Source organism: Leifsonia sp. PARNA 1/14, from assembly GCF_055720965.1.
This window is the reverse complement of the sequence record NZ_JBVQSP010000004.1, coordinates 226636-281313: the sequence shown is the minus strand read 5'-3', so window position 1 is coordinate 281313 and position 54678 is coordinate 226636. Positions and strand designations below refer to the sequence as shown.

Annotated in this window: 58 protein-coding genes (2 of these 58 cut by a window edge); 18 read left to right on the top strand and 40 right to left on the bottom strand. The window is 70.0% G+C overall.

What is annotated here, in order from left to right; translation table 11 throughout:
* The 3 genes in view from scpB to AC0HS0_RS12940 are tightly spaced (at most 37 nt apart) and all read right to left on the bottom strand, a layout consistent with a single transcriptional unit that may run on beyond the window.
* Positions 1-281 carry the beginning of an SMC-Scp complex subunit ScpB gene (scpB, locus tag AC0HS0_RS12950; RefSeq protein ID WP_472964427.1) on the bottom strand. It extends 334 nt beyond the left edge of the window, so only the first 281 of its 615 coding nucleotides appear in the window; it begins with the start codon at positions 279-281; its stop codon lies beyond the left edge, outside the window.
* Entirely contained in the window at positions 271-1104 is an 834-nt protein-coding gene (locus AC0HS0_RS12945) for a segregation and condensation protein A (RefSeq protein WP_472964425.1), read from the bottom strand. Before AC0HS0_RS12945 ends, scpB begins: the two co-directional genes overlap by 11 nt.
* A 37-nt stretch (positions 1105-1141) precedes the next feature.
* A complete protein-coding gene (locus AC0HS0_RS12940; protein ID WP_472964424.1) occupies positions 1142-2041 on the bottom strand; it encodes a ParA family protein in 900 nt (299 codons plus the stop codon).
* A gap of 136 nt (positions 2042-2177) precedes the next feature.
* Here AC0HS0_RS12940 and AC0HS0_RS12935 point away from each other — a divergent pair, with 136 nt between their 5' ends.
* Positions 2178-2690 (top strand): GNAT family N-acetyltransferase, encoded by a 513-nt coding sequence (locus tag AC0HS0_RS12935; RefSeq protein ID WP_472964596.1) that lies wholly within the window; start codon positions 2178-2180, stop codon positions 2688-2690.
* Here the strand turns inward: AC0HS0_RS12935 and xerD are convergent.
* The 8 genes from xerD to AC0HS0_RS12895 form a co-directional block, all read right to left on the bottom strand.
* On the bottom strand, positions 2672-3577 hold the full coding sequence (gene xerD / locus AC0HS0_RS12930; RefSeq protein WP_472964595.1) for a site-specific tyrosine recombinase XerD: 906 nt from the start codon (positions 3575-3577) through the stop codon (positions 2672-2674). The genes AC0HS0_RS12935 and xerD overlap by 19 nt on opposite strands.
* Complete coding sequence (locus AC0HS0_RS12925) at positions 3574-4233, bottom strand: NUDIX domain-containing protein (RefSeq protein ID WP_472964423.1); 660 nt, start codon at positions 4231-4233, stop codon at positions 3574-3576. Before AC0HS0_RS12925 ends, xerD begins: the two co-directional genes overlap by 4 nt.
* Entirely contained in the window at positions 4233-5975 is a 1743-nt protein-coding gene (locus AC0HS0_RS12920; RefSeq protein WP_472964422.1) for a CTP synthase, read from the bottom strand. The genes AC0HS0_RS12925 and AC0HS0_RS12920 overlap by 1 nt, the downstream gene beginning before the upstream one ends.
* Positions 5976-6053: 78 nt before the next feature.
* Complete coding sequence (gene recN, locus AC0HS0_RS12915; protein ID WP_472964421.1) at positions 6054-7778, bottom strand: DNA repair protein RecN; 1725 nt, start codon at positions 7776-7778, stop codon at positions 6054-6056.
* Positions 7771-8697 (bottom strand): NAD kinase, encoded by a 927-nt coding sequence (locus AC0HS0_RS12910; RefSeq protein WP_472964420.1) that lies wholly within the window; start codon positions 8695-8697, stop codon positions 7771-7773. The genes recN and AC0HS0_RS12910 overlap by 8 nt, the downstream gene beginning before the upstream one ends.
* A gap of 106 nt (positions 8698-8803) precedes the next feature.
* Positions 8804-9601 (bottom strand): TlyA family RNA methyltransferase, encoded by a 798-nt coding sequence (locus AC0HS0_RS12905; protein WP_472964419.1) that lies wholly within the window; start codon positions 9599-9601, stop codon positions 8804-8806.
* A complete protein-coding gene (locus AC0HS0_RS12900; protein WP_472964418.1) occupies positions 9588-9755 on the bottom strand; it encodes a hypothetical protein in 168 nt (55 codons plus the stop codon). Before AC0HS0_RS12900 ends, AC0HS0_RS12905 begins: the two co-directional genes overlap by 14 nt.
* Before the next feature lie 9 nt (positions 9756-9764).
* A complete protein-coding gene (locus AC0HS0_RS12895; protein WP_472964417.1) occupies positions 9765-11084 on the bottom strand; it encodes a lipopolysaccharide biosynthesis protein in 1320 nt (439 codons plus the stop codon).
* Positions 11085-11248: 164 nt separating this feature from the next.
* Here AC0HS0_RS12895 and AC0HS0_RS12890 point away from each other — a divergent pair, with 164 nt between their 5' ends.
* Together AC0HS0_RS12890 and AC0HS0_RS12885 are read left to right on the top strand one after the other, a co-directional pair.
* A complete protein-coding gene (locus AC0HS0_RS12890) occupies positions 11249-12295 on the top strand; it encodes a glycosyltransferase family 2 protein (RefSeq protein ID WP_472964416.1) in 1047 nt (348 codons plus the stop codon).
* Positions 12296-12374: 79 nt separating this feature from the next.
* Complete coding sequence (locus AC0HS0_RS12885) at positions 12375-13496, top strand: glycosyltransferase (RefSeq protein WP_472964415.1); 1122 nt, start codon at positions 12375-12377, stop codon at positions 13494-13496.
* Here AC0HS0_RS12885 and tyrS read toward each other — a convergent pair.
* Positions 13474-14805 carry a tyrosine--tRNA ligase gene (gene tyrS / locus AC0HS0_RS12880; protein WP_472964414.1) on the bottom strand — a complete coding sequence of 444 codons (1332 nt, stop codon included), beginning with the start codon at positions 14803-14805 and terminating at the stop codon, positions 13474-13476. The two genes, AC0HS0_RS12885 and tyrS, sit on opposite strands and share 23 nt — an antisense overlap.
* A gap of 133 nt (positions 14806-14938) precedes the next feature.
* On the opposite strand from tyrS, the gene AC0HS0_RS12875 reads away from it, so the two are divergent.
* Both AC0HS0_RS12875 and AC0HS0_RS12870 read left to right on the top strand, forming a co-directional pair.
* Complete coding sequence (locus tag AC0HS0_RS12875; protein ID WP_472964413.1) at positions 14939-15553, top strand: DNA-binding protein; 615 nt, start codon at positions 14939-14941, stop codon at positions 15551-15553.
* A gap of 85 nt (positions 15554-15638) precedes the next feature.
* Positions 15639-16238, top strand: a complete 600-nt coding sequence (locus AC0HS0_RS12870) for a hypothetical protein (RefSeq protein WP_472964412.1) — start codon at positions 15639-15641, stop codon at positions 16236-16238.
* Between the two features lie 87 nt (positions 16239-16325).
* On the opposite strand, the gene AC0HS0_RS12865 is transcribed toward AC0HS0_RS12870, so the two are convergent.
* From AC0HS0_RS12865 to argC, 8 genes are read right to left on the bottom strand one after another with little or no spacing between them, the layout of a single operon-like run.
* Entirely contained in the window at positions 16326-16955 is a 630-nt protein-coding gene (locus tag AC0HS0_RS12865) for a DNA-3-methyladenine glycosylase (RefSeq protein WP_472964411.1), read from the bottom strand.
* A 1-nt stretch (position 16956) separates the two neighbouring features.
* Complete coding sequence (locus tag AC0HS0_RS12860; RefSeq protein WP_472964410.1) at positions 16957-17085, bottom strand: hypothetical protein; 129 nt, start codon at positions 17083-17085, stop codon at positions 16957-16959.
* Positions 17085-18533, bottom strand: coding sequence for an argininosuccinate lyase (argH, locus tag AC0HS0_RS12855; RefSeq protein WP_472964409.1), 1449 nt, complete (start codon positions 18531-18533; stop codon positions 17085-17087). Before argH ends, AC0HS0_RS12860 begins: the two co-directional genes overlap by 1 nt.
* Entirely contained in the window at positions 18530-19465 is a 936-nt protein-coding gene (gene argF / locus AC0HS0_RS12850) for an ornithine carbamoyltransferase (protein ID WP_472964408.1), read from the bottom strand. The genes argH and argF overlap by 4 nt, the downstream gene beginning before the upstream one ends.
* 45 nt (positions 19466-19510) lie before the next feature.
* Positions 19511-20731 (bottom strand): acetylornithine transaminase, encoded by a 1221-nt coding sequence (locus AC0HS0_RS12845; protein WP_472964407.1) that lies wholly within the window; start codon positions 20729-20731, stop codon positions 19511-19513.
* Positions 20728-21651, bottom strand: a complete 924-nt coding sequence (gene argB, locus AC0HS0_RS12840; RefSeq protein ID WP_472964406.1) for an acetylglutamate kinase — start codon at positions 21649-21651, stop codon at positions 20728-20730. The genes AC0HS0_RS12845 and argB overlap by 4 nt, the downstream gene beginning before the upstream one ends.
* A 1-nt stretch (position 21652) precedes the next feature.
* Positions 21653-22807 (bottom strand): bifunctional glutamate N-acetyltransferase/amino-acid acetyltransferase ArgJ, encoded by a 1155-nt coding sequence (gene argJ, locus AC0HS0_RS12835; RefSeq protein ID WP_472964405.1) that lies wholly within the window; start codon positions 22805-22807, stop codon positions 21653-21655.
* Complete coding sequence (argC, locus tag AC0HS0_RS12830; protein ID WP_472964404.1) at positions 22804-23853, bottom strand: N-acetyl-gamma-glutamyl-phosphate reductase; 1050 nt, start codon at positions 23851-23853, stop codon at positions 22804-22806. The genes argJ and argC overlap by 4 nt, the downstream gene beginning before the upstream one ends.
* Before the next feature lie 287 nt (positions 23854-24140).
* On the opposite strand from argC, the gene AC0HS0_RS12825 reads away from it, so the two are divergent.
* Positions 24141-25631: a hypothetical protein gene (locus tag AC0HS0_RS12825; RefSeq protein ID WP_472964403.1), complete on the top strand. Its 1491-nt coding sequence runs from the start codon at positions 24141-24143 to the stop codon at positions 25629-25631.
* Between the two features lie 34 nt (positions 25632-25665).
* On the opposite strand, the gene pheT is transcribed toward AC0HS0_RS12825, so the two are convergent.
* Genes pheT through AC0HS0_RS12800 form a run of 5 tightly spaced genes read right to left on the bottom strand, consistent with a single transcriptional unit; the run spans position 25666 to position 31674 of the window.
* Positions 25666-28209: a phenylalanine--tRNA ligase subunit beta gene (gene pheT, locus AC0HS0_RS12820; protein ID WP_472964402.1), complete on the bottom strand. Its 2544-nt coding sequence runs from the start codon at positions 28207-28209 to the stop codon at positions 25666-25668.
* Entirely contained in the window at positions 28209-29249 is a 1041-nt protein-coding gene (gene pheS / locus AC0HS0_RS12815) for a phenylalanine--tRNA ligase subunit alpha (protein WP_472964401.1), read from the bottom strand. Before pheS ends, pheT begins: the two co-directional genes overlap by 1 nt.
* A gap of 51 nt (positions 29250-29300) precedes the next feature.
* The gene (locus tag AC0HS0_RS12810; RefSeq protein WP_472964400.1) at positions 29301-30341 is read right to left on the bottom strand and encodes an SRPBCC domain-containing protein; all 1041 of its coding nucleotides are present in this window, start codon (positions 30339-30341) and stop codon (positions 29301-29303) included.
* Positions 30338-30823 carry an ArsR/SmtB family transcription factor gene (locus AC0HS0_RS12805; RefSeq protein ID WP_472964399.1) on the bottom strand — a complete coding sequence of 162 codons (486 nt, stop codon included), beginning with the start codon at positions 30821-30823 and terminating at the stop codon, positions 30338-30340. The genes AC0HS0_RS12810 and AC0HS0_RS12805 overlap by 4 nt, the downstream gene beginning before the upstream one ends.
* Before the next feature lie 47 nt (positions 30824-30870).
* Complete coding sequence (locus AC0HS0_RS12800) at positions 30871-31674, bottom strand: TrmH family RNA methyltransferase (protein WP_472964398.1); 804 nt, start codon at positions 31672-31674, stop codon at positions 30871-30873.
* 126 nt (positions 31675-31800) lie between these two features.
* Between AC0HS0_RS12800 and AC0HS0_RS12795 the strand changes: the two genes are divergently transcribed.
* On the top strand, positions 31801-32160 hold the full coding sequence (locus AC0HS0_RS12795; RefSeq protein WP_472964397.1) for a hypothetical protein: 360 nt from the start codon (positions 31801-31803) through the stop codon (positions 32158-32160).
* A 135-nt stretch (positions 32161-32295) separates the two neighbouring features.
* On the opposite strand, the gene rplT is transcribed toward AC0HS0_RS12795, so the two are convergent.
* Genes rplT through infC form a run of 3 tightly spaced genes read right to left on the bottom strand, consistent with a single transcriptional unit; the run spans position 32296 to position 33570 of the window.
* Positions 32296-32682 carry a 50S ribosomal protein L20 gene (gene rplT, locus AC0HS0_RS12790; protein ID WP_472964396.1) on the bottom strand — a complete coding sequence of 129 codons (387 nt, stop codon included), beginning with the start codon at positions 32680-32682 and terminating at the stop codon, positions 32296-32298.
* Between the two features lie 37 nt (positions 32683-32719).
* Positions 32720-32914, bottom strand: coding sequence for a 50S ribosomal protein L35 (gene rpmI, locus AC0HS0_RS12785; RefSeq protein ID WP_241704900.1), 195 nt, complete (start codon positions 32912-32914; stop codon positions 32720-32722).
* Positions 32914-33570 carry a translation initiation factor IF-3 gene (infC, locus tag AC0HS0_RS12780; protein WP_472964594.1) on the bottom strand — a complete coding sequence of 219 codons (657 nt, stop codon included), beginning with the start codon at positions 33568-33570 and terminating at the stop codon, positions 32914-32916. Before infC ends, rpmI begins: the two co-directional genes overlap by 1 nt.
* A 284-nt stretch (positions 33571-33854) precedes the next feature.
* Between infC and AC0HS0_RS12775 the strand changes: the two genes are divergently transcribed.
* Complete coding sequence (locus AC0HS0_RS12775) at positions 33855-34229, top strand: DUF1844 domain-containing protein (RefSeq protein ID WP_055918493.1); 375 nt, start codon at positions 33855-33857, stop codon at positions 34227-34229.
* A 4-nt stretch (positions 34230-34233) separates the two neighbouring features.
* Positions 34234-34566 (top strand): MmcQ/YjbR family DNA-binding protein, encoded by a 333-nt coding sequence (locus tag AC0HS0_RS12770; protein ID WP_472964395.1) that lies wholly within the window; start codon positions 34234-34236, stop codon positions 34564-34566.
* 15 nt (positions 34567-34581) lie between these two features.
* On the opposite strand, the gene AC0HS0_RS12765 is transcribed toward AC0HS0_RS12770, so the two are convergent.
* A complete protein-coding gene (locus AC0HS0_RS12765; protein ID WP_472964394.1) occupies positions 34582-35292 on the bottom strand; it encodes a YoaK family protein in 711 nt (236 codons plus the stop codon).
* Positions 35293-35325: 33 nt separating this feature from the next.
* Between AC0HS0_RS12765 and AC0HS0_RS12760 the strand changes: the two genes are divergently transcribed.
* Positions 35326-37122, top strand: a complete 1797-nt coding sequence (locus tag AC0HS0_RS12760) for a gamma-glutamyltransferase family protein (RefSeq protein ID WP_472964393.1) — start codon at positions 35326-35328, stop codon at positions 37120-37122.
* Positions 37123-37127: 5 nt separating this feature from the next.
* Here the strand turns inward: AC0HS0_RS12760 and AC0HS0_RS12755 are convergent, their stop codons facing one another.
* Together AC0HS0_RS12755 and AC0HS0_RS12750 are read right to left on the bottom strand one after the other, a co-directional pair.
* Complete coding sequence (locus AC0HS0_RS12755) at positions 37128-38513, bottom strand: pyridoxal phosphate-dependent decarboxylase family protein (protein ID WP_472964392.1); 1386 nt, start codon at positions 38511-38513, stop codon at positions 37128-37130.
* 52 nt (positions 38514-38565) lie between these two features.
* Positions 38566-39993, bottom strand: a complete 1428-nt coding sequence (locus AC0HS0_RS12750) for an amidase (RefSeq protein WP_472964391.1) — start codon at positions 39991-39993, stop codon at positions 38566-38568.
* Between the two features lie 89 nt (positions 39994-40082).
* Between AC0HS0_RS12750 and AC0HS0_RS12745 the strand changes: the two genes are divergently transcribed.
* From AC0HS0_RS12745 to AC0HS0_RS12735, 3 genes are read left to right on the top strand one after another with little or no spacing between them, the layout of a single operon-like run.
* Positions 40083-40445, top strand: a complete 363-nt coding sequence (locus tag AC0HS0_RS12745) for a GntR family transcriptional regulator (RefSeq protein ID WP_472964390.1) — start codon at positions 40083-40085, stop codon at positions 40443-40445.
* The gene (locus AC0HS0_RS12740; protein ID WP_472964389.1) at positions 40442-41359 is read left to right on the top strand and encodes an ABC transporter ATP-binding protein; all 918 of its coding nucleotides are present in this window, start codon (positions 40442-40444) and stop codon (positions 41357-41359) included. Before AC0HS0_RS12745 ends, AC0HS0_RS12740 begins: the two co-directional genes overlap by 4 nt.
* Entirely contained in the window at positions 41356-42138 is a 783-nt protein-coding gene (locus AC0HS0_RS12735; protein WP_472964388.1) for a hypothetical protein, read from the top strand. The genes AC0HS0_RS12740 and AC0HS0_RS12735 overlap by 4 nt, the downstream gene beginning before the upstream one ends.
* Before the next feature lie 181 nt (positions 42139-42319).
* Here AC0HS0_RS12735 and AC0HS0_RS12730 read toward each other — a convergent pair whose 3' ends face one another.
* Positions 42320-42724, bottom strand: a complete 405-nt coding sequence (locus AC0HS0_RS12730) for a VOC family protein (protein WP_472964387.1) — start codon at positions 42722-42724, stop codon at positions 42320-42322.
* A gap of 49 nt (positions 42725-42773) precedes the next feature.
* On the opposite strand from AC0HS0_RS12730, the gene AC0HS0_RS12725 reads away from it, so the two are divergent.
* Positions 42774-43112, top strand: a complete 339-nt coding sequence (locus AC0HS0_RS12725; RefSeq protein ID WP_472964386.1) for a DMT family transporter — start codon at positions 42774-42776, stop codon at positions 43110-43112.
* Positions 43113-43134: 22 nt separating this feature from the next.
* On the opposite strand, the gene AC0HS0_RS12720 is transcribed toward AC0HS0_RS12725, so the two are convergent.
* From AC0HS0_RS12720 to AC0HS0_RS12690, 7 genes are all read right to left on the bottom strand, one after another.
* Positions 43135-43359, bottom strand: a complete 225-nt coding sequence (locus tag AC0HS0_RS12720) for a hypothetical protein (RefSeq protein WP_472964385.1) — start codon at positions 43357-43359, stop codon at positions 43135-43137.
* Position 43360: 1 nt separating this feature from the next.
* Positions 43361-43909 (bottom strand): DUF2781 domain-containing protein, encoded by a 549-nt coding sequence (locus AC0HS0_RS12715; RefSeq protein WP_472964384.1) that lies wholly within the window; start codon positions 43907-43909, stop codon positions 43361-43363.
* A 54-nt stretch (positions 43910-43963) separates the two neighbouring features.
* On the bottom strand, positions 43964-45553 hold the full coding sequence (locus tag AC0HS0_RS12710) for a BNR-4 repeat-containing protein (RefSeq protein ID WP_472964383.1): 1590 nt from the start codon (positions 45551-45553) through the stop codon (positions 43964-43966).
* A gap of 115 nt (positions 45554-45668) precedes the next feature.
* Positions 45669-46247 (bottom strand): GNAT family N-acetyltransferase, encoded by a 579-nt coding sequence (locus AC0HS0_RS12705; protein ID WP_472964382.1) that lies wholly within the window; start codon positions 46245-46247, stop codon positions 45669-45671.
* Between the two features lie 48 nt (positions 46248-46295).
* On the bottom strand, positions 46296-48395 hold the full coding sequence (locus tag AC0HS0_RS12700) for an acyltransferase family protein (protein WP_472964381.1): 2100 nt from the start codon (positions 48393-48395) through the stop codon (positions 46296-46298).
* Between the two features lie 47 nt (positions 48396-48442).
* Positions 48443-49132, bottom strand: a complete 690-nt coding sequence (locus AC0HS0_RS12695; protein WP_472964380.1) for a uracil-DNA glycosylase — start codon at positions 49130-49132, stop codon at positions 48443-48445.
* Positions 49133-49171: 39 nt separating this feature from the next.
* Positions 49172-49693, bottom strand: coding sequence for a phosphoribosyltransferase (locus AC0HS0_RS12690; RefSeq protein WP_472964379.1), 522 nt, complete (start codon positions 49691-49693; stop codon positions 49172-49174).
* Between the two features lie 42 nt (positions 49694-49735).
* Here AC0HS0_RS12690 and AC0HS0_RS12685 point away from each other — a divergent pair, with 42 nt between their 5' ends.
* Both AC0HS0_RS12685 and AC0HS0_RS12680 read left to right on the top strand, forming a co-directional pair.
* On the top strand, positions 49736-51196 hold the full coding sequence (locus AC0HS0_RS12685; protein ID WP_472964378.1) for an MFS transporter: 1461 nt from the start codon (positions 49736-49738) through the stop codon (positions 51194-51196).
* Positions 51197-51217: 21 nt separating this feature from the next.
* A complete protein-coding gene (locus tag AC0HS0_RS12680) occupies positions 51218-52009 on the top strand; it encodes a nucleotidyltransferase domain-containing protein (protein ID WP_472964377.1) in 792 nt (263 codons plus the stop codon).
* 90 nt (positions 52010-52099) lie between these two features.
* On the opposite strand, the gene AC0HS0_RS12675 is transcribed toward AC0HS0_RS12680, so the two are convergent.
* Positions 52100-53422: a bifunctional o-acetylhomoserine/o-acetylserine sulfhydrylase gene (locus AC0HS0_RS12675; protein WP_472964376.1), complete on the bottom strand. Its 1323-nt coding sequence runs from the start codon at positions 53420-53422 to the stop codon at positions 52100-52102.
* A gap of 132 nt (positions 53423-53554) precedes the next feature.
* On the opposite strand from AC0HS0_RS12675, the gene AC0HS0_RS12670 reads away from it, so the two are divergent.
* Both AC0HS0_RS12670 and AC0HS0_RS12665 read left to right on the top strand, forming a co-directional pair.
* Positions 53555-54331 (top strand): SDR family oxidoreductase, encoded by a 777-nt coding sequence (locus AC0HS0_RS12670; RefSeq protein ID WP_472964375.1) that lies wholly within the window; start codon positions 53555-53557, stop codon positions 54329-54331.
* Between the two features lie 5 nt (positions 54332-54336).
* Positions 54337-54678 carry the beginning of a potassium channel family protein gene (locus tag AC0HS0_RS12665; protein WP_472964374.1) on the top strand. 381 nt of this gene lie beyond the right edge of the window, so the window shows 342 of its 723 coding nt (coding positions 1-342); it begins with the start codon at positions 54337-54339; the stop codon falls past the right edge of the window.

The window sequence follows — 54678 nt, the reverse complement described above, 5'->3', positions numbered from 1 at the left end:
TCGGGGCGCACGTAGACGCGCCAGCCGCCGCCGACCTCCCGCAGCTCGAAGCCGCGGCGGAGGCCCGGCCTGCCGTCGGCGCCGGGCTCGCCGTCGTAGTCGGCGACCAGCGTGTCGATCGCGGTGCGCACGCGCCTGACGGGCGCGCCGACGGCGGTCGCCAGCGTCACGACGCTCATCGGCTCGTCGGCGACCATCAGGATGGCCTCCAGGGCGCGCTCGATCTGCGCGTCGTCCACGCTCGCCGGCTCGGTCTCCAGCTCGGTTCCGTCAACCGTCATAATCCGCTCCCAGGTTCGACAGGTTCTCCTCCGACCAGTGCTCGGCCGTCCAGCGCAGCGTCAGCTCGCCCAGCGGCTCCAGCTGCTCGAACGCGATGGCCGCGTGCCGGTACAGCTCGAGCACGGCGAGGAACCGCGCGATCACGACGCCCTTCTGCTCGGCGCCGGCGACGAGCTGCCGGAACGACAGCTGATCGCCGCTGCGCAGCATCCCGACCACCACCGCGGCCTGCTCGCGGATGCTCACGAGCGGCGCATGCAGGTGGTCGAGCCCGACGACGGGGATCTCGCGCGGCGTCATCGCCAGCGTCGCGAGGGCCGCGAAATCGTCTGCGGTGAGCGTCCAGACCAGCTCGGGTGTGCGCTGGCGGTACTTGTCCTCCAGGCGCACGGCGCGCGCGTGCCGGGCGGCCTCGGTGTCGAGCCGCGCCGAGAACCACGCCGACGCCTCCTTGAACGCGCGGTACTGCAGCAGTCGGGCGAACAGCAGGTCGCGCGCCTCCAGCAGGGCGACGTCCTCCGCGTCGACGAGCTCACCCTGCGGCAGGAGGCCGGCGATCTTCAGGTCGAGGAGGGTTGCGGCGACGAGCAGGAACTCGCTCGCCTCGTCGAGGCTCTCGTCGGCGTCGAGGCGGCGCAGGTAGGCGATGAACTCGTCGGTGACGCGGCTCAGCGAGATCTCCGTGATGTCGAGCTCGTGCTTGCTGATCAGCGACAGCAGCAGGTCGAACGGCCCCTCGAAAGTCCCCACCGCCACGCGGAACCCGCTGTCGGCCTCCGCGAGGGGCACGTTGTTGTCGCTTTCGGCCTCCGGAAGTGACAACGACGTGCCCTTCGGCGTCAGTGCACTCGAAGGGTCCTCAGGCGACGGCGCCACGGAAGATCAGTTCCCTCGCCAGCTGGCGGTAGGCCTCCGCGGCCTGGTGCTCCGGCGCGAACTGGGTGATCGGGGTGGCCGCGACCGACGCGTCCGGGAACTTCACCGTGCGCGAGATCACGGTCTCGAGCACGCGGTCGCCGAAGGCGTCGACGACGCGTTCCAGCACCTCGCGCGAGTGCAGCGTGCGCGAGTCGTACATGGTGGCGAGGATGCCGTCGAGCTCGATCGCCGGGTTGAGCCGCTCGCGCACCTTGTCGATGGTCTCGATGAGAAGGGCGACACCGCGCAGCGCGAAGTACTCGCACTCGAGCGGGATGAGGACGCCGTGGCTGGCGGTCAGCGCGTTGACGGTGAGGATGCCGAGCGACGGCTGGCAGTCGATCAGGATGACGTCGTAATCGCCGGCCACCTTGCGCAGCACGCCGGCGAGGATCTGCTCGCGCGCCACCTCGTTGACCAGGTGCACCTCGGCGGCCGAGAGGTCGATGTTCGCCGGGATGATGTCGAGGCCGGGCACGCCCGTCGACTGGATGGCCTCCTGCACGTCGGCGTGCCGGTTCAGCAGCAGGTCGTAGATCGTGGTGACGTCGTGGGTCTGCGCCCCGAGGCCCGCCGACAGGGCGCCCTGCGGGTCGAAGTCGATCGCGAGCACACGGCGGCCGTACTCCGCCAGGGCGGCGCCGAGGTTGATGGAGGTCGTGGTCTTGCCGACCCCGCCCTTCTGGTTGCAGAGAGCGACGATCTTTGCGGGCCCGTGCTGCCTCAGCTCGGCCGGCGCCGGGAACGCGCGCAGGGGGCGCCCGGTGGGTCCGAGCGGTGCGGCGAGGGCTGCGGTGTCCATGCCGGGAAGCTCCGTCCTGACCTCGTCGTTGCGCGTCACCTGGATGTTCCTCGTCCTCTGTCGATCGGCGGCCGTTCCCGGCCTGTTCACTTCCATCCATCCTATCCGCGTGCTCACGGCTACGTCGGCGTCTCGGCGGCGGGTCCTCAGGGCGTACGCTGTGCGCGTGCCGACGATGCCACCCGAGCTCACCACCGAACGCCTGCGCCTGCGGCTGCGCGACGGCAGGGACGCCGAGTGGAACCTCGAGCTCATCGCGGAGGACCCGTCGCGCGAGCCCCTCCCCCTCGACCAGGAGCGCGACCGGCTCGACGCCCAGCGCCACGCGGCCGAGGAGGTCGGCTTCGGCCTCTACACGATCGAGGTGGCCGACACCGGTGAGGCCGTCGGGTACTGCGGCCTGGTGATCGGGCGTGCGACTCCGACTCAGCCGGAGCTCGCCTACGAGCTGCTGCGCCGCCACGTCGGCACCGGCTACGCGACCGAGGCGGCGGCCGCCGTGGCCGACGCGGCGTTCGAGAGCGGCATCCCCGTGCTGTGGGCGACCGTGGAGCGCTGGAACGCTCCGTCGTTCCGGGTGCTGGAGAAGCTGGGATTCACGCCGTCACGGATCACCGGCGAGGGCCCGAAGGTGCTGGTCTGGCTCTACCGCAAGGCACCGCGGGGGCGTCACCGCGCCCGCGGGTGAGCCGACACGTACACATCGCGCAGCGCATCTGCCGTCACCAGCGTGTAGATCTGCGTCGTCGCCACCGACGAATGGCCCAGCAGCTCCTGCACGACGCGCACGTCCGCACCTCCGGCGAGCAGGTGGGTGGCGAACGAGTGCCGGAGGGTGTGCGGCGAGATCTCGACGCCGAGGTTGGAGCGCTCCGCTGCTGCGCGGATGATCAGCCAGACGTTCTGGCGCGACAAGCGGGCGCCGCGCATCCCGAGGAACAGCGCGGGCGTCGCCCGGCCGCGGGTCGAGAGCACCGGGCGCGCCCGCACGAGATAGGCGGCGACGGCGGCCTGGGCGAAGCTGCCCAGCGGCACGATGCGTTGCTTCGACCCCTTGCCGGTCAGCCGCACCACATCGGTGTCGATCACATCGTCGACGTTCAGCCCGACCGCCTCGCTGACGCGGGCTCCGGTCGCGTACATGAGCTCCAGCAGCGCCTTGTCACGGAGGTCGTCGAGCTCGTCGCCGTCGGTCGCCGCCAGCAGTGCGGCGACCTGGTCGACGCTGATCGCCTTCGGCAGGGTGCTCGGCAGCTTGGGAGGCCGAACGTCGCGTGCCGCGTCCACCTCCACCCGCCCCTCCTCGAGAAGGAACCGGTGGAACCCACGCACCGTCGACAGCATGCGGGCGAGGGAGGTCGCGGTCAGCGGCGACTCCTCGCGCGACCCGAGGTGCGAGAGGTAGCCCGACACGGTCGCGCCGGACACCGCGTGCACGTCGTCGACGCCCTGCTCGGCCAGCCACGCGGTGTAGACCGCGAGATCGCGCCGGTACGCGGCGACCGTGTTCGCCGAGAGGCCGCGCTCGATGGCGACATGCCTCAGATAGGCGTCCACGTCGGCCGCGAGGGTCATCCCTCGGCGCTCGGCGCGCTCGCGCCGCTCAGCTTCGGGTGGCTCGGCCATGGCGCGTCTGCCGCGCCGAGGCTCGCCCAGCCGCGCTCGCGCGCTGCCAGCGCGCCGAGCACGGCGATGCTCAGCGGCGCGTTGTGCGCGCGTCGCTCGAGCACGGCGTCCACCGCCTCCTCCAGCGGCACCCAGGCGACCTCGATGTCGGCCTCCTCGGCCTCCCGGGCGAACGCCTCACCGGTCGGCCGCACGTCCCTGGCCAGATAGATGCGGATCGCCTCGTCGTTGCCGCCCGGGCTGGTGAAGATGTCGGCCAGCACGTTCCACTGCCCGGCCTGCAGGTCGGCCTCCTCGGCCAGCTCGCGCCGGGCCGCGGCGAGCGGCTCCTCCCCGTTGATGTCGAGCAACCCGGCCGGGATCTCCCAGTCGCGGTGCCGGACGGGGTGCCGGTACTGCCTGATGAGCAGCACGCGGCCGTCGTCGTCCAGCGCGAGCACCGCGACGGCGCCCGTGTGGTCGACGTACTCGCGGGTGATCTCCTCGCCGTTGTAGCGGAAGGTGTCGCGACGCACGTCCCAGATCTTGCCGTGGAAGGCGATCTCGGACGAGACGATCTCCGGGCGGAACGGCTCGTCGCCGATCACGCCGACCTCGGTGGCCATCAGGCCTCCGTCACCAGTTCTTCGGCTTCCTCAGCCGCCACCTCGAACAGGAGGCTGGCCTTCTGGCGCTCGAGCGCCGCGCCGACGAGTCCGGCGAACAGCGGATGCGCGTGGTTCGGCCGCGACCGCAGCTCCGGGTGCGCCTGGGTGCCGACGTAGAACGGGTGCACGTCGCGCGGCAGCTCCACGTACTCGACGAGGTGGCCGTCGGGCGAGGTTCCGGAGAACCAGAGGCCGGCGTCGGCGATCTGCTCGCGGTAGTTGTTGTTCACCTCGTAGCGGTGACGGTGACGCTCGCTGGCCTCCGGGGCGCCGTAGAGGTCGGCGACCAGGGAGCCCTCGGCGAGCGTGGCCGGGTACAGGCCCAGGCGCATGGTGCCGCCTAGGTCGCCGCCGGCGATGATCTCGACCTGCTCGGCCATCGTGGCGATCACGGGGAACTCGGTCTCCGGGTCGAACTCCGACGACGACGCGCCGGCCAGGCCGGCCTCGTGACGCGCGTACTCGATGACCATGCACTGGAGGCCGAGGCAGAGGCCGAGGGCCGGGATGCCGTTCTCGCGCGCGAACCGCAGCGCGCCGACCTTGCCCTCGATGCCGCGTACGCCGAACCCGCCGGGAACGCAGATCGCGTCGACGTCGCCGAGCTGCTGCGCGGCGCCCTCGGGCGTCTGGCACTCGTCGGAGGGGATCCACTTGAGCTTCACCTTGGTGCGGTGTGCGAACCCGCCCGCGCGGAGCGCCTCGGTGACCGAGAGGTAGGCGTCGGGGAGGTCGATGTACTTGCCGACCAGGCCGATCGTGACCTCGTGCTTGGGGTCGTGCACCGCCTCCAGGAGGCGCGCCCAGCCGTGCCAGTCGACTTCGGCAGCCCTATCGAGGCCGAGCTGGGCGATGATGTAGGCGTCGAGGCCCTGCTCGTGCAGCATCGTCGGAATGTCGTAGATGCTCGGCACGTCGACCGCGTTCACTACGGCCTGCTCGTCCACGTCGCACATGAGCGCGATCTTGCGCTTGTTCGACTCGGACACCGGGCGGTCGCTGCGGAGCACGAGCGCGTCCGGCTGGATCCCGATCGAGCGCAGCGCCGCGACGGAGTGCTGCGTGGGCTTCGTCTTCTGCTCGCCCGACGCGTTCATGAACGGCACGAGCGAGACGTGCACGAAGAAGCAGTTCTTGCGGCCGAGCTCGTGGCGCACCTGGCGGGCCGACTCGATGAACGGCTGCGATTCGATGTCACCGACGGTGCCGCCGATCTCGGTGATGATCACGTCGGGCGCCGGCTCGCCGTCCGGTCCGGGCTGTGCCTGCAGGCGCATCCGGCGCTTGATCTCGTCGGTGATGTGCGGGATGACCTGCACGGTGTCGCCCAGGTACTCGCCGCGGCGCTCCTTGGCGATGACGTTCGAGTAGATCTGGCCGGTGGTGACGTTCGCGGACTGGCCGAGGTTGATGTCGAGGAACCGCTCGTAGTGCCCGATGTCGAGGTCGGTCTCCGCACCGTCGTCGGTCACGAACACCTCGCCGTGCTGGAACGGGTTCATCGTCCCAGGGTCGACATTGAGATAGGGGTCGAGCTTCTGCATGACCACGCGGAGGCCGCGTGCCGTCAGAAGGTTGCCCAGGGAAGCCGCCGTGAGGCCCTTCCCCAACGAAGAAACGACACCACCTGTCACGAAGATGTGCTTGGTAGTGCCGTTGGTTTTGCTGTTGTTCTGGCCCGCGTCTGAATAATCCACCACGGGCTTGTAGCTTATCACCTGCTGACGGGACGACCGTGCGCGACCGCCGCGACGCGCCCGCCGCGAACGCCTGCGAGGTCACCGCGCGGCAGCGGCCATCTCGACGAGCTCGCGCGCGTGGGCGAGCCCGCTCTCGGAGTCGGGGAGCCCCGACAGCAGGCGCGCCATCTCGGCGATGCGCTCGTCGCCGTCGAGCCGGCGCACGCTGGACTCGGTGACGGCGCCGTCGCTGCCCTTGACGACCGTGAGGTGGTTGGTCGCGAACGCCGCCACCTGGGCGAGGTGCGTAACGACGATCACCTGGGAGCTCTCGGCCAGCCGGGCGAGCCGGCGGCCGATCTCGATCGCGGAGGCGCCGCCGACGCCGGCGTCGATCTCGTCGAAGATGAAGGTGGGCACCGGGTCGGCGCCGGCGATGACCACTTCGATGGCCAGCATCACGCGGGAGAGCTCGCCGCCGGACGCGCCCTTGCCGAGCGGCCGCGGCTCCGCGCCGGGGTGCGGCCGCAGCAGGATGGCGACCTGGTCGCGCCCGCTGGCCGTGAACTCTTCGCGCTCGGTGACCTCCACGACGATCCGCGCGTCGGGCATCGCCAGCATCGCCAGCTCGTCGGAGACCGCGTCGGCGAGGCGCTGTGCGGCCTCCCGGCGACGCTCGCCGAGGTCTGCGGCGAGCTCGGTCACGAGCGTTGCATCGGCCTCGACCTCGCGCGCGAGCTCCTGGATGCGGTCGGCGTCGCCGTCGAGCTCGAGGAGGCGGAGGCTGCCGGTCTCGAGCGTCGCGATGACGTCGTCGAGAGTCGGGCCGTATTTGCGGACGAGCCCGGCGAGCTCCGCGCGACGCTCCTGCACCACCTCCAGCTCGCGGGCGCCGTCGGTGTCGAGGGCGGCCAGATACGTGGAGAGCTGCGCGGCGATGTCGGAGACGAGGTAGTTGGCGTTGGCGACCGCGTCGGCCAGCGGCCGCAGCTCGGCGTCGTGCGGCGCGACCCGCTCCAACTGACGGCGCGCGTTGTCGAGCAGACCGAGAGCGTCGACGCCCTCCGACTCCTCGGCCGAGAGCAGCTCGCGCGCTCCTGCTGCGGCGAGTCGCAGCTCCTCCAGGTTGGTGAGGCGCTCTGCACGCTCGGCGAGCTCGTCGTCCTCCCTCGGCTGCGGCGCCACCGTCTCGATCTCGGACATCGCGGCGCGCAGGTCGTCGGCCTCTCGCGCGCGGCGCTCCTGGTCGGCGACCAGTTCGTCGAGTTCGGAGCGGTTGTCGCGCCAGCGGTGGAAGACCTGGGCGTACGTGTCGACGAGCCCGGCGAACGCGGGGCCGGCGAACCGGTCGAGAGCCTCGCGCTGTGCGACGGAGGAACGCAGCCTGATCTGGTCGGACTGGCCGTGGACGACCACGAGTTGCCCGCCGAGCTCGGTCAGCACGCTGACGGGCGCGCCCCGGCCGCCGACGACCGCCCGTGAGCGCCCCTCTGCCGATACCGAGCGGCTGAGCACCAGCTCCGCCTCTCCCCCGCCCAACTCGTCGACGTCGCCGCCGGCGTCGCGCACGCGTTCGACCACGTCGCCCGCACCCGCCACGCGCCAGCGGCCCTCGACCCAGGCCTGCGGGCTGCCGACACGTACGGCGCCGGTGTCGGCCCGCTCGCCGAGCAGCAGCCCGAGCGCCGAGACCACCATCGTCTTGCCCGCGCCGGTCTCACCGGTGATCGCGGTGAATCCGGCCCCCAGCGGGAGGGATGCGTCGGCGATGACACCCAAGTCGCGGATCGAGATCTCTTCGATGCCTCCACGCACGTCACTCACGACCGGCCGGCCCCCGCCACCCGGTCACGGGCAGGTCGAACTTGTGCACGAGCCGGTCGGTGAACGGCCCCTGGTGCAGACGCGCGAGTCGCACGGGGATCGGCGAGCGGCGCACCACGACTCGGGCGCCGCGCGGGAGGTCGAACGCCCGGCGGCCGTCGCACCAGAGGATGCCCTCGCCGCCCGCGCGGTCGAGCAGCTCGATGGCGAGCGACGAGTCGGCGTCGACAACGAGCGGTCGCGAGAAGAGGGCGTGCGCACTGAGCGGCACCAGCAGGAGGGCCGCGACGCCCGGCCAGACCACCGGGCCTCCCGCGGAGAACGAGTACGCGGTCGAGCCGGTCGGTGTCGACATCACGACGCCGTCGCACCCGAAGCTCGACATCGGCCGGCCGTCGACCTCGATGACGACCTCGAGCATCCGCTCGCGGCTGGCCTTCTCGACCGTGGCCTCGTTGAGCGCCCAGCTCTCGTAGACGACCTCTTTGCCGACCTTCACACGGGCGGAGAGCGTCATGCGCTCCTCGACCTCGTAGTCTTTGGCGAGCCCCCGCGCGACCGCGATCTCGAGATCGTCGCGCTCGCTCTCGGCGAGGAAGCCGACGTGGCCGAGGTTGACGCCGAGCAATGGCGCCGTGCAGCCGCGGACCAGCTCGGCTGCCCGCAGAATCGTGCCGTCGCCGCCGAGCACGATCACCAGCTCGAGGTCGCCGGCACTCACCTCGTCGCCGAGGACGGCGACGGAGTCGAGGTCGGGGGCGGCGACGAGCAGATCGCGCCGTTCGTCTTCGCTGAGCACGGGGACGACGCCCGCGGACACGAGCTGGCGGCACACCTGCACGCCGGCCTCGAGGGAATCCTGACGACCGGTGTGCGCGACGACGAGGATATATCGCTGCGCGTCACCCGATGCCGTCACGTCGCCTCCTCACGAGTTCGTCGATTCCTTCTGGCTGCGTCCCTCCATTCTGTCGGTTTTCGAGCGGCGAGTGTGCGGAGGCGCCGGAATTGTGGAGAACGTTCACTCACGTCGACAAGTGGAGGAGTGCTTCGCGCGCTGCCGACGGGTCCGGAGCGCCTGCGCGGAGCCGGGCGAGGAACTCGTGATTGCCGTGGGTCCCGGCGATCGGGGACGCCATCACGCCGGCGGTCCCCAGCCCGACGTCGTGCGCGGCCCAGAGCACACGCTCGACCGCGTCGAGGCGCAGCCCTTTGTCGGTCACGATCCCTTCTTTGACACCCTGTCTGCCCACTTCGAACTGGGGCTTGATCAGCAGGATGAATTCCGCATCGTCCGCCGCGACCGATCGCAGAGCCGGGAGGACGTGCGTCAGAGAGATGAACGAGAGGTCGGCCACGACCAGCTCCGGCACTATCGCATCGCCGACCAGCCCCGCGAAGGTCGCGACGTCGAGCGACCGCACGTTGATCCCCTCGAACGAGCGAAGCCGCTCGGCACCCGCGAGCCTCGGGTCGAGTTGCCCATGCCCGACGTCGACCGCGACGACCAGCCGCGCACCCCGCTCCAGCAGCACCTGACTGAACCCGCCGGTCGAGGCGCCGGCATCCAGCGCGATCCGCCCTTCGACCGTCACGCCGAACCCGTCGAGGGCCGCGATGAGCTTGTGCGCCCCGCGGCTGACGTAATGGTCGGCACCGGCGACGATCAGCTCCTGCGCCTCGCCCACCCTCGTCGAGGCGCGGAGGACCGGACGGCCGTCGACGGTCACGAGACCATCGACGATGAGCGACGCCGCCCGTGTGCGCGAGGAGGCGAGCCCTCGGGAGACCAGGGCGACGTCGAGCCGCTCAGTCGTCCCCAAGCCGGTCACTGACTTCCAGCCGGGCCCGAAGGACTTCGTGAAGCTGCGCGTACGCGTCGGCGCGCTCCGCGAGCGGTTGCGCCTCGATCAGGTCGAGGCGCTCGACGAGAGCGTCGTCGTCGCGAGAGGCGACGTCCGCACGGTTCTCAGGCATGCGATCACGCTACACCGGATCGGACTCGGGTCCGCTGCGGCGATCCGAGGTGGACGATGATGCGTTCGGGGCCGGCCGCACCGGCGCAGGATGATCGGACGGGGACACCTGCCACCGACCTGATTCTCGGATCGCCCGCAGGGCTCGCCGGGCCGCGACGACCTGCACGACGAGCACAGACGCCTCGGCCAGCAGCTGCCCGGCCAGAGCGCCCGTTCCTCCGAAGAAGACGGCGCCGAAGAAGATGCCGGGTAGCCCGACGATCGCACCGACGGCCGCGGACGTCGCGATCGTGCTCACACGACCGAGGGAGACCAGGAGAACTCCGCCCGTCGACACGCTCGCGCACATCACCGCGATGCTCAGCCCGGAGATCACTGCGGCGAGAGGAGGGACGTGGACAGTGCCCGAGAAGATGATCTCGGCGGCCCACGGGCTTGCGACGGCGAACAGGATGCCGCAGGCCAGCCCCAGAGCGCTGCTCACCATCGCGGCACGCACTGCGCGGCGGATGCGGTTGCCGGGCTGCACCTCGCGACCGACCCAGCCTTTGAGAACGTAGTTCTGCGTGCGCATTATCTGCTGGACCATTCGCTGCAACCGGTCTACGGAGGCGAAAAGCAGGGTGGCATTGGCTGCGCCCAGCGTTGCCACTGTCGTGCCGAGCGAGATGTAGACGCTCGAGAACACGCTCGAACTCAGCGCGGCCCGCTGATGTCCGATGACCTTCAACAGGCGACGTGGCCCCATGGATACGAGATCTCGGAGCTGTAGCCGCAGGACCACCGCCCCGGCGACGGGCGCGCTCACAGACGAGAGGAGAAGGGCCGCGGGGTAGAGCCACAGGGCTCCCCCGAGGTGGATCGCGATCGCCGACCCCGCGATGAGCAGCGTTCGCGGCAGCACCTCCGTGAAGAGGAAGAGCCGAGGCTTCAGGATGCCGGTGAAGATCCATGCCGCGGAGAACATCGCTATCGCAGCGGCTGCGGCGACGAGCGCTGCGGTGCCTCCGAAGCCGGCCGGCGCGAGCACGAACGACAACCACACGGTCACCGCGATCACGGGTATGCCCACGACAGCCTTCGCGACCAGCGAGACGCCGTACGCGTGAGCTCTGCTCCGAGCCGACATCCGCGCGACGCGCTGGCTCCCCGACAACCCCCAGCCCAGCTCGACGATGACACCGGCCGTGCCTCCCAGGGACTGCCCGATGGCGATGGCCGCCCACGCCGCGCTCCCATAGGAGGCGGTGACCGTCGGCAACGCCAGCAGCGGCGACACCGCGTTCAGGACGGGAATGATGGCGTAACCGAACAGCGCGCCGGCCAAGAATCGGCGTCGACCGCGAGCGAGCTGTCGTGCCCGGGTGGGAGAGGGAGACAATGAGGTCCTGCTTCGTCGTACTACACCTGACCATATGAATTCGAAAGGTCAGATATCCGTGTAGCATACCGCAGGTTCGTTCTATCGACTTCGCCCGCGGAGGACACCCCATGACAGCTCGCGCAACCGACGCACCCTCTCCCACGGCGACGATCATCGTCGGCGTCCGGAACGGCCGCGATGCCGCCCCCGTCCTCGCTTCGCGGCTCCTGGATGCCGTCAGCCGGCCGGGAATCGAGGCTGTGGTGGTCGACGACGGATCGGTCGACGGCACGGGTGAGATGCTCGAGGACGCCGTGGGCGGCGTCCCCGCGATCACGCTGATCCGCCACGAGAAGTCGGCAGGGATCGCAGCCCGCCGCAACGAAGCCCTGCAGTCCGCGCGTGGCGAGTGGATCTGGTTCGCCGACCACGATGACGAATGGTCGATCGACGGGCTATCCACACTGCTCGCGAACTCGGGCGATGCCGACATCGTCTTCGCCCGGGCCGACTTCGACTGGGGATCGGGCGATCGGCGACTGATCGACGGCGTGGGCGAGTGGAGCACAGCGCGGACGATCTCCTCGGAGTCCGCCGCGGAGTTGGTCATCGGCGGCACGGTCCACGGCTTCCTCTGGTCCAAGCTGTTCCGCAGATCGGTGCTCGGCGACACCCCGTTCCCCCCGCTGGTTTCGCAGAGCGATGTCGTGGGGGTCGCCCGCGCGATCGCCGCCGCCGGGACGATCCGCGTCATCCCCGACGTCGTGTACGTCTACCGCCGTCAGCCCGGCTCGATCACGCGCTCGCGCACTCCGGACATCGGTGCGCTCAAGAGCGCGCACGACGCCGTTCTCGCCGAGCTCGGACACGCCGTCGGCCAAGCGGAACGCGACGTCTTCACCGCCCGCTTCCTCTGTCTCGCCGCCGTCAAGACCGCCGTGCGCTGGGGAGTGGAGGGGGCTGCGATGCGCGAGACCTGCCGGTCGGCGCAGCAGTGGGCACGTCCGCTTTCGACACGGGCGGTGTTCCGGCGGTCCCCGAGCCTCGGCGGTGTCGTCGTCGTCTTGAAGACGTTCCCATCGCTTCTCCCGCTCGCCCTCCGGTCCGCTCTCGCGACTCTCGACACCGTCCGCGCCCTGCGCGCCCGCAGAGCACTCCAGGCACGTCCCGCATGATGGCGGCGCGAATCCCCCGTGTCTTCACCCGCCACCGCGACGCGACCTCAGCGCAAGACCAGATCAGAGAGGACCAGAGATGACTGGTCCCGGCGACGCCTCCACGACGGTGCAGCTCTGCGGACACGTCGCGTATGTCGGCATCCACGACCCGGCGTACCCGCGGAACACCCGGCTCCGTGCCGCACTCGAGTCTGCCGGACTGAGCGTCACCACGGCCGACAAGTCGCGGAACGGCGGCCTCCGCAACACGCTGGCCGAACTGCGGTCCGCGTGGACCGCCTCGCGCGGGAGCCGGGCGATCGTGGTCTCGGAATTCGGGCTCAAACTCGTACCCGGCGCGTGGCTCGTGTCGCGCGTGCGCCGCATCCCGCTGATCGTCGACGGATTCGTCGGCCTCGCCGAGACACACGTCGACGATTGGGCGACGACGAGCAGGTCGTCGGCGAAAGGCCTGGCGTACCGGTTGGTGGATGCGCTCGCCGCCACCATGGCAGACGCGTACCTCATCGACACCCGACTGAGAGCCGATGCGATCGTCGCCCGGTACCGGCGGCGGACGCCCGGCAACACCTTCGCCGTACCGGTGGGCGCGCCGGAGTGGGCCCGGCCTCTCGAGCACGTCGGCCACGACGGGCCTCTACGGGTGCTTTATTACGGCAATTACATCCCGCTCCACGGTCTTCCCCTGATCGTGGAAGCGGTGGACTCGGCGAATCGGCGACGACCGATCCGGCTCACGCTCATCGGCGCGGGCGAGGGACGGCCTCCCATCGAAGACGCAGTGAAAGAGGCAGGCCTCACCGCGATCACCACGTTTCTCGGCCCGGTTCCCGAGGCCGTACTGTGCGAGCACATCGGCGCCCACGACGTGGTGCTGGGAGTATTCGGGGCTTCCACGAAAGCGCGAAGCGTCCTGGCGAACAAGGTCTGGCAAGGGCTCGCCTGCGGTCGTGCGGTGATCACGCAGGACAGCGCCGCGCTGGACGAGCTGCGACCTCTCGTCTGCGACCAGTTGATCGCCACCGTCCCCGGCGTGGCCGAGTCACTCGCAGCCGAACTCGTGAACGTCGACACGACCCGGCGCTTCGATGATCGCGTCGAGGTGCTCGAAGAATACGTACGGTCGCAGACGCTGAGCGTTCTGAGCTGGCTACAGCGCTCCTCGCGGGCGCCCGCTACTCGACGAAGACGCCGCTGAGCGTCTTCTTGCCGCGTCGCAGCACCACCATCCCACCCGGGAGCAGGTGATCGCCGACCACGGACTCGGCGTCGTCGACCTTGGCGTTGTTGACGTAGACGCCACCCTGGGCCACGGCGCGGCGCGCCTCGCCGAGGCTCTTGGTGAGCCCGGTGTCGACGAGCGCCTGCGCGATGGTCGTGGAGGCCGCCGTCGTCGTGTTGGGCAGCTCGCGGAGGGCTGACTCCAGGGTCTCGCGGTCTTGGCCGGCCAGGTCGCCCTGTCCGAACAGCGCCTCGGACGCTGCGATGACCGCCTCCGTCGCCTCCGTGCCGTGGATGAGCGAGGTCACCTCGTAGGCGAGGCGGCGCTGCGCCTCCCGGCGGAACGGCTCCTCCGCCACGGCGCGCTCGAGACGCTCGATCTCGTCGCGGTGCAGGAACGTGAAGACCTTGAGGCGGTCGATGACGTCGGCGTCGTCGGCGTTGAGCCAGAACTGGTAGATCTTGTAGGGGCTCGTGAAGCTCGCGTCGAGCCAGATCGCGTTGCCCTCGCTCTTGCCGAACTTGGTGCCGTCGGCGTTCAGGATGAGCGGTGTGCCGATCGCGTGGGCGTGCTCGCCCTCCACCTTGCGGATGAGGTCGGTGCCGCTGGTGAGGTTGCCCCACTGGTCGCTGCCGCCGGTCTGCAGCACGCAGCCGTACTGACGGTACAGCTCGAGGAAGTCCATGCCCTGCAGGATCTGGTAGCTGAACTCGGTGTACGAGATGCCCTCGTCGGAGTTGAGGCGCGCCGCGACGGCGTCCTTCTTGAGCATCGTGCCGACGCGGAAGTGCTTTCCGATCTCGCGCAGGAAGTCGATGGCCGACAGCGGGGCCGTCCAATCGAGATTGTTGACCAGGCGCACGGCGTTGTCGCCCTCGGAGGACAGGAAACGGGTGACCTGCTGCTGCAGGTAGCCGACCCACTCCGACACGGTTTCCTTGGTGTTGAGCGTGCGCTCGGCGGTCGGGCGCGGGTCACCGATGAGGCCCGTGGAACCGCCGACGAGCCCGAGAGGCTTGTGCCCGGCGAGCTGGAGGCGGCGCATCAGCAGGAGCTGCACCAGGTTGCCCAGGTGGAGGCTCGGCGCCGTGGGGTCGAAACCGCAGTAATACGTGATCGGGTCGCCGGCGAGGAGCTCTTTGAGCGCCGACTCATCCGTCGAGACGTGGACGAGTCCGCGCCACTTGAGCTCGTCCCAGACGTCGGCGAACGTCGGGTCGTTGGTCTGCGCGCTGAGCGTCTGCTCTGCGCTGCTCCGTTCTGCGGCTGCGGCGGTTTCTGGCACGTCCCCCAGGCTAGCAGCGGCACTCGCCGGGCTTTCTTGGGCAATCAGGCCTGTGGTCCTGATCGGAATTGAATCAGGTTATAGATCCTGATATAGTCCTCATCAGGCTATCAGCCCTGATGAGAGGAGTGTCATGTTCGTCATCACGGCCGACCAGGTCGACAGCCGAGGCCGGCCCGACATCGTCGCACCGGTGCTCGCCGCGCTCAACGAACGATCCGGCGACCGGCTCCTGCTGCCGGTCGACCGCAATGCGGGCGACGAGCTCCAGGCCCTCACCGCCGACGCGGCCACGGCATTCGACCTCGTGACGACGCTGGCGCGCGGCGACGCGTGGAGCGTCGGCCTCGGAATCGGCGAGGTCCGCACGCCACTCCCCTCCCACACCAGAGAGGCGGGAGGCGACGCGTTCGTCGCAGCGCGAGCAGCGGTGACCCGCGCCAAGCGCGCCCCGACGCGGTTCGCCGCCGACGCGATCGCCGCCCCGCAACCGGCCGCCGATGTCGAGGCGCTCGTCGGCCTCCTGCTCACCCTGCGGGCGGGCCGCACCGAGGCCGGCTGGGAGCTCTACGACCTCGTCTCGACGGGTCTGACGCAGGCGGAGGCCGGAGCCCGGCTCGGCATCACGCCCCAGTCGGCCAGCGACCGCGCCCGTGCCGCCGGGCTGCGCGCCGACCTGGCTGCGCAGCCCGCCCTGGTTAGGCTGTTGCAGAGCGCCGACGCCGCCCAGGCCACGACCACCGGATGACCGCCGCCGCCCCGCGCACCTCCGAGAGAACGACCTCAGAGAGAACGACCTCCGACCGAACGACCACCGACCGAACGTGAGCCGCATGACCGCCCTGCCTCTGACCCAGTTCTTCGCGACCGTTCTGCCGATCGCCCTGTGGGCGCTCGCGCTCGTGGTCGCCATCGCGTCCGTCTGCTGCGTCATCGCCACGCTGCGCACCCCGCGACGCCCGCTCGTCTACACCGCCGCGGGACTGCTCGCCCTGGCGTTCCTCCTGGTCGCGATCCCACAGCAGGGCGCTCCCCTGATGTTCCGGGTGCTGATCGGCATCGTCGCCCTGGTGCTGAGCGTGATCGGCGGCGGCCCGGCCGCGCAACTCGCCCTCGCCCTCGCCACGAGGAGCACGGCGGTGCCCGGGGTCCACGGCGGCATCGTCGTCCACGACCGCGTGAGCGGGATCGAGGAGACGAGGGAGGTGCTGCGCGGCGGCACGACCATCGGCTTCCTGGAACGGTTCGCGACCACGGGCGCCATCATGGCCGGCTTCCCCGAGGCGCTCGGCGTGCTGATCGCCATCAAGGGCGTCGGCCGCTTCACCGAGCTGGAGGCGCCGGAGGCCCGCGAGCGGTTCATCATCGGCACCCTGGTCAGCCTCGTCTGGGCCTGCGTCTGCGCCGGGCTCTTCCGCTTCGCCGCCGCCTGACCCCGCCCTCCACGCCGAGGGGCACGTCGTTGTCGCGTACGGCGTGCGAATGTGACAACAACGTGCCCCTCGGCAGAGGAGGCTCGCTCAGTCGTGCGATTTGGCGTGGCGCTTGTAGGGCGAGACCGTCGGGTCGCCCGCGATCCAGTAGCGCCACGGGAAGGCGAGGCCGCCGCCGGGGCCCGAGACGCCCGTGCGCGGGCCGGTCTCGTAGTCCACCTGCACGCTCGGCAGCTGGAGGTCGAACGGCGGCGCGAAGAGGTCGGAGCCGTTCTCGGCCAACAGGATGCCGGCGGCGACGACGAGCCTCGCCGGTCCTCGCGCCAGGTCGCGAGCCGGTACGACCCGGCCGAGCGAGCCGGCGCGCCGGTGCGCCGCCAGCTCCGCGCCCTCCACGACCTCCCCCGCTCGCAGCAGCACCGCCGATGACTCTCCCTCGGGCGAGCACACCACATTCGCGCACACGTGCATCCCGTACGTGAAGTACGTGTAGAGGTGGCCAGGGCCGCCGTACATCACCGCATTGCGCTTGGTGCGCCCGCGGAAGGAGTGCGATCCGGGATCGACACCGTCGCCGACGTAGGCCTCCACCTCGCTGATGCGGATGCCGACGACGCCGTCCTGGGTCTCGTGGCGGATCACCGCGCCGAGCAGCTTCGGCGCTGCCTCCAGCGCCGACGCACTGAACACGTCGCGGTCGGGGCGATAGAGCGTCACGTCAGAAGATGCGGCCGCCGGCGACGACGGTCACGATCAGGCCGACCACGATCACCGCGACGGCGACGACCACGATCAGCGGGATGAGCCACGGCGGCAGCCGCCGCGGTCCGTTCGAGCCCTGCGCCATCAGCCGAGGTCCCGCCGGGTCGCGGCGATCGTCTGGGTGAGGGCGCGGACCCGCTCGGTCAGGGTCGCGAGCTGGTCGGCGACCCGGTCGGGAGCCGTGCCACCGGCACCGGCACGGCTGGCCACCGAGCCCTCGACCGTCAGCACCGAGCGCACCTCCGGCGTGAGCAGCGGCGAAACGGCCGCCAGCTGCTCATCGGTCACGTCGCTGAGCTCCAGGCCGTTGTCCTCGGCGAACTTCACCAGGCTTCCGGTGATCTCGTGCGCATTCCGGAAGGGCACGTGCTGCTTGACGAGCCACTCGGCCACGTCGGTCGCCAGCGAGAATCCCTGCGGAGCTAGTTCCGCCATCCGCTCGGTGTGGAAGCGCAGCGTCGCCACCATGCCGGTGAACGCCGGCAGCACGACCTCCAGGGTCTGCACCGAGTCGAACACCGGCTCCTTGTCCTCCTGGAGGTCGCGGTTGTACGCGAGCGGGAGACCCTTGAGCGTCGTGAGGAGGCCGGTCAGGTTGCCGATCAGACGCCCGGCCTTGCCGCGTGCGAGCTCGGCGATGTCGGGGTTCTTCTTCTGCGGCATGATCGACGACCCGGTCGAATAGGAGTCGTCGAGCGTCACGAACCCGAACTCGCGGGTGTTCCAGAGGATGATCTCCTCGGCGAAGCGCGACAGGTCGACGCCGATCTGGGCGGCGACGAAGGCGAACTCGGCCACCACGTCGCGCGCCGCCGTTCCGTCGATCGAGTTCTCGGAGCTGGCCGCGAAGCCGAGCTCGCGGGCGACGAGTTGCGGGTCGAGCCCGAGTGTGGAGCCGGCGAGCGCTCCCGAGCCGTACGGCGATACGTTCGCCCGGCGGTCCCAGTCGGCGAGGCGTTCTAGGTCGCGCACGAGCGGCCAGCAGTGCGCGAGCAGGTGGTGCGCGAGCAGTACGGGCTGGGCGTGCTGCAGGTGGGTGCGGCCGGGCATGACGGCGGCGGGATGCGCGTCCGCCTGCGCCGCGATCGCGTCGACCAGGGCGATCAGCCGTTCGGCGATGACCCCCGCGTGATCGCGCAGGTAGAGCCGGACGAGCGTGGCGATCTGGTCGTTGCGGCTGCGTCCGGCACGCAGCTTGCCACCGAGGTCGGCGCCCGCGCGCTCGATGAGGCCGCGCTCCAGCGCTCCGTGCACGTCCTCGTCGCTCTCGGCCGCCACGAACGCTCCGGAGGCGACGTCGGCATCGAGGGCGTCGAGCGCGTCGATCATGCCGGCGAGCTCGTCGTCGGTCAGGTACCCGGCCGCGGCGAGAGCGCGCGCGTGGGCACGGGAGCCCGCGAGGTCGTAGGCCGCCAGCGCCCAGTCGAAGTGCGTCGACTTGCTGAGCGCGGCCAGCTCGGCCGACGGCCCGCCTGCGAAACGCGCGCCCCAGAGCTTGCCCTCGTCGGTCTTGCCGACACCGTCCGCGGTCATGCGGCCTCCTCGTTCTTGTTCAGCAGCCAGGTCAGCAGCGCCTTCTGGGCGTGGAGGCGGTTCTCGGCCTCGTCCCAGATCACCGACTGCGGACCGTCGATCACGTCGGCGGTCACCTCCAGGCCGCGGTAGGCGGGCAGGCAGTGCAGGAACACCGCATCGTCGGCCGCGAGGGACATCAGCCCGGCGTCGACCGTGAAGTCGCCGAAGACGGCGACGCGTTCGGTCTTCTCGTCCTCCTTGCCCATCGACACCCAGGTGTCGGTGATGATCACGTCGGCGCCGGAAGCGGCCTCCCGGGCATCGGTGAGCACAGCCACCGACCCTCCGGTGCGCTTGGCGATCGCCTGCGCGTCGGCGACGACGACCGCATCAGGCGCGTACGCGGCGGGCGCCGCGATGCGTACGTGCATTCCCGCGGTCGCGCCGCCCAGGAGGTACGAGTGCGACATGTTGCTGGCGCCGTCGCCGAAGAACGCGAGCGTGAGGCCTTCGGTGCGGCCTTTGTGCTCGCGGACGGTCTGGAGGTCGGCGAGGATCTGGCAGGGGTGGAAGTCGTCCGAGAGGGCGTTGACCACCGGCACGCGGGTGCCCTCCGCCATCTCCTCCAGGCCGGCTTGCGCGTAGGTGCGCCAGACGATGGCGGCGACCATGCGCTCGAGCACGCGGGCGGTGTCGGCCAGCGACTCCTTGCCGCCGAGCTGGCTCTCGCCGCTCTGGATGATGAGCGGGCTACCGCCGAGGTCGGCGATGCCGACCGCGAACGACACCCGCGTGCGGGTGGAGGTCTTGTCGAAGATGACGGCGACGGTCTGCGGGCCGGCCAGCGGCTTCGCCGAGAAGCGGTCGGCCTTCAGCCGTGCGGCCAGTTCGAGCACCTCGAGCTGCTCGGCCGGGTCGAGGTCGTCGTCGCGGAGGAAGTGACGGGTCATCGTGGTCCTTTGTCTGCGCCTGCTCGGCGCGTGCGGAGGAGGAGGTCAGAGGGCGGCGAGGGCGCGGCCGAACTTCTCGCGGAACTCCGCGAGCTCGGCGTCGCCGACGATCAGCGGAGGCGCGAGTCGCAGGCTCGACTCGTTGGGGGCGTTGATGATCAATCCCTGGGCGAGTGCGGCGTCCGAGAGGCGATGCGCCTCTCCGTCGGTGAGCCCCACGCCGATCAGGAGGCCGGCGCCGCGGATGTCGCCGATCAGGGGCGAGTCGTACGAGCGCAGGATGGCTCGCAGCTCCTCCCCTCGTCGTGCCGCGTTGCCGATCAGGTCGGCCCGCTCGATCTCGCCGATGACGGCGTTGCCTGCGGCGGTGGCGAGCGGGTTGCCGCCGAACGTCGATCCGTGCTGGCCCTGGGTGAACAGCTCCGACGCGCGCCCGAACGTGATCAGCGCGCCGATCGGGACGCCGCCGGCGATGCCCTTCGCCACGGTGATGGCGTCGGGGAGGATGTCGGCGTGCTGGTAGGCGAACCAGCGGCCGGTGCGGCCGATTCCGGTCTGGATCTCGTCGATGATGAGGAGCGCGCCGTGCTGCTCGGTGAGTTCGCGTGCACGCTGCAGGAAGCCCTCGGGGAGGTCGAGCACGCCGGCCTCCCCCTTGATCGGCTCCACGAACAGGGCGGCGACCCGGTCGTCGATGGCGGCCTCCAGCGCATGGACGGTGGAGTCGATGTGCTCGACGCCTCCCGGCAGCGGCTCGAATGCCTCGCGCATCGGCGGCTTGCCCGTGAGGGCGAGCGACCCCATGGTGCGACCGTGGAACGCGTTGTGCAGTGCCAGCACGCGCGTGCGCCTGCCGTGCGGTCCCTTGTTGAGGCGGGCCAGCTTGAACGCCGCCTCGTTGGCCTCCGCACCGGAGTTGCCGAACAGGATGCGGCCCTGCTCACCCGCGCCGGTGATCGTCCGGAGGCGCTCGGCGAGCTCCAGCTGCGGCGCGGTGGAGAAGTAGTTGGAGACGTGCGCGAGCGTGGCCACCTGGCTGCTCACGGCCTCCACCAGCACCGGGTGGGCGTGACCGAGCGAGTTGACGGCGATGCCTGCGAGGAAGTCGAGGTACTCGTTGCCGTCGACGTCCCAGACCCGGCAGCCCTCACCCCGCGCCAGCATCAGCTTGGGCGTGGCCAGCGTGCGCATCATGGCATCGCCGAAGCGCGGCTTCCAGCGCCCCTCGGTGACCGTTCCCGTGTCGCCTGCGAGCTGTGCGCTCATGCCGACACCACCTCCGTTCCGATTCCGGACTGCGTGAACACTTCGAGCAGGATCGAGTGCGCCACGCGTCCGTCGATGATCGCGGCCTTCGGCACGCCGCCGTCGACTGCATCCAGACAGGCCGACATCTTGGGGATCATCCCCGACTCGAGCGACGGCAGCAGCTCGCGCAGCTCGGGGGCGCTGATCTTGGACAGCAGCGAGTCGCGGTTGGGCCAGTCGCTGTAGAGCCCGGCGACGTCGGTCAGGATGACGAGCTTGGCGGCGCCGAGCGCGACGGCGAGCGCCGCGGCCGCGGCGTCCGCATTGACGTTGAGCGACTGACCCGGGTCATCGATGTCAGGCGCGATCGAGGAGACCACCGGGATGCGGCCGGCGTCGAGCTGCGCGAGCACGGCCTCCGGGTTCACGCCGATCACGTCGCCGACGAGCCCGAGGTCGACCTCGTCGCCGTCGACGACGGCTCCGCGCTTGCGGCCCTGGAAGAGCCCGGCGTCTTCGCCGGAGAGTCCGGCGGCGAGCGGGCCGTGCTTGTTGATGTTGCTCACGATGTCACGGTTGATCTGACCGGTCAGCACCATGCGGACGACGTCCATGGCTTCCGGTGTCGTGACACGGTAGCCGCCCCGGAACTCGCTGTCGATGCCCAGCCGGTCGAGCATGGCGGAGATCTGCGGGCCTCCACCGTGCACCACGACGGGACGCAGACCTGCGTAGCGCAGGTAGACGATGTCTTCGGCGAACGTGCGCTGGAGGTCTTCGCTCACCATGGCGTTGCCACCGAACTTCACGACGATGATGCGGTCGTGGAAGGTCTTCAGCCACGGCAGCGACTCGATCAGGGTCGCGGCCTTCGCGGCGGCGGCGGCGTGCTCGGCCGCCTCTGCGGCCGCTTCTGCGGTGTCTTCTGTCGTCGTCATCTCAGCTGGAGTAGGCACTGTTCTCGTGCACGTAGTCGTGGGTCAGGTCGTTGGTGAGGATGGCGGCGCTCTCGTCGCCCGCGTGGAGGTCGATCAGCACATGCACCGCACGCGGGGCCAGGTCCACGAGGTCGCGCGGCTGGTCCGGCTCCCCCGCCGTGCACACCTGCACGCCGTTGATGGCCACGTCGATGCCGTACGGGTCGAACTCCGCCTCGGTCGTGCCGACTGCGGCCAGCACGCGGCCCCAGTTGGGGTCGTTCCCGAAGATCGCAGCCTTGAACAGATTGGAGCGCGACACGGCGCGGCCGACGGTCACGGCGTCGTCCTCGGTGTGCGCGTTCACGACCTCGATCGTGACGTCGTGGGAGGCGCCCTCCGCGTCCTCCTGCAACTGCTTGGCGAGGCTGCGGCACACCTCCGTGAGTGCGAGAGTGAACTCGTCGAGGTCGGGGGTGACGCCGCTCGCGCCGGAGCCGAGGAGGGCGACGGTGTCGTTCGTCGACATGCAGCCGTCGGAGTCGAGCCGGTCGAAGGTCACCCGCGTCGCCGAACGGAGGGCGGCGCCGAGCTGGTCGGAGTCGAGCACGGCGTCGGTGGTGATGACGACGAGCATCGTCGCGAGCCCGGGCGCCAGCATGCCGGCGCCCTTGGCCATCCCACCGATGGCCCAGCCCGCCTCGGAGCGCTGCTCCGCCTGCTTGGGCCGCGTGTCGGTGGTCATGATCGCCTCGGCCGCGCCGAGGCCCGAGTCGCCGGCGAGAGCGGTCGCCGCCTGGGCGACTCCGGCGGTCACCTTCGCGACATCGAGCTGCTCGCCGATCAGGCCGGTCGAGCACACCAGCACGTCGCCGGCGGAGACGCCGAGCGCCTCGCCGACCGCCTCCGCTGTCGCGTGGGTCGTCTGGAAGCCCTGCGAGCCGGTGTAGCAGTTCGCCCCTCCGGAATTGAGGACGATCGCCGAGACCACGCCGTCGGCGATGACCTGCTTGCTCCAGATCACCGGATTGGCCTGGCAGCGGTTGGTGGTGAACACGGCGGCCGCCGCAGTCAGCGGCCCCCGGTTCTGCACGAGCGCGAGATCGCGCTTGCCGCTCGACTTGAGCCCGGCGACGACACCGGCGGCCGCGAACCCCTTCGCTGTTGTCACGCTCATGGTGCGACTCCGTTCACGCTCAAACCGGTCGTCTCGGCGAGGCCGAGGGCGATGTTCGCGGACTGGATCGCCGCTCCGGCCGTTCCCTTGTACAGATTGTCGATCGCGAGGACCGTAACGACCCGGCCGGCCGCCTCGTCGAGGGCGACGCCGATCAGGACGGTGTTGGCGCCGAGCACGTCGGCAGTGCGCGGCACGGTTCCGGCCGGGAGCACCTGCACGAACGGCTCGTCGGCGTAGGCCGCCTCCCAGGCCTCCTGGACCTGCGCCGCCGTCACGCCCGGCTTCACCCGGGCGGTCGAGGTGGCGAGGATGCCGCGCGACATCGGCACGAGCACCGGCGTGAACGACAGTGTCGGCGCGATCGCGCCGGCCTTGCGCAGATTCTGCTGGATCTCGGGGATGTGCCGGTGCGTCCCGCCGACCGCGTACGGGTTGGCGGAGCCGAGGATCTCGCTCGCGAGGTACATCGTCTTGAGCGACTTACCCGCGCCCGACGGGCCGACGGCGAGAACGCTCACGATGTCCTGCTCGTCGATGACGCCCGCGTGGAGGCCGGGGGCCAGCGCGAGCGACACGGCGCTCGCGTTGCAGCCGGGGGCCGCGATCCGGGTCGCGCCGGCTAGGTTCGACCGCTGCTTGGCGCCATCGGCGCCCACGATCAGCTCGGGTACGCCGTACGCCCACGACCCGTAGTACTCACCGCCGTAGAACGCGGCCCAGTCGGCAGGGCTCTCCAGCCGGTGATCGGCCCCGGCGTCGACGACGAGGGTGTGGGCGGGCAGCTGCGCCGCGACCTCCCCGGACCGGCCGTGCGGCAGGGCGAGGAAGACCACGTCGTGGCCGGCGAGGTTCTCCGCCGAGCTCTCGGTGAGCGTGAGGTGGGCCAGCGAACGCAGGTGCGGCTGGTGGGCGACCAGCGGATGGCCGGCGTTCTGGTGGGCGGTGACGGTGCGGATCTCGAAATCGGGATGATCGGCGAGGATGCGCAGCAGCTCGCCGCCCGCGTACCCGGAGGCACCGGCGACGGCAACCGAGAAAGTCATGCTTGTTCCTTGATGAGTGGACGACAGGGGGCCGAAACTCCGGCGGCGCCCATGTCCGACCCACGAAGGGTCGCCCGAACGCCGCCTAGATTCGGCGGTCGCGCAGGCGTCGGCGCAGGGAGGGGGCACCGACGTTAAGCATGCTGCAACCCTACCGCCCCCTCCCCGCCGGTCGCCAAATCGCGACGGCGGAGTAGCGCACCCTCTTCACACCCGGTACGCTCGGGAAAACTCCGTGTAAAATCACATACCTAGAATCAGAATTTCACACGATAGAGGCCTACCGCATGGATCCGCTGCTCTACCGCCGACAATTCCTCCTCACTCCGCGCGACGTTCCACTGCTCTCGTCGTGGCCGCGGACGCGCGTGGAGTCCCACTGGCTTTACGCCCATCCCGAACTCGCGGTCACCGTCGACGATTCGCCGACCTCGGCAACGTACGCGCTCATCGGGTTCGCCTTCGATCCCGCCGACCCCGACGCAACAGACTCCGACCTGGTGTCGCGGCTCGCAGCGACGTGTGGCGATGGCGATCGGCTCGCGGTCTTGAACCGGCTCGTGGGCCGATTCGTGCTCTTCGTCTTCAGCAGCGAGGAGATCCTGGTCTACAACGACGCGACCGGGATGCGAACGGTCGAGTACTCGTGGACGGGCGACGACTTCCATGCGGCGTCCCAGGCCCTCCTGCTCGAGCACGCCATCCCCTTGGAGCGCGGCGAGAGGTTGCGCGGCTACGCAGAGCTGGCGCGGAATGCCGGAGACCGGGAGGCGTTCCTGCCCGCCGCGCTCTCACCTTTCGAGAATGTCGATCGCCTCGTGCCCAACCACGTGCTGCGGGTCTCCCAGCGCCGTCAGGAGCGGTTCTGGCCGGTCGCCCCGATCACGACCGATGGCGATCCCGATGCTGTCGCTGCGACGGTATCGGCCACCGTGAGCCAGGCCCTGGTCGCCGCACAGAAACGCTTTCCGCTGGCATTGTCGCTCACGGCGGGCTGGGACACGCGAACGGTGGTCTCCGCGACGGCGCCGGTACTCGACGACCTCTATGTCTACACGCTCCGCTACCGGCACCTTTCGCCGCGGTCTCCCGATCTCGCCATTCCCCGTCGGATTGCCCGGAGGCTCGGAGTCGCACATCATGTGATCGACTGCCGGCAGCGACCATCTGCTGCGTGGTCCGAGCTCTACGTCTCGAACTCTGCGATGGCCCACCTCGACGACTGGGGCCAGATCGCCGCGGGCATCCATCGAGGCTTCCCCGCCGACCACGTGGCGGTCAAGGGCAACGCCTGCGAGTTGACGCGGAGCATCTACTGGTATCAGGACAACGGGGTCCACAGACCTCTACGGACGGCCGGCGAGGTCGCCGCGTTGATCGAGGGGTGGCCCGATCACGGCTTCGTCCTCGCGTCGATCGACGACTGGCTGCGGGGGGCGCGGGCCGCGTCGGACGCCACGGGCGTGCCGCTCGACGTGCTTTTCCATTGGGAGCACCGCTGCGGCGCCTGGCAGGGGCAGAGCCAGCTCGAGTGGGACATCGCGCAGGAGGCGTTCTCGCCCTTCAACAATCGCGCCCTGCTCGCTCTCGCGCAGAGCGTTCCGTCGGCGATTCGCGCCGCACCCGCATTCGAGTTCTCGCGCAAGATCATGGCACACGGCGGCCTGGACGTTCTTCAAGAACCGGTGAACCCGCACGGGCCCGCGGACCGCCTGTTCGAGCTGTTCCAGCGGGGCAGGCACAAGCTCGGGCGGGAACTCCGCAAGCGGATGACGTGAAGGTAGGTCGCCGCATACGGTGAGGGCTCCAGAGCTACTCGCGGATGCGGGCGCTGTAGAGCGACTCGGCGCGGCCGGCCCCGGCGAGCTTCGCCTCGCTGGCCTCAGCGGCGGTGAGGGTCCGGTCGTCCGCGCGGAACCGCAGAGCGAACGTCAGGCTCTTATGGGCGACCGGGAGGCCGGTGCCGCGGTAGTCGTCGACCAGCCGGATGTCCTCCAGCAGGTCGCCTGCGCCCTCGCGCACGGCCGCCAGCACCTCGCCGGCCGGCACCTCGTCGCGCACCACGAGAGAGAGGTCCTGCGTCGCCGCCGGGAACCCGGCGATGACTCCCGCGACGATGTCGGCGGGGGCGACGGCGATCAGCGCGTCGAGGTCGAGCTCGTAGAGCGCGACGACGCGCGGCAGGTCCAGCTCGTCCGCGATCGCGGGCAGCAGCTCGCCGGCGTAGCCGACGACGACCCGGGAGCCGTCCGCGGCGTGCGCGATCAGCTGCGCCGTGCGCCCCGGGTGCAGCGCCTGATGACGGCTTTGAACGGGCTCGATCGCCACACCGACGGCGGCCGCGGTCTGCTGGACGGCTGTCAGCGCGTCGGCGAGTCCGGCCGCGACAGGGGCCTGGCCGGGCTGCTTCTCCACGGTGTTGCCGAGGATCAGTCCGGCGAGGTGCCGCGGCTGCGCTGGGATGCCGGCGTTGAGGCCGGCCAGCACCTCGTCGCCCGGCAGAGCGGCGCCCGGGGGCAACTCTGTGCTGCCCAGCTGCGCGCCCGACGGCAGGAAGACCGTGCCGAGTTCGTAGAGTCGCAGATCGACCAGGCCGCGCGCGAGGTTGCGCTTGGCGGTGTCGAGGAGCCCCGGCAGCAGCGACGTGCGCAGGTACGGCGCGGTCGCGTCGAGCGCGTTGGCCAGCCGCACGGCCGGAACCGGACCGGCCTCCGGCGAGCCGAACAGGTCGTTCTGGGCCTCCGAGACGAACGGGAACGCCATCACCTCTGTGGCGCCGTTGTCGGCGAGAATCTGGGCGACGGCACGGCGCAGCTTCTGCGGACGCGAGAGCCCGCGCCCGGGAGGCGCGACCGGCAGCACCGACGGGATGCGGTCGAACCCGACGATGCGGGCGACCTCCTCGGCGAGGTCGGACTTGTCGCGCAGGTCGGGCCGCCAGCTCGGCGGCACCACGAGCAGCGCGTCGCCGTCGCCGGTCACCGCTCCGCCGATCTCGGCGAGCGCACCGCGCACCTCGTCGTCGGTGAACGCTACCCCGATCAGGTTCGGGATGTAGTCGTTCGGCAGCCGGATCGGCTCGGCGTCCTCCGCCGTGTCGAGCAGCGAGCCGAGCTCGTCGGCGTGGCCACCGGCGAGCTGCTCGAGCAGCTGCACGACACGAGCCGCGGCCGCGACCGCGACGCGCGGGTCGACGCCGCGCTCAAAGCGCTTGGAGGCTTCGCTGGGCAGCTTGTGCCGGCGCGCGGTGCGCGCGATCGACACGGGGTCGAAGTTGGCGGCCTCCACGAGCACGTTGCCGGTGCCGTCGCCGATCTCGGTCGACGCGCCGCCCATCACGCCGGCGAGACCGATCGCGCCGGACTCGTCGGTGATGAGGAGGTCCTCCACGTCGAGCGTGCGGGTCTGGTCGTCGAGCGTGACGAGCGTCTCGCCGGGGTGGGCGCGGCGCACGACGATGCCGCCGGTGAGCTTGTCGAGGTCGTAGCCGTGGATCGGCTGGCCGAGCTCGAGCATCACGTAATTCGTGATGTCGACGATCAGCGAGATCGAGCGGATTCCGGCGAGCTTGAGGCGCGCGACCATCCACGGCGGGGTCGGCCGGGAGCCGTCGACGTCGCGGACGACGCGGGTCACGAACACGGTCGCGCCCACGCGGCCGCGAATCGGCGCACGGTCGTCGATGGTCACGCTGAACCCGTGCGCGTGCGCACCGGCGGAGTGCACGTGGACGGCCTCCGCCGGGTCGCGGAACGCCGCACCGGTCGCGTGCGAGTACTCGCGGGCGATGCCGCGGATCGAGAACGCATAGCCGCGGTCGGGCGTGACGTTGACCTCCACCGCGGTGTCGTCGAGTCCGAGCAGCGAGATCGCGTCGGCGCCGACCTCGGGGTCGAGACCCAGCGTCGACAGCCGGAGGATGCCCTCGTGGTCGTCGCCCAGCCCGAGCTCGCGGGCGGAGGCGATCATGCCGTCGGACACGTGACCGTACGTCTTGCGCGCGGCGATCGGGAACGGCCCGGGCAGCACCGAGCCCGGCAGGGTCACCACGACCTTGTCGCCGGCGAAGAAGTTGCGGGCCCCGCAGACGATGCCATGCACGGCCTCCCCGCCGTCGGCGGCCTTCTGCCCGTCGGGCGCCACACGCACCTGGCACCAGCGGATGGTCTTACCGTTGCTCTGGGGCTCCTCCACGAACTCCAGCACCTCGCCGACGACCACTGGGCCGCTGATCTCGAAGGTGTGGACGTCTTCCTCTTCGAGACCGACGGACACGAGGGCGGCGTGGACCTCCTCGGCCGTGGTTCCCGGCTCGAGGTCGACGTACTCGCCGAGCCAACTCAGGGGGACGCGCATCAGACCACCATTCCGAACTGCTGGGAGAACCGGACATCGCCCTCGGCCATGTCACGCATGTCTTTGACGTCGTTGCGGAACATCAGTGCCCGCTCGACGCCCATGCCGAACGCGAACCCGGAGTAGACCTCCGGGTCGATGCCCGCGGAGCGCAGGACGTTCGGGTTCACCATGCCGCAGCCGCCCCACTCGATCCAGCGGGCGCCGCCCTTGAACGTCGGGTGCCAGAGATCGAGCTCGGCGCTCGGCTCGGTGAACGGGAAGTAGTTGGGCCGCAGTCGAACGCGCGCCTCGTCGCCGAAGAGTGACTTGACGAAGTGGTCGAGCGTGCCGCGGAGGTGCGCCATCGTCAGCCCCTTGTCGACCGCGATGCCCTCGACCTGGGTGAAGACGGGGAGGTGCGTGGCGTCGAACTCGTCGGTGCGGAACACCCGGCCAGGGGCGATGCGGTACACCGGCAGCTCATTGCCGAGCAGCGCGCGCAGTTGCACCGGGGAGGTGTGGGTGCGCAGCACCAGATGCGAGTCGGTCGGCTCGACGAAGAAGGTGTCCTGCATGGCGCGCGCCGGGTGATCGGCGTCGAAATTGAGGGCGTCGAAGTTGTACCACTCGCTCTCGAGCTCGGGCCCTTCTGCGACCTGCCAGCCCATGCCGACGAAGACATCGGCGATGCGCTCCTGCAGCAGGCTCAGCGGGTGCCGTGCGCCGGGGGTCCAACGGCTCGGGAGGGCGGTGACGTCCACGGCCTCCGCGGCCAGCCGGGCGGCGTCCTCTGCGGCGGCGATGTCGGCCTCTTTGGCCGCGAACGCCTGGTTCACGCGGGCGCGCGCACCACCGACGAGCTTGCCGGCGGCGGCCTTCTGGTCGCCGGGCAGCGAGCGGATGGCGGCGTTCAGCCGAGCCAGCGGCGAACCCTCGGCGGTGTGGTCGTGGCGGACGGCCTTCAGCGCGTCCGAGGTGTCCGCGGCGTCGATCGCGGCGAGCGCCGCCGCGACGGCCGACTCGACGGACTCCTCGGTGATTTCGGTGGATTCAGACACGGTTCCCCAGTCTAGTCGGCGGGAGGAAGTGCTAGTCGGCGGGAGGGGAGGTCACTCCCCCGCGTACACCAGGTACGCGGCCTCCCACAGCCGACCGGGCGCCGGGACGCTGAGCCCGGCGAGCAGCAGAGTCAGCTGGTCGATCAGCGTGTGCCATCCCGCCGCGAAGTCGGGCGCCGAGCGCAGCCGCCCGGCGCCGAAGGTATCCTTCACTCCGTCTTGCACGAGCGACAGCAGAGTGCCGTCTCCGGTCTCTTCGAGGCGGATGCTGACTGCGGCGTCGCCCCACGTTAAACGCAGGTGCGAACGCTCCTGGAGGTCGAGTACCTCGAGCTCCTGCACGGCGCCCTCGACGTTCTCGTCGCCGAGCCGCATCACGTCGCCGACGCGCAGCCGGCGTTCGCGGGCGGGATCGTCCGGCCACTCGACCACCGGCCACAGCCAGCGGCCCACGCGGTCGGGAAGGGTGAGCGCGTCCCAGACCTCGCCCACCGGCGCGTCGAACAATCGCTCGAGCGCGACGGCTGATCGGTCACGGGTCCGACGGATCGTCGCGCGCACGAGCGCCGCCTCGTCGCGGCGGTACTCGTCGAGCGCCTCGTCGAACGCGGCCGGATCGGCGGCCTCCCCGAGGTAACCGTCGTGCTCCTGCGGCGTCGCCTCCCCGCCGAGCTCGCGGGCGAGATGGGTGAGCACGTCCTGCCAGCCCGCTCCGTAGACGGAGGCGGTCACGGCCTGCACGCGCCGGTGCGTCAGCGTCAGCAGCACGCGGTCTTCTGCGGCGGGCACGATGGTCGCCTCCAGTTCGGTCTGTGCCTCGGTCTGCCCGTCGCCGCGGAACCGCCAGCTCACGAGGAGAAGCTGCTCGGGCTCGCAGGCGAGCACCCTGCCGCCGACGACGGCGTCCGTCTCCGGTCCGCCCATCTCGAGACGGAAGCCGTCGGCGGTCGGCTCGTAACGCCCGATCCAGCGCACGAGGCGGTCCGGCTCGGTCAGCGCGGCCCAGAGCTCCGCCGGGGTCGCCGGGTACTCGCGCTGGACCGTCACGGAACGGCGGGCGCCGTCGAGGGCGATCTCTCCCCAGAGCGTCATGACGCCTCCCGGGCGGTGCGCCGTAGCTTCTCAACTTCAGTCGCAGGCTCCGATCCTCGGTCGCAGGCTCCCTCGGCGCTGGGGTCGCAGCCTCGCTCCGCGCTGCCCTGAGCTCCACCGCGCGGCGCTGGGGTCGCGGCATCGCTCCGCGCTGCCCTGAGCTCCATCGCGCGGCCGCGGACGAGCTCCGTGCCGAGCGCGTCGAGGCGCTGTTGCCAAAACGTGGCGAGGGTCTCGAACCACTCCGCGGCCTCCTGGAGGGCGGCCGGATCGAGCGCGTACACCCGCCGCTGGCCGTCGACCCGGGAGGCCACGACGCCCGCCTCCCTCAGCACGCGCAGATGCCGGGAGGCGGCGGGCTGGGTGATCCCGAACTCCTCTGCGGCGTGCGCGGCCAGCTCTCCCGCCGATCGATCGCCGCCTGCGAGCAGCTCGACGAAGCGCCGGCGCACCGGGTCGCCCATCGCCTCCAGACCGTCCATGCGGCCAATTTATCAACTCGGCGTTATATAACGCAAGGTTTATTTAATCAGATCGAGCGCTGGGCGAACGCCGACTCGTAGAGACAGACGGACGCGGCCGTCGCGAGGTTCATCGACTCGGCGCGACCGTAGATCGGGACGGTCACCACCCGATCGACCAGACCGAGCAACTCGTCGTCGAGCCCGTGGGCTTCGTTGCCGAACACCCAGGCGGTCGGGCGGGCGAGCTGCCCCTCCTGACGGGCGGCGAGGAGGTCCTCCCCCTTGATGTCGGCGGCCAGCACCTGCAGGGCCGCCGAATGCGCGCGGCCGATCACGTCGGCGAGGTCAGCGCCGACGGCGACCGGCACGTGGAACAGCGAGCCCGTCGTCGACCGCACGACCTTGGGGTTGTAGAGGTCGACCGTACGTCCCGTGAGCACCACCGCGTCGGCCCCGGCCGAGTCGGCCGCCCGGATGATCGTGCCGGCGTTGCCCGGATCGCGCACCTCCTCCAGCACCGCGACCAGGCGCGGCCCGTCTGCGAAGATGTCGCGAACGGAGGTCGGGAACTGCCGGCACACGGCGACGAAGCCCTGCGGCGTGACGGTGTCGGCCATCGTGTCGAGGACGTGTTCCGTGACGAACTCCACATCGACGCCGGCCTCCACCGCCGTCTGGGCGATATCCGGGTAGCGTTCCAGGGCCGTGGGGGTCGCGTACAGCTCGACGACGAGCTCCGGACGGTAGGTGAGGGCTTCGGAGACGGCCTGCGGCCCTTCGAGCAGGAAGAGGCCGGTCTCGGCCCGGGCGGGACGCTTCGCCAGCTTCGCAACGGCGCGGACGCGCGGAGAGCGCGGGTTGTCAAGCATGCGCTCAGCATATCGACGCGCGTGCCGGCGCGTTGATCCGAACGGGCCTGCGTCTCGTGTCATCAGCAGGACGTCAGAACCAGACCTCCGAACCACACCTCGGAACCAGACCGAAGGAGACGGACCATGAGAGCACCCATCCGGGCAGCACTGATCGCGGGAGGCGCGTCGGTCGCGCTCGCCCTGGGAACGGGGGCCGCCCTGGCGGCGACCGGCGCGAACGACCACCCGCGCGTGACGCAGGACGACAGCGTCGCGACCTCGACGTCCCGCCCGATGCCGGCGACGACGCCGCCGCCCGCGACCGTGGTCGACGACCGCGGCACCGACGACCCCGCGACGCACGACGTCGGCGACGACCACGGCACCGACGACCCCGCGACCCACGACGTCGGCGACGACCACGGCGCAGACGACCCCGCAACGCACGACGTCGGCGACGACCACGGCGGCAGCCGCGGCGGCGGCCACGGCTCCGACGACTGAGCACAGGCGAAGCTGCGGTGACTCCGCAGATCCGTCACGGAGACCGACCGCATCTCCGGAGTTACGCACGCAAACGCCGAACGGCCCGGTCGACGCGAAGTCGACCGGGCCGTTCGAGGGATGCGGAGGCGCTGCTTATGCGGCGGCCTTCGGGGCCGAGGTGTCAGCCGGGAGGGCCATCTTCGCCGTCTCGACGAGGGCCGCGAAGGTCGCGGGCTCGTTCACGGCCAGCTCGGCGAGGATGCGGCGGTCGACCTCGACGCCCGCCAGGCCCAGGCCCTGGATGAGGCGGTTGTAGGTGAGGCCGTTGGCGCGGCTCGCGGCGTTGATCCGCTGGATCCAGAGACGACGGAAGTCGCCCTTCTTCTGGCGGCGGTCACGGTACGCGTAGACGAGCGAGTGGGTGACCTGCTCCTTCGCCTTGCGGTAGAGGCGCGACCGCTGTCCGCGGTAGCCCTCGGCGCGCTCGAGGATGACCCGACGCTTCTTGTGGGCGTTGACAGCCCTCTTCACTCTTGCCATTAGTCGTTATTCCTTACGTGCGTGTCGGGGAGGAGCTCTACTTGCCGATCATCCGGCGGATGACCTTGGCGTCCACCTCGGGGACGACCTGGTCCTGGTTCAGTCGACGGGTGCGACGGCTGGACTTGAGCTCCAGGTTGTGGCGCATGCCGGCCTGCTGCTTCATGACCTTGCCGGTGCCGGTGATCTTGAAGCGCTTCTTGGCGCCGGAGTGGGACTTCTGCTTGGGCATTACTTCTCCTCGTTCGTCGCCTGGGCGGGCGAACTCTCTTCGGACTGAGCAGCGTCGGCTGTCTCAGCAACCGCGTCCTGGTCGCGCCCCTGGGCGCGCGCCTTGGAAGCGGCACGTTGTGCATTGGCCTCGGCCTTGGCCTCGGACTTGTTCTTGAGCGGGCTGATGATCATCACCATGTTGCGACCGTCGATGGTGGGGTTGGACTCCACCTGGCCGAACTCGGCGACGTCTTCCGCGAAGCGCTGCAGGAGGCGCACACCCTGATCCGGGCGCGACTGCTCGCGGCCTCGGAAGAGGATCATTGCCTTCACCTTGTCGCCGGACTTCAGGAAGCCTTCGGCGCGCTTGCGCTTGGTCTCATAGTCGTGCTTGTCGATCTTGAGGCGGAACCGGACCTCTTTGAGGATGGTGTTCGCCTGGTTGCGCCGGGCCTCCTTGGCCTTCTGCGCAGCCTCGTACTTGAACTTGCCGTAGTCCATGATCTTCGCGACCGGCGGCTTGGAATTGGGCGCGACCTCGACCAGGTCGAGGTCGGCCTCCTGCGCGAGTCGGATGGCGACCTCGATCTTGACGACGCCGACCTGCTCTCCGCTGGGGCCGACGAGTCGAACTTCGGGGACGCGGATACGGTCATTCGTACGGGGTTCGCTGATGTCAGTCTCCTCTGATGAGCGATGCTTCGAGTGCTCGCGCCGTCGCGAGACGGTTCGGAGAAAGTCGCGATTCCACGCACCAGCGCAGCCCCGCGGCCCGATTTTCCCGAAGGATTCGGTTCGCAGAGCTGGTGCAGCACCCTGGCTACCTCCGTGCTGACGCACGTCGGCGGAGTGCAACTACCCGGTAACCTGTAAAGCGGTCAAGCGCGGGTGGGAGGAATCTCCACTTTCGTCCCGAGGCAGATGCCCCGGAGCCCGAACGATTCTAGCAGAGGAAAGCAGTGAGCGACACATCCCCCACTCCCGACAGCTTCTCGTACGAGGAGGAGGCGATCGCCGACGCCACGCGCGATATCGCCGAGGTGCCTGCGGTGGAGGTCATCACCACCACCGCGGTGCACCTGATGAGCGCGGCGGCCGTCAAGGTCGGCCTCGCAGACGACCCGGAGCGCCAGACCGACCTCGACGAGGCCCGGAAGCTCATCGACGCCCTCGCCGGGCTGGTCACGGCGAGCGCCGCGCACCTCGGCGACCAGCACGCGCGCAGCCTCCGTGACGGCCTCCGTTCGTTGCAGCTGGCGTTCCGCGAGGCGTCGCCGTTCCCGGACGAGATCGGCAAGGGCCCTGGCGAGAAGTACACCGGGCCGGTCAGCTGAGCCCATGGATGCGTTGGCAGTGCGCAGCGTCGCGCTCGGGCTCCCGGAGGCCGAGGAGTACGAGCACGGCGGCCTCCCCGCGTTCCGTGTGCGCGGGACCCGGTTCGCGACGATGCTCGACGCCGAGTCGTCGACCGTGAACCTGATGCTCGGCGAGGCCGGCATCCGTGAGGCGGCCGCCGCCTGGCCGGAGCACTGCTCCGAGCGGTGGTTCGCGGGGCGGCTGTCGTCGGCCCAGGTGGACTTCTCCGACATCGACCCGGGGCTGCTGCGGGAGCTGGTCACCGACGCGTGGCGCAACCGTGCGCCGGCCGTACTGCGCCGCCTGCTCGACTGATCGTCTCCTGACGGATCAGGCGTCGGCGGGCACGCCCTCCGCTCTCGCTCGGTGGCCGATGTGGCCCAGCGAAGCCACCACGATCGTGATCGCGGCGGAGACCAGCACGCCGAGCGAGACGTGCACGAGCAGCGCGAGCGCTCCCGCCGCGGCGCCCGCCGAGATCAGCACGACGGCGAGCGCGCGCCGTACCCACAGCGAGCCGGTTCCCCCGGCCAGCCTGCTGTCGGCCGCGAGGCCGGTGAGGGTGGAGGTCACGACCACGGTCGTCACATCGGCGACCTTGACCCTGCGGGCGAGCGCAGCCTGCATGCCCATGGCGAAGCCGAGCGCCGACGTGGCGATCGTGCCGACGGTCTCGGGATCGAGGTGCAGAGCGAAAGCGAGCAGCGCGGCGATGGCGGTCAGCAGCGCGGCGATGACCCAGAGCGTCGCCGTCACGCGCCCGGACCAGCCGTCCTGGCGGCGCACGAGCCGCGCGCCGACCACGGCGCCCGCGAGGAAGAATCCGAGTGCGAGCAGGGGGCGAAGGATCGGCAAGGTCGTCGTCCCGGTGAGCGCCATCCCGAGGAGGACCACGTTGCCGGTCATGTTCCCGGTGAAGACGCGATCCAGGCCGAGGTAGCCCACCGCGTCGACGACACCGGTGGAGAACGTGAGGGCGAGCATGAGAGCGAGGTGCAGCCGGTCGGCGTCGACGCGGCCGAGGCGATGAGAGACGGACACGGACCACTACCTTAGGCGGTGCAGACTGGCGGTATGACGTTCACACCCCCGCCCACCGTGACCACCCGGCCGACGCTCACCGGAACGTTCGGCATGTCGGCCTCCACGCACTGGCTGGCGACGGCGAGCGCGCAGGCGGTGCTCGAGCGCGGCGGGAACGCATTCGACGCGGCGGTCGCGTGCGCCTTCGTGCTGCACGTCGTCGAACCGCATCTGAACGGTCCCGGCGGAGATCTGGTCGCGCTGTTCTCGACGGCGGACGACCCGACGCCGGTCGTCCTCGCGGGCCAGGGCCCCGCACCCGCCGCCGCAACGCGCGAGCACTACCTGGCCGAGGGGCTGGAGTTGGTTCCCGGCGCGGGAGCGCTCGCGGCCGCCGTGCCCGGTGCGGTCGACGCGTGGCTGCTGCTGCTGAAGGATCACGGCACCTGGGAGCTCGCCGACGTGCTCGCCTTCGCGATCGGCTATGCGGAGGACGGCCATCCCGTGCTGGAGCGGGTCTGCGCGACGATCCGCACGGTCGCCGACCTGTTCACCGAGCACTGGCCGTCGTCGGCCGCGCACTGGATGCCGGAGGGACGCGTTCCCGAGCCCGGCGAGCTCATCCGCAACCCGGCGTACGCGCGGGTGCTCCGTGGCCTGATCGCCGCGGGAGAGGGCGCGGCGACGCGCGAGGAGCGGGTGGAGGCGGCGCGCACCGAGTGGTCCACCGGCCCGGTCGCGCGCGAGGCGGCGGCGTTCGCTTCGATCCCGCACCGGCACTCCCCCGGCACGGATCACGCCGGAGTGATCGCGGAGGCCGACTTCGCCGCCTTCCGTGCGACCTACGAGCCGGCGACGACGCTGGAGTTCCGAGGGCACACGATCGCGAAGACCGGAGCGTGGGGCCAGGGCCCTGCGCTGCTGGAGACGCTGGCGATCCTCGACGGCTTCGACGACGACCGCCTCGACCCGTCGTCCGAGCTCGGCGCGCACACGATCCTGGAGGCCCAGAAACTCGCGTACGCCGATCGCGACGCATACTTCGGCGACGCCCGCGTTCCTGTCGCGGAGCTGTTGGCGCCGGCGTACATCGCGGGGCGCCGCGCACTGATCGGCGAGCGCGCGTCGGCGGAGTTCCGTCCCGGCCGCGTGCCCGGCGTCGAACCCTTCCTCCCGCCCCTCCGCGTCGAGTACACCCCGCCGACATCGGCCGCGATCGCCGGCGTCGGCGAACCGACCGTGTCGCGCACCGGCGAGACGCGGGGCGACACGTGCCACCTGGACGTCGTCGACCGCTGGGGCAATATCGTGTCGGCGACGCCGTCGGGAGGCTGGCTGCAGTCGTCGCCGACCATCCCTGCGCTCGGTTTCTGCCTCGGCACGCGGCTGCAGATGACCTGGCTGGAGGAGGGGTCTGCATCGACGCTCGAGCCGGGCAAGCGCCCCCGGACCACGCTCACGCCGACCCTCGTGCTGCGCGACGGCCTTCCGGTGACCGCCCTCGGCTCGCCGGGCGGCGACCAGCAGGACCAGTGGCAGCTGCTCTACCTGCTCCGGACGATCGTGGGCGGCTACACCCCGCAGCAGGCGACCGACGCTCCGGCCCTGCACACGACATCGCTCGCCGAGTCGTTCTGGCCGCGCACCTGGATCCCGGGCGGAGCGGTGGTGGAGGCGAGGCTCGGCGACGAGGTGATCGCCGGGCTGGAGGCCCGCGGGCACGTGGTGACCACGGCCGGCGGCTGGACCCTCGGCCGGCTGTCGTCGGTGGGACGCGACCCGCGCACCGGCGTCCTGTCTGCCGCGGCGAACCCGCGCGGGATGCAGGGGTACGCGGCGGGGCGCTGACAGCGTCAGGCGGCCTCCGTCGCCGCTACGGCGTCCCGCACCGCCGCCACAGTGCGAGCCGCCTCGGCGCCGTCGGTGAGCCAGTTGCTCACCGAGAACCGGAGCACCGCCCGCCCGTGCCAGACCGACGGGGAGGCCAGGGCCACCCCGCCCGCCTCCAGCGCCTCCCCGACGCGGCGGGTGCGCTCGTCGTCGCCGAACGTCGCGCACACCTGGGTGTACACGACGTCGTTGAGGATCCGCGCACCGGGGAGGGAGCGAAGCCCGTCGGCGATGACGGTCGCGGCGTCAGCGAGGCCCTGCACGAGGTCGGCGACCCCGGCGCGTCCCAGCTGGGCCAGCGCCGCGTAGACCGGCACGCCGCGGGCGCGCCTGCTCAGTTCCGGCACACGATCGCTGGGGTCGGCGACACCGGAGGACGACGCCAGATAGGCGGCGTGCTGCGCCATCGAGGCGTGCAGGGCCTCCGGGTCGGCGACGATCGCCACGCCGCTGTCGTACGGGACGTTGAGCGTCTTGTGGGCGTCGGTCGCCCACGAGTCGGCCGCCGACATCCCCGCCGTCAGATTCCGCAGACCGGGCGCGGCCGCCGCCCACAGCCCGAACGCTCCATCGACGTGCACCCACGCGCCCGCCGCGTGAGCGACGTCGATCGCCTCCGCCAGCGGGTCGAACGCCCCGGAGTGGACATTCCCGGCTTGGAGGCACACGATCGCCGGTCCGTCGCCGTCAGCCAGCGCCTCCTGCAGGGCGTCGACCCTGAGCCGGCCCTGGCCGTCGGCGGCGACCTCCCTGCCCGTGCCGAGCCCGGCGAGCGCGGCCGCGCTGTCGATCGACCCGTGCCGCTCGGCGCCGAGGAGAAGCCGGACGCGCGGGCCGCCGGCCAGGCCGTCGGCGCGCACGTCCCAGCCGGCGCGTCGCAACACGTGGTCGCGTCCGCTGACGAGGCCGACCAGGTTCGCCATGGTCGCACCGGTGACGAACCCCACCTCGGCGGTCGGCGGGAGGCCGAGCAGGTCGAGCAGCCAGTCGCCGGCGAGCTCCTCCGCTGCGATGACACCCGGTGTCACGGCGCGCAGGGCGGTGTTCTGGTCCCAGGCGGACACGAGCCAGTCGGCCCCGAGGGCGGCGGGCTGAGCCCCGCCGATGACCCACCCGTGGAACCGGGGCGAGTGCATGCGCATGAGGCCGGGGGTCACCGCCGCGTTCAGGCGCCGCAGCACCTCGGACGCGGCCGGGCCGCGCTCCGGGAGCCGCGCTCCGAGCGCCTCCTTCACCGCCTCGACGTCGTCGGTCGGCGGGATGGCGCCCTCGCGCACCCCGTCGAGCCATTGCCCGGCGAGCGCGGCGACCTCGCCGAGCACCGGACGGAACGCCTCCCGATCGTCCACACGGGCAGGCTAGTGCCGCGCGTCCGCGTCGGCAACGGCGAGCGGAGCCGGTTCACCACGTCGGCGGCCGGCGCCTCTCCCAGTGGAGGCGGCGCTCCAGCTGCGCGGCCAGCGACAGCAGCGTCCGCTCCCCTCCCGGCCTCCCGATCAGCTGCACGCCCATGGGCAGGCCGTCCTCGGTCTGCGCCACCGGCAGGACGATGCCGGGGAGGCCTGTGACGTTCAGCATCGACGTGAACGGGGTGTAGAGCACCTGCTGCTCGAAGTTGAGCTCGCCGTCCTCCTGGTCGTACCAGCCGATCGGCCGCGGCGTGAGGGCGAGCGCCGGTGTGAGCACCGCGTCGAACGACGCGAGCTGGCGGATGAACGAGCGCTCGTAGGCGGTGAGCACGCTGAGCGCCTCGCTCAACTCGCCTGCGCCGATGGACCGGCCGCGTTGCACCAGCCAGGCCGTCAACGGCTCGAGGAGGTCCAGCGTCTCGCCTTCGGCGGGGAGTCGGGCGGCGCCGGCCTGCCAGATGGTGCGGAAGGCGGGAGCGTAGGTCGGATCGGGTTCGAGCGCCGTCTCCTCGACACCGTGGCCCATCGACGCGAACGCGTCCACCGCCGCATCGAGGGCGGCCCGGGCCTCCACCGAGATCACGATGTCATAGGCGTCATCCCACGCCGACGTGGTCATCACACCCAGCTGGAACCGGCCCTCGCCGCGCACCGCCGTTCCGAGGAACGGGCCGTCGTCGTCGTACGGCGCGCGCAGCGTGTAGTGGTGGTCGATGCGGCCGCCGACCTTGGCGATCATCCCGTCGAGCAGCAGTGCGGCGTCCGCGGTGGTGCGGGCGAGCGGTCCGGAGACCACGAGACCGGCGAGCGAAGCGATCCCGCTTCCGGCCGGCACCAGGCCACGCGTCGGCTTGAGCCCGACCAGACCGCACGCCGCGGCCGGGATGCGGATCGAGCCGCCGCCGTCTGATCCGGGCGCGAAGGGCAGCATGCCGCTCGCTACCGCGACCGCCGCGCCTCCGCTCGAGCCCCCCGACCCGCGTTCCGGGTCCCACGGATTGCGGGCGGGCGGCGCCGCGAGCGACTCGGTGTACGCCGGAAGGCCGAACTCGGGCGCGTTCGTCTTGCCGAGGCTCACGCCTCCGGCCGCGTCCAGGGTCTCGACGATCTCATCCGAGGTGTCCGGTACGAACCCGGCCATCACGCGTGACCCGAAGCCGGTCGGCACTCCCGCACGGTGCCACAGGTCTTTGTCGCCGAACGGCAGGCCCCAGAGCGGCGCCGTCTTCGGCACGCTCTCGGCGACCTCGTCGGCCCGCGCCAGCGCCTGCTGGCCCGTGACGGTGACGAAGGCGCCGAGCTGCGGGTTGAGCCGCTCGATGCGATCCAGGTAGTGGGAGGCCAGCTCCCGCGGTGAGACGCGTCCCGTCTGCAGTTCTTGCCACAACTCCAGCGCCGTCAACTCATGCAGTTCCGCCATGCCTCCACGCTATTGCCGGATTCGTCGTTGACAAAAGGACGCGCAGGTTGCATGGTTAGTTACATGACTAATGAACCAGCGAGGTTCGTGTGATCGAAGAGGGCAAGCCGATCTTCGTCCAGATCGCCGAACAGATCGAGAACGACATCATCGAGGGCGTCTACCCGCCCGAGACGCAGGTGCCGTCCACGAACGAGTTCGCGGCCTTCTACCGGATCAACCCGGCCACGGCCGGCAAAGGCGTCAATCTTCTCGTCGACGACGGGATCCTCTACAAGAAGCGAGGCATCGGCATGTTCGTCTCTGACGGCGCCCGCGAACGGCTCGTCGCCAAGCGGCGTGAGGCGTTTCGCGACGAGTACCTCCGGCCCCTGCTCGCCGAAGCGGCGAAGCTCGGGATCGGCCCCGACCAGATCAGCCAGATGATCCAGAAGGAAGGAATCAGCGCATGAGCGCGACCCCGGCACCGACCTCCATCGCGCCCGCGGTGCAGGTATCGAACGTGACCAAGCGGTTCGGATCGTTCACCGCGATCGACGACGTCTCGGTCACCATCAAGCCGAACCGCATCCACGGCCTCCTCGGTCGCAACGGCGCGGGCAAGACCACGCTGATGCAGCTCATCACCGGACAGGACTTCGTCTCGGCCGGCGACATCCGGGTGTTCGGCGAGAAGCCCACCGAGAACGCGCGCGTGCTGCAGAACATCTGCTTCATCAAGGAGAGCCAGCGCTACCCGGAGGACTTCCAGCCCCGGCACGTGTTCCGCAGCGCGCCGTGGTTCTTCGAGAACTGGGACGCCGCCCTCGCCGACCAACTCATCGAGGACTTCCGGGTTCCGGTGAACCGGCGCATCAAGAAGCTCTCCCGTGGCCAGCTCTCGGCGGTCGGCGTGATCGTCGGCCTGGCCTCCCGGGCACCGCTGACCTTCTTCGACGAGCCCTACCTCGGCCTCGACGCCGTCGCCCGGCAACTCTTCTACGACCGGCTGCTGGAGGACTTCGCGGAGCACCCGCGCACCGTCGTCCTCTCGACGCACCTGATCGACGAGGTGGCGAACCTCCTCGAGCACGTCATCGTCATCGACCAGGACCGCATCCTGATGGACGACGACGCGGAGACCCTGCGTTCGTCGGCGACCACGGTCGTCGGGAAGCGCGGCGCGGTCGACGCCTTCGTCAGCACCCGCGAGGTACTGCACCGGGAGGGCATCGGAGGCCTGGCGTCCGTGACCGTGTCCGGGCTCGGCGCCGCCGAGCGCGCGGAGGCCACCGCCGCGGGCCTCGAGCTCGCACCCGTCTCCCTCCAGCAACTCATCGTCCGCAAGACCAACGTCCGTGAGACAGAATTCGAGCAGAGCGCATGACCGCCATCACGCAGAATCCCGGCGCCCCGGCGTTGCACACCGGCCCCGGCGCGGGAGCGCGCATCTGGCGCGTCGTCCGCCTGAACTTGGTGAACAAGTGGACCACCATCTGGGTGCCGGTGATGATCATGTTCTTCATCTGGCTGGTCAACTGGCTGATCTGGTGGATCATCTGGGGCGCCACGGCGCCGGCCGACCGCGCGAAGGCGATGGACGGCACCCAGTGGAGCGGCGGAGGCTTCTACATCTTCGTCTACATGCTCGTGGTAGGTATCCAGGTCATCTCGGCAACGTTCCCGTTCGCGCTCGGTTACAGCGTCACGCGCCGCGACTTCTCCCTCGGCTCCGCCCTCACCTTCCTGCTGCTCTCGGCCGGTTACGCGATCGGGTTCACGGTGCTCTCGTTCGTCGAGGAGTGGACGAACGGCTGGGGACTCGGCGGCCACCTGTTCACGTCGGTGTACTTATCCGGGGCGTCGTTCCTCGGGAGGCTGTTCATCGTGTTCGCCGGCATGCTGTTCTTCTTCGCCGTCGGAGCGTTCTCGGCCGCGCTGTTCATGCGGTGGCGGATGTACGGCGTGCTCGCCATCCTCGCGCTGATCATCCTGCTGATCGTCGGGGGCGTCGCCCTGATCACCTTCACCGGCAGCTGGGCGGCGGTCGGCGAGTGGTTCGCCGCCAACGGTCCGGTGGGGGTCACCGCGTGGCTGCTGGTGCCGACCGCCCTCGCCGCTCTGGCCGGCTTCGCGGTGCTCCGGAGGGCGACGCCGCGCACCTGAAGCGCGTGCAGCCACCTGCCGCAGACATGGACGTGGCCGGGAGCCCTGCTCCCGGCCACGATTTGTGCCATCGGCCTCACTCGGCCGACCCGCCACGCGGGCCGTCCGACGATGTCGTCGACGTCAGCCTAGGTCGCCGCCCGAGCGGCGGCCGGGATACTCGGCAAACCCATAGTCGCCGCTAATCGAGTTCCTGGAACACCGTCACCTGGAGGTCGCCCGGCGTCGCCAGCCGCGCGTTCAACGAGTTCCACGGTGTGACCGTCGGCGGCGCGATCAGCTCGGCTCCGGCCTCCACCAGCCGCGCAGTGACGGTGCGGCCGTCGTCGACCTCGAACGCCAGCCGGATGTGCGGGGCGACCGGGCGGCCGACCTCCACGTCGTCGATCATCGCCTTCTGGGCCGGGTTCGCGAGCTCGAGCGTCGCCCGGCCCGCATCGAGGATCGCGACCCGCGCGCCGCCCTCGCCCGCGTAGCTCTCCTGCTCGGGGAGGCCGAGCACGTCGCGGAAGAACGAGAGCGCCTCGTCGTACTCCTCAGCCTCCACCACGATGCGCAGCTGCCGCACCGGTGCCCTGTCGTCCATCCGCTGTTCCCCTTCCGGTCAGCACTGCCGATGTCACTAGTGTTGTGGCGTGCTGGGTTACATCTTCCTCGCCGTCGCCATCGCGACGGAGGTCGTCGCGACGACGTTCCTCAAGTTCACCTCTGGCGACAATCCCAAGTGGTGGGCGTTCGCCATCGTCGTGGTCGGGTACGTCGCGTCGTTCCTCGCTCTGTCGCAGTCGCTCTCGCGCGGCGTTCCGCTCGGCGTCGCGTACGCGATCTGGTCGGCCGTCGGCGTCGCCGTGATCGCGGTGATCTCGTGGATCTTCTTCAAGGAGTCGCTCACCTGGGTGCAGATCCTCGGCCTGGTGCTGCTCATCGGCGGCGTCGGCCTCCTGGAGCTCGGCGGCCGGCACCCCGCCTCCTGAGGAGCGGCCTCCGCCGGACCGGTCAGCCGACGAACGCCGCCAGCGCGTCGTCGATGGTCCGCGCCGGCTGCACCCACGGGAAGATCGCGCCGATCCCCTCCGGCACGTAGTCGCCGTCGGGTGTGACGGTGATCGTCCCGAGCGGACGACCCCGGTCGGGCACGGCGTCCTCGTCCTCGTACGAGTGGTCGTACACCGAGAACACGTCACCGTCCTCGAAGACGGACAGATCTTCCAGCAGCGGCATCTCAGAACCTCCTGGTGAACGGCATCGGCTTGCGCATGCGGATGAGGAGCAGCAACGGCACGAGCACGTACGGGCCGTTGTAGAGCAGGAAGACGACGGGGTTCGGCGTGCGCTCCCCCACCGGGCCGAAGAACTCTACGCCGAAGATCGGGATGGCCGTCAGGCTGATGATCATCGTCGCGTAGATCACGCAGAACAGCTGGATCCAGTTGAAGCCCTTGACCAGGCAGACGATGAGCAGGATGTAGAACGGCAGATAGATGAACGCGCTGGTTCCAGTGATGAACCGCAGCCACAGCGGCTCGTGCATGTAGAGCGGGTCGTACTGCGACGAGTACGTGTAGTTCCACTGCGCGAGGATGTTGGTCGTCGTCGCAGTCTGCGGAATCCCGAGCGTCGGGATGGCGTCGCTGATGATGCAGGTCAGGCTGAACAGCGAGAACATCACGACGAAGAAGATGTCGAACGGGCGCTTGCGCAGCGGGAGGTTCGCGGGCGTCGCTGGCGCGGCGGAGGCGACCTGGCCGGTGTCGGAGGTGGCGGTGGTCACGGACAGAGCCTAGCGCCGCGACGATCGCCACCCAAGACACTCGCCGGCCTGTGCTCACGCTGGAATCCGGAACAGTGTCAACGGCGAGCCTCCGACGGCGTAAGGCCACGTCGGCTTCGCGCCGTTCGCCACGTACGGTCCCGCACCCCATTTGACCACCCACTGGTCTTGGGCACCGTCGGGCGCGACGAAGTCGGGGCTCGACACCGTGCGCGCGACCGCCGCCAGTTTCGCCGACTCGGGATAGAGGATCGTCGCCGCCTGCGGTAGGGGCGATGCCGCGGCGTACCCGTAAGAGACGAGTCCGGAGTACGTTCCCATCGAGCCGAGTCGCACCCGCGCCTCGTAGTTCGCCCCGTTGCAGGCGAACGGGATGATCATGTCCGTCGTCCCGTCGGCGGCCGGCCGAGGCGGTGTGGACACGTAGAGTCTCGTGCCGCCCGCCGCTCTCAGATCGTTGTCTCCGCTCATGGGAATCGGCGTGGCAGCGCCCCAGCCCCCGATCGCGCTCTGCCGGACGACGTAGATCTTCGTGGCTCCCTTGTAGCGCGCGAAGTACGTGACGACCGCACGGCCGTCGGCCGCGAACCCGAGCTGGAGCTGCCCATTGAGCATGCCGCTGCCGGTCGGTGTCAGCTCGGCAACCACCAGGTCGAGATTCGTCGTGCTGGTGCTGGTCAACGTGTAGGGAACGCTTGCCGGGAGAGGACGTCCTTTCGCCGTGTACCACGTGTGGAAATCATGGGTCTTCATGGCGGAGATCCGCGAGTTGCTGTCCGGGTCGCCCCCGTTTTCGAGCCACGACCAGACCATCCAGTACCACCCGCCCGGGCCTTCGACGATCGGCCGCACGTACGGATCCATGTCGAACTCGTACCCGGCGAGCAGCGCGCGATCCTGGTCGAGGAAGCTTCCGTAGTGGACGCCGTTGCTCCCTGACGGGTTGTCCCACTTCGCTGTGTCGGCATTGTAGTGGAGCAGGAAGAAGCTGCCCTTGTTCGGGTCGAACCAGTTGAACCCGAAGTAGAGCTCGCCGTCATCGGCCACGAAGAACTTCGGCGCCGACGACACCCGCTCGGCCCCGGTGGCGAAGAGGGCGATGCCGCCCGCGTTGTAGCCGAGCCCGGGCAGTTGCGACTTGTACAGCATGCGCGCGACAGTGTGCGGACTCGCGCTCCGCCAGTAGCCGGGAGTGCGATACGGGCGCATGTTGCCCGCGACGTGCACATATCCCTTCTCGTCGACCGCGATCGCCAGCGTGTTGTGCGAGTCGTCCAGGGTTCCGACTTTGTACAACGCGGATGCGTTCGTGCCGCTTGCGTCGCGCAGGATGGACGAGCTGAGGACGAGACCGGTCGTGTCGACTTCGACCACGGCGACCTCCGGGTAGTCGCCTGGCGTGTAGTAGGCGATGAAGGCGTGCCCGGTGGCCGGGTCGTCGACCACCGCCTGGTCGATCGTGATCCCACTGTAGCTGCGGACCGGCGTCCCGTCGGCGAGGTGCACCGACGTGGAGACGTCCGGGTGAGCGTAGTCGACCGCCTTCGGCGCGGGTGCGTCAGGTGCTGGGCAGACCAATGTGGAGGCGGCGCTGGCTGAGCCTGCGGGAGCGAGCAGGAAGAGCGCGCTCGCAGCGATGGACACGGCGCAGCAGAGTGCCGTCAGGCGCGCCCTGAAATAGATACATGCAATACCCGTCATGAAACAGATGGTACGGCTGATGATCGATCCCGGGAAGAGCGCTCGATCGGGGCGTCGGCTACTTGAGCGACTTCTGCATCAGCACAGTGCCGAGCCAGCGCTCGAACTTGTAGCCGACGCGACCCATCCGGCCGATCTCGGTGAAACCGAAGTTCTCATGCATCTTGATGGAGGCCTCTGCGCCCCTGTCGGCGATGACCGCGATCATTTCTTTGAGACCGGCCTCTTTCGAACGATCGATCAGCTCCTGCATGAGCACGGGGCCGAGACCCTTCCCGGTGGAGGCCGCACCCAGGTAGATCGAGTTCTCGACCGTGAACCGGTACGCCCGCTTCTGCTTCCACGGGGTGACCAGCGCGTAGCCCAGGATCTGCCCGCTGGCGGATTCGGCGACGATGAACGGCATTCCGAGCTTGCGGAGGTAGCCGAACTTGTCCTTCCACTCCTTCAGGGTCATCGCGTCCTCGTCGAAGGTGACCGTGCTGTTCGCGACGTAATGGTTGTATATCTCGCGCACGTCGGGGAGGTCTTCGCTGCGCGCGGCGCGGAGGGTGTACTCGAAGGGCGCCTCCGCGACCTCGGGCTTGCGCAGATGGCGCGGCAGCACGCGCCGGGTCTCGTATTCCTCTTCCAACACCCTTCCAGGGTACGGCCCTCGGGTTTCAACGAGGTTTCGAGAGCGAGCTCACGGTGCATCGCCCGCTCGCGACGGCATCGCCTCTGTGAGCTGCGCCCCGATCATCGGAGTGAGCGATGCGATCATCGTGGCTGTCAGATGTCCACGATCCCAGTAGGCCGCCACGCCTCCGACCGCTGCGTAGCATCGCTCGTCGTCGCAGAGATAGTCGGCGACATCGACGACGGGGAGGTTCCGGTGTTTCGCCACGGCCAGATAGGGGTCGATCTTCGGGAAGATCTCACGACGTGCGACGCTGCAGGCTTCGGGGTCGGTCGCGTTCAGCGAAAGGCATTCCGGCGCGGAGGTTCCCCGCGCCACACCCGGCACGTCACGGATGACCACGACCTTCTTCTTCTGACGGAGGAGCAGATCCACATCCGAGGACACGGTCGCAGTGGTCACGGCGCCACGTGCAGGATCGTCGTGGTCGAGATACGAACCGGTCGCGTTCGTGACGATCACGTCGCCGATGCTCGGGTCGCTCGCGACCTCGGCCATGATCTCCCTCGATCGCTGCAGGCAGCGATTCCACGTTGACGGGCTCCGTGCACTCTCGGCGCCTACCCCGTTCGGGAACGCCAGCTCGCCCGGACCGAGGACCGGGCACGACGGCTCGGCGAAAAGGCGGACCGTGTACCCGCGCGGGACCGCCCACGCGGCGACGGCCGTCGCCATGATCTGTGCGTGCGAGTCTCCCACGACGGCCATCACCGCACTCCCGCGGCCGTAGTCGCACGACGCGTACGACCCAACCGGCGGTGCCGTCGCAACCTCGTGGTCGCACACCGAGATCCTGTCCACATAGGCCGCGGAGCCGTCGATCGTCGGACCGGGTCCGAACGGATCCGCGCACCCGTTGGCCACTGCCTGCGCGCCCCAGCACCCCGAATCCCGGAGCCGGCTCAGGAGCTTCTGACTCGCTTCCGAGGAAGGTCCGAGCACGAACAGGTTCGCGCCGACGGCGAGCACGACCGCCATCATCGCGCCGACGAGGGGTATCAGGAAGGTGCGCCCGAGCCCGGCGCCCCGTCGGAAGAATCGGAACCGGTCCTCCACGAAATGCTTCGTGAACGCCGCGAGAACCAGGGAGGTCACAAGCACGCCGACCTTGACGAGGTCGTTCACGCCGCCGAAGGGCAGCAGCACGAGAGGGGCCACCAGGATGAGCGGCCAATGCCACAGGTAGAGCGAGTACGAGATATCGCCGACGTACCGCAATGGGCGCAACCGCGCGGCTCCGCCGACGGACCACAGCGGCCTCGGGCTCCCACCGATCAGGACGAGCCCGGTTCCCGCGACGGGCAGCAGGGCCGCGAAGCCGGGGAAAACAGTGAACGCGTCGAATTCAAGCGCGGCGTATCCGATCAGTGCGAGCCCCACGAGGCCGGAGGCGATGCGGATGGCCTGCAGCCGTTCGGACAGCATCCCGTCTCGCAGCCCGGGGAGAAGAGCCAGCACGGCGCCCGCACAGAACTCCCATGCTCGCGTCGCGGTCGAGAAGTAGGCGACCGTCGCAGTCGGCCCGAACGACTGCCAGATCGACCACACGAGCGAAAGAACGCCGACCGTCGAGACGATGAGGAGTAGCCGACCAGGGTGCCCGCGCGACCACCACCAGCCGGCCACGAGGAGCAGCGGCCAGATGATGTAGAACTGCTCTTCCACCGACAGCGACCAGAAGTGCTGCACGGTGGTCGAGGAGGCGCCCGCGTGGAAGTAGTCGACGGAATTGGCGACGAGCGCCCAGTTCTGCACGTAGAACGTGCTTGCGACGATCTGCCGGATACCCTCCGCCCGGCTTGCGGCCGGCATCACCGTCATGGTCAGTGCGAAGCAGGCGAACAGCACGAGCAGCGCAGCCGGGAGCAGTCGGCGTACTCGACGCGCCCAGAAGCGCGCCAGCCTGACGCGCCCTCCGGCCGCGACCTCTCGGAGCAGGTGCGATGTGATCAGGAATCCACTCAGCACGAAGAACACGTCGACGCCGACGAATCCACCTGTCACACCTCCCGGCCAGAAGTGATTGAGGACGACGGCGACGACCGCGATGGCGCGCAGCAACTGGATCTCGGGACGTAACGGCGCCCGCCGGCTCGAGAGACTCACCGAGCAATGATATATTTCAACCGCAGTGGATAGATATGGAATGCCTCTTATTCCAAGAACCAGTCCACCGGTTTTTCACCCACACTTTCCAACAGGGCGTTGCTGCGCGAGAACGGCCGCGAGCCGAAGAACCCACGGGAGGCCGACAGAGGGCTCGGGTGCGGCGACTCGATCACGGGGTTGCCGTCGAGCATGGGCTTCAGGGTGGAGGCGTCCCTCCCCCACAGGATGCTCACGAACGGCCGGCCGCGCGCCACCAGCTCGCGGATGGCGTGCTCGGTGATCGGCTCCCAGCCGGCGCCGCGATGGGAGGCCGGAGCACCCGGCCGGACGGTCAGCACCCTGTTGAGCAGCATCACGCCGTTGCGCGACCACGCGCTCAGGTCGCCGTGCGCGGGCGGAACGACACCGAGGTCGTCGCGCAGCTCGCGGTAGATGTTCTGGAGACTCCGCGGGATCGGTCGAACGTGGCGCTCGACCGCGAAGGAGAGACCGATCGGGTGGCCGGGCGTCGGGTACGGGTCCTGGCCGACGATGAGCACGCGCACGTCGGCGAGCGGCGCCCGGAACGCCCGCAGCACGTTCTCACCGGCCGGCAGGTAGGGGCGCCCGGCGGCGACCTCCGCGCGCAGGAAGTCGCCCATCGCTGCGATCCGGCCGGAGACGGGGGCGAGCGCCTCCGCCCAACCCGGGTCCATCGACCCGTCGGCGGCGAGCTCGGCGAGCGCCTTTGCCATCAGAGGTTCCGCGCCATCAGAGTCTCCGGGGCGCGGCGCTCAGTGCGTGGCCGGGGTGACGGGCGGGAGCGCTGACCAGGGGAACGTGATCCAGCGGTCGGTGCGGCGCCAGACGAAATCGGGTTCGAGCACTGTGCGCGGCTTGGAATAGAGGCACACGGTGCGCACGTCGGCGCCGGAGGCCGCGATCAGGTCGACCACGAGGGCGAGCGTGCGTCCGGAGTCGGAGACGTCGTCGACGAGCAGCACCCGCTTGGCCTCCAGCGCAGCGGAGTCGAGCATCGGAGGAAGCACCACGGGCTCCGGGAGCCGTGAGTCGACACCCGTGTAGAACTCCACGTTCAGCGCGCCGCAGGCTTTGATGCCGAGGGCGTACGAGATGGCGCCGGCGAGCAGCAGCCCGCCCCGCGCGATGGCCACGACCATGTCGGGCTCGAAGCCGGATTCGACGACCTCTCCCGCGAGATGACGGGCCGCATCGCCGAACTCGAGCCAGCCGAGGACTTCTCGTTCGGTCTCCGCGAGAACGCCTGTACCTGAATCGTCGAGTTCGCTGGCCACGCCTCTACCGTACAAGGGCGGGGCAGGTGTTAGCATCCGCGCATGACATCGGAGAAGACGGTCGCCCAGCGTCGGGCGACCACCGCGATCGGAGCGACCGCCGCCCTCATCGGCTGGCTCGCTTTGGTCGAGCTCACCAGCGGCATCCTGCAGGGCTACTACGTGCCGCTGATCTCCGACATCGTCAAGCATCTCGGCATCCACGATGCCGACTACAACTGGTTCGAAGCGGCCCAGCTCCTGCTCTCCGCGCTGGTCGTGCCGGTGCTCGCCAAGCTCGGCGACATGTTCGGACACAAGCGAATCCTGCTGGTCGCCACCGTGCTCACCGCACTCGCCAGCTGGGCGCTCGCCTTCTCGCACGACTTCACGACCTACCTCATCGCGTTCGCGCTGCAGGGCTTCTACGTGGTCTGGCTGCCCCTGGAGATCGCGCTGATCTTCGATCGCGGCCGGCGCACCGGCACCGCCGCCTCCCGCACTCGTCGCGCCGCCGGCCTGCTGGTCGTGGCGCTGGAGGCCGGGGCCATCGTCGGCGCGATCGGCGCGGGCCTGCTGTTCGACGCCCTGGGCCAGAACGTCGCCGCGACGCTCATGGTGCCGGCCGCGGCGGTCACGCTGGTGTTCTTCGCGATTCTCTTCGGCGTCCCCGAGTCCGAGCCGGTTCGCGGCCGCACGCTCGACGGCATCGGCTTCACGCTGCTGACGCTCGCACTGCTGCTCATCACCTCCGGCCTGACCTTCCTGCGGATCAACGGCGTCGGCACCTGGTGGGTGTGGGCTCTCATCGTGCTCGGCGTCCTCGCTTTCATCCCGTTCGGGCGCTGGGAGCTGAAGCAGAAGGACCCGGCCATCGACCTGCGGGTGATGGGCCGGCCGAACATGTGGCCGGTGCAGCTGACGGCCGGCCTCATCGGCATCAGCCTCCTCGGGGCGCAGGCGCCGCTGAGCACGTATGCCGGAACCGACCCCGTGAACGGCTACGGTCTGGGTCTCAGCGCGGGCCAGCGAAGCATCCTGATCGGTGCATACCTGATCTCGATGATCGTCGGCGCCGTGCTCTTCCCGCTGGTGTCGTCGTGGCTCAGCCCGCGCGTGACGCTGATCGCGGCGGCGTTCCTGGTCGCGATCGGCTACCTCCTCTTCCTGCCGTTCCACCTGGAGACCTGGCAGGTGTTCACGAACATGGCGATCGCGGGCATCGGCTCCGGCGCGCTCGTCGGCGCACTCCCTGCCGCAGCCGCTGCCGCAGCGCCACACGGGCAGACGGGTGTCGCCACGGCCATGACGAACACGACCAAGACGATCGGAGGCTCGTTCGCCTCCGCTGTCTTCGGGGTGGTGCTGCTCACCGGCGCCGCGACCGTCACGGCGACGGCGGCGAGCCTGTTCGGCTACATGCTGGTCTGGACCATCTGCGGCCTCGGCGCGCTCGTGGCCGCCGTGCTCCTCTTCTTCGTGCCGCGCCTGGCATTCGCCGACGCGGAGGCGCCGACCGTCTGACAGGACGAGACAGGGGGAACCATGGACAACCCACTACCGCCGCAGGTCGGCGAGGCACTCACCCGGTTCCTGCTCGAACAACGGCGCATCGCGCCCGGTCTGGTCAGCCGGGCCGTGGTCACCGGTTCGGCGGCCACCGACGACTGGCACGACGGCGTGAGCGACATCGACGTCGTGTTCGTGGTCACCCGCGACCCGAAGGACGACCTCCCGGCTCTCGCCACCCTCCACGCGGAGTCGACGCCGCACATCGACGGCGTCTATCTGACGGAGTCGGAGATCGCGCGCGGGCCCGACCAGGTCGAGACCGCTCCGCAGGTCGTGGAGGGCGTGCTCCTCAGCGCCCTCGCCGGCGGCCAACTGAGCTGGGCGACCTGGCGCGAGCTGGAGGACGGGGTGCAGGGCATCGCCGACGGCGGCGACGTGATCTGGACGCCGACCTCCGACCGCCACCCGGACACCGCGCAGCAGGTGGTGGCGCGCTCGCGCGACGACCTCGTCGGCTTCTGGGCGCCGGTGGGCGACAGCGCGGAGGCCGAGCTCGCCGGCCGGCAGCCGGGCGACGCGGTGAGGTCGGAGACGGTTCGCTGGCTGGCCCTCGGGCCGATCCGGCTCGTGGAGACGATGGAGTCGGGGCACATCGTGTCGAAGACCGCCGCGGCCCGCAGCGCCGCTGAGCGGTGGCCGGAGCACGCGGACCTCCTCGCCCGCGCCGTGCGCGACCGCGCGGGCGAGCACCAGGACTTCACGACCGCCGACGCGCGAGAGGCGATCGCCCTCCTGCGTGCCTGCGTGGCCCTCGCGAACTCGTAGCGCACTCCCCTCACACACCGAGGGGCACGTCGTTGTCACTTTTCGAGCGGAAAAGTGACCACGACGTGCCCCTCGGCGGTGGTTCACGCGTCAGACGCGGGCGGCCTCCGCGACGGCGCGGGCCGCGGCGAGACCCGCGGAGAGGTCGGCCTTCAGGTCGTCGATGTTCTCGAGGCCGACCGACAGGCGCACCAGACCGGGCGTGACGCCCGCGGTGAGCTGCTGCTCAGGCGTCAGCTGCGAGTGCGTGGTCGACGCCGGGTGGATGACGAGGCTGCGGACATCGCCGATGTTCGCCAGGTGGCTGAACAGCTTCAGGCTGTCGACGAGCGCCGCCCCGGCGTCCACACCGCCCTTGAGCTCGAACGAGAGCACCGCGCCGACACCCTTGGGGGCGTACTTGTTGGCGGCGGCGTACCAGGGGCTGGTCGGCAGACCGGAGTAGTTGACCGAAGCCACGTCGGGGTGCGCCTCCAGGAACTCCGCGATCTCCTGCGCGTTCTGGGTGTGGCGCTCCACGCGCAGCGACAGCGTCTCGATGCCCTGGATGAGCTGCCAGGCGCTGGCCGGGGCGATCGCCGCGCCGAGGTCGCGCAGCAGCTGCACGCGCGCCTTGATGATGTAGGCCAGCGCGTCACCGACCGCGGCCGTGTAGACGGCGCCGTGGTACGACGGGTCCGGCTGCGTCAGGCCGGGGAACTTCTCCGCGCTCTTCGACCACTCGAACTTTCCTCCGTCGACCACGACGCCGCCGATGACGGTGCCGTGGCCGCCCAGGAACTTGGTGGCCGAGTGCACGATGATGTCGGCGCCGTGCTCGAAGGGGCGGATCAGGTACGGCGTCGCGATCGTGTTGTCCACGATCAGCGGAACGCCGGCCTCGTGAGCGACGTCGGAAACGAGCGCGATGTCGAGGATGTTGATCTTCGGGTTGCCGATGGTCTCGGCGAAGAACAGCTTGGTGTTCGGGCGCACAGCGCGACGCCACTCCTCGGCGTCGTCCTGGTTCTCGACGAACGTGGTCTCGATGCCGAGCTTCGCGAGCGTGTACTTGAACAGGTTGTAAGTGCCGCCGTAGATCGAGCTGGAGGACACGATGTGGTCACCGGCCTGCGCGATGTTGAGGATGGCGAACGTGGACGCCGCCTGCCCCGAGGCGACGAGGAGGGCGCCGGTGCCGCCTTCGAGCGCGGCGACGCGCTCCTCGACGACGGCCTGGGTCGGGTTCTGGATACGCGTGTAAATGTTGCCGAACTCGGCGAGCGCGAACAGGTTCTTGGCGTGCTCCGCGTTGTTGAAGACGTAGGAGGTGGTCTGGTAGATCGGCGTGGCGCGCGCGTTGGTCACCGGGTCGGGGGCGGCACCGCTGTGGATCTGCTTGGTCTCGAACTGCCAGTCGGCGGCGTCGGTCATGGCTTTCGCTCCTCGTTCGGGTGATGGCTCTGTCGGGTGGGGGCACCGTTCGGTGGTCGGTAACACGCTAGACTCGCGGCCTCCCGCGGGCAACGCTGCCGAAACATGCCGTAACCCGTGAGAATAGGCAGCATGAGCAGCAGACGTGTGGTCGTGACGGGAGCGAGTTCGGGGATCGGTGCGGCGACGGTCCGCCTGTTCCGCGAGCGGGGCTGGGAGGTCGTGGGCGTCGCCCGCCGCCAGGACCGTCTCGACGAGCTGGCCGCCGAGACCGGCGCCGACGTCTTCGCCGCAGACCTGACCCGCCAGGAGGACGTCGACGCGCTCCGCGACCACCTCGCCGCGACCGGCCCCGTCCACGCCCTCGTCAACAACGCCGGCGGAGCGAAGGGCCTCGACTCCGTGGAGGCCTCCAGCGTCGACGACTGGGTGTGGATGTACGAGATTAACGTCATCGGGACCAAACGGGTGATCAGCGCCCTGCTGCCGTTGCTGCGCGACGGTGCGCGGGAGTCCGGCCACGCCGACATCCTGAACGTCACGTCGATCGCGGGGCTGGCCGCGTACGTGGGCGGCGGCGGCTACAACGCCGCCAAGTACGCCGAACACGCGCTCACGGAGGTGCTGCGGCTGGAACTCAACGGCGAGCCCATCCGCGTGGTGGAGGTGGCGCCGGGGATGGTCGCCACCGAGGAGTTCTCGCTCGTGCGGTTCGACGGCGACCAGGAGCGCCGGGACGCGGTCTACGAGGACGTGCCGGAGCCGCTGTCGGCGGAGGACATCGCGGAGACGATCGTGCACGCGCTGGAGCTGCCGCGGCACGTCGACCTCGACCTGATCGTGGTGAAGCCGGTCGCGCAGGCGGCATCGTACCGCTTCGCCAAGGGGCCGCTAAAGATCAAGGGCTGACGAGCATGGCGGACGACGCGAAGCGGAAGCGGTGGGAGGCGGCCACGGTGTGGCCGGGCATCGTCGCGAGCGTCGCGTTCCTCATCGCCTACTCGTGGACGGTGCTCGAGCCGCAGATGCCGCAGACCCTCTACCGGGTGCTCGTCTGGCTGCTCGCGCTCATCTGGGTGGCGTTCCTCGTCGACTACGTCGTGCGCCTCCGGCTCGCGAAGGACAAGCGCGACTTCATCCACCACAACGTCGTCGACCTGCTTTCGGTGCTCATCCCCGTCGCGCGGCCGTTCCGTTTGATCGTCGACCTGTTCCGGATGCCGAGTCTTCGCGGCAATTCCGGCAGCCACCTGCGC

What these genes read in the sequence shown, in the direction of transcription:
- rpmI (WP_241704900.1), bottom strand. Translation starts at nt 32,914, where the DNA reads ATGCCCAAGCAGAAGTCCCACTCCGGCGCCAAGAAGCGCTTCAAGATC.
- AC0HS0_RS12735 (WP_472964388.1), top strand. Translation starts at nt 41,356, where the DNA reads ATGACCGCCATCACGCAGAATCCCGGCGCCCCGGCGTTGCACACCGGC.
- pheT (WP_472964402.1), bottom strand. Translation starts at nt 28,209, where the DNA reads ATGCGCGTCCCCCTGAGTTGGCTCGGCGAGTACGTCGACCTCGAGCCG.
- AC0HS0_RS12870 (WP_472964412.1), top strand. Translation starts at nt 15,639, where the DNA reads ATGACCGCCCTGCCTCTGACCCAGTTCTTCGCGACCGTTCTGCCGATC.
- argC (WP_472964404.1), bottom strand. Translation starts at nt 23,853, where the DNA reads ATGACTTTCTCGGTTGCCGTCGCCGGTGCCTCCGGGTACGCGGGCGGC.
- AC0HS0_RS12740 (WP_472964389.1), top strand. Translation starts at nt 40,442, where the DNA reads ATGAGCGCGACCCCGGCACCGACCTCCATCGCGCCCGCGGTGCAGGTA.
- AC0HS0_RS12935 (WP_472964596.1), top strand. Translation starts at nt 2,178, where the DNA reads ATGCCACCCGAGCTCACCACCGAACGCCTGCGCCTGCGGCTGCGCGAC.
- AC0HS0_RS12860 (WP_472964410.1), bottom strand. Translation starts at nt 17,085, where the DNA reads ATGGCGCAGGGCTCGAACGGACCGCGGCGGCTGCCGCCGTGGCTCATC.
- AC0HS0_RS12810 (WP_472964400.1), bottom strand. Translation starts at nt 30,341, where the DNA reads ATGACGCTCTGGGGAGAGATCGCCCTCGACGGCGCCCGCCGTTCCGTG.
- AC0HS0_RS12685 (WP_472964378.1), top strand. Translation starts at nt 49,736, where the DNA reads ATGACATCGGAGAAGACGGTCGCCCAGCGTCGGGCGACCACCGCGATC.
- AC0HS0_RS12845 (WP_472964407.1), bottom strand. Translation starts at nt 20,731, where the DNA reads ATGAGCGCACAGCTCGCAGGCGACACGGGAACGGTCACCGAGGGGCGC.
- AC0HS0_RS12720 (WP_472964385.1), bottom strand. Translation starts at nt 43,359, where the DNA reads ATGCCGCTGCTGGAAGATCTGTCCGTCTTCGAGGACGGTGACGTGTTC.
- xerD (WP_472964595.1), bottom strand. Translation starts at nt 3,577, where the DNA reads ATGACCCTCGCGGCCGACGTGGACGCCTATCTGAGGCATGTCGCCATC.
- AC0HS0_RS12885 (WP_472964415.1), top strand. Translation starts at nt 12,375, where the DNA reads ATGACTGGTCCCGGCGACGCCTCCACGACGGTGCAGCTCTGCGGACAC.
- AC0HS0_RS12900 (WP_472964418.1), bottom strand. Translation starts at nt 9,755, where the DNA reads ATGCCTGAGAACCGTGCGGACGTCGCCTCTCGCGACGACGACGCTCTC.
- AC0HS0_RS12675 (WP_472964376.1), bottom strand. Translation starts at nt 53,422, where the DNA reads ATGACCGACGCCGCCGACTGGCAGTTCGAGACCAAGCAGATCCACAGC.
- rplT (WP_472964396.1), bottom strand. Translation starts at nt 32,682, where the DNA reads ATGGCAAGAGTGAAGAGGGCTGTCAACGCCCACAAGAAGCGTCGGGTC.
- AC0HS0_RS12760 (WP_472964393.1), top strand. Translation starts at nt 35,326, where the DNA reads ATGACGTTCACACCCCCGCCCACCGTGACCACCCGGCCGACGCTCACC.
- AC0HS0_RS12795 (WP_472964397.1), top strand. Translation starts at nt 31,801, where the DNA reads ATGAGAGCACCCATCCGGGCAGCACTGATCGCGGGAGGCGCGTCGGTC.
- AC0HS0_RS12875 (WP_472964413.1), top strand. Translation starts at nt 14,939, where the DNA reads ATGTTCGTCATCACGGCCGACCAGGTCGACAGCCGAGGCCGGCCCGAC.
- AC0HS0_RS12770 (WP_472964395.1), top strand. Translation starts at nt 34,234, where the DNA reads ATGGATGCGTTGGCAGTGCGCAGCGTCGCGCTCGGGCTCCCGGAGGCC.
- argH (WP_472964409.1), bottom strand. Translation starts at nt 18,533, where the DNA reads ATGACCGCGGACGGTGTCGGCAAGACCGACGAGGGCAAGCTCTGGGGC.
- AC0HS0_RS12800 (WP_472964398.1), bottom strand. Translation starts at nt 31,674, where the DNA reads ATGCTTGACAACCCGCGCTCTCCGCGCGTCCGCGCCGTTGCGAAGCTG.
- AC0HS0_RS12730 (WP_472964387.1), bottom strand. Translation starts at nt 42,724, where the DNA reads ATGGACGACAGGGCACCGGTGCGGCAGCTGCGCATCGTGGTGGAGGCT.
- AC0HS0_RS12890 (WP_472964416.1), top strand. Translation starts at nt 11,249, where the DNA reads ATGACAGCTCGCGCAACCGACGCACCCTCTCCCACGGCGACGATCATC.
- AC0HS0_RS12825 (WP_472964403.1), top strand. Translation starts at nt 24,141, where the DNA reads ATGGATCCGCTGCTCTACCGCCGACAATTCCTCCTCACTCCGCGCGAC.
- AC0HS0_RS12680 (WP_472964377.1), top strand. Translation starts at nt 51,218, where the DNA reads ATGGACAACCCACTACCGCCGCAGGTCGGCGAGGCACTCACCCGGTTC.
- argF (WP_472964408.1), bottom strand. Translation starts at nt 19,465, where the DNA reads ATGACCCGTCACTTCCTCCGCGACGACGACCTCGACCCGGCCGAGCAG.
- argJ (WP_472964405.1), bottom strand. Translation starts at nt 22,807, where the DNA reads ATGAGCGTGACAACAGCGAAGGGGTTCGCGGCCGCCGGTGTCGTCGCC.
- AC0HS0_RS12670 (WP_472964375.1), top strand. Translation starts at nt 53,555, where the DNA reads ATGAGCAGCAGACGTGTGGTCGTGACGGGAGCGAGTTCGGGGATCGGT.
- AC0HS0_RS12925 (WP_472964423.1), bottom strand. Translation starts at nt 4,233, where the DNA reads ATGGCCACCGAGGTCGGCGTGATCGGCGACGAGCCGTTCCGCCCGGAG.
- AC0HS0_RS12695 (WP_472964380.1), bottom strand. Translation starts at nt 49,132, where the DNA reads ATGGCAAAGGCGCTCGCCGAGCTCGCCGCCGACGGGTCGATGGACCCG.
- AC0HS0_RS12805 (WP_472964399.1), bottom strand. Translation starts at nt 30,823, where the DNA reads ATGGACGGTCTGGAGGCGATGGGCGACCCGGTGCGCCGGCGCTTCGTC.
- argB (WP_472964406.1), bottom strand. Translation starts at nt 21,651, where the DNA reads ATGACGACGACAGAAGACACCGCAGAAGCGGCCGCAGAGGCGGCCGAG.
- AC0HS0_RS12750 (WP_472964391.1), bottom strand. Translation starts at nt 39,993, where the DNA reads ATGGCGGAACTGCATGAGTTGACGGCGCTGGAGTTGTGGCAAGAACTG.